The sequence below is a fragment of the Streptomyces sp. CNX435 genome (assembly GCF_059570575.1).
The window spans coordinates 233,594-280,429 of sequence record NZ_JCANTA010000007.1; the positions used below are offsets into that span (position 1 = coordinate 233,594).

The following is a 46,836-nucleotide window of genomic DNA, read 5'->3' on the forward strand; positions in this document are numbered from 1 at the left end:
CTCATGGCAGCCGCCGAACCGACCCGTACCGCCGCCGAGATAGCCACCCAGCCGAGCTGCTGGCGCCGAGCCCGGCAGGAGGCGGAGACCGTCTCCGGGCTGCCACTGCCCGGGGAGAGGGTGGCCGTCGTCGGCTGCGGCACGTCGTGGTTCATGGCCCAGGCGTACGCCGGGCTGCGGGAGGCCGCGGGGCAGGGGCACACGGACGCCTACGCCGCCTCGGAGTTCCCGGCCGGCCGGCGGTACGACCGGATGGTGGCGATCACCCGGTCCGGGACGACGACCGAGGTGCTGGACCTGCTGGCCGCGGTGCGGGGCGGGGACGCCCCGACCGCGACGACGGCCCTCACGGCGGACGCGGCGACGCCCGTCGCCACGGCCGCGGACGAGCTGGTCACGCTGGCGTACGCGGACGAGGAGTCGGTGGTGCAGACCCGGTTCGCGACGACGGCGCTGGCGCTGCTGCGCGCCGGTCTGGAGCTGCACGGAGGGCCGGCGGCGGGTGTGAAGTCCGTCACGGACGCGGCGGTCGACGCGGAGCTGGCGGTGACGCAGCCGCTGCCGGCGGAGCTGGCCGCGGCGGTGCAGTGGACGTTTCTGGGCCGGGGCTGGACCTGCGGTCTTGCGGCGGAGGCGGCGCTGAAGATGCGCGAGGCGGCCGGGGCCTGGACGGAGAGCTACCCGGCGATGGAGTACCGGCACGGGCCGATGGCGATCACCGGCCCCGGGCGGGCGGTGTGGCACTTCGGCGAGCTGCCGGAGGGCCTGGCGGCGGACGTGGGCCGGGTGGGCGGCCACCTCAGCGCGGAGTCGACGGCGCGGGGTCTGGACCCGATGGCGGACCTGGTACGGGCCCAGCGGCTGGCGGTGGCCGTGGCGGAGGCGAAGAGCTACGACCCGGATCGGCCTCGGAACCTGACGCGCAGCGTGGTCCTGCGGTAGGGCCGTGCGGCCGGCTTGCGGCGGGGCGACACAGGTCGGCGCCCGGGGCGCTCCGCGAGGGCACTGGACCGGATACCGGTGAAAACCGGACCCGTCGTCGCGACTGGACTAGACCTCTCGCCGCTTTACACGCGAGACTGTCCCCGTGAGACACGTCATCGCCCTCGATGTGGGCGGCACCGGCATGAAAGCCGCCCTCGTCGGGGCGGACGGCGCGCTGCTCCACGAGACGCGCCGGGCGACCCCGCGGGCGGCGGGGCCTGATGCCGTCGTCGCCGCCGTGCTGGACTTCGCCGCCGAGCTGCGGGACGCCGGTGTGCGGAAGTACGGCGAACCGGCCGTCGCCGCCGGCGTCGCGGTGCCCGGGATCGTGGACGACGCGGGCGGCGTCGCCGTGTTCGCGGCGAACCTCGGCTGGCGTGACGTGCCGTTTCGCCGGCTCCTCGGCGAGCGGCTCTCCTGCCCCGTCGCCGTCGGCCACGACATGCGTACCGGCGGGCTGGCCGAGGGGCGGCTCGGGGCGGCGAGCGCGGTGGACCGGTTCCTGTTCATCGCGCTCGGCACCGGGATCGCCGCCGCCATCGGCATCGACGGCCGCATCGAGCCCGGCGCCCACGGCGGCTCCGGCGAGATCGGCCACATCGTCGTACGCCCCGACGGGCCGCCGTGCGGCTGCGGGCAGCGCGGCTGCCTGGAGCGGCTGGCGTCCGCGTCCGCCGTCGGCGAGGCGTGGGCCACCGCCTGCGGCGACCCCGGCGCAACGGCCGCGGACTGCGCCAAGGCCGTGGAGTCCGGTGACCCGCTGGCCGAGGCCGTCTGGCAGGACGCCGTCGACGCCCTCGCCGGCGGCCTGGTCACCGGCATCACCCTGCTCGACCCCCGCCGGATCGTCATCGGCGGCGGCCTCGCCGAGGCCGGCGACACGCTCTTCGTACCGCTCCTGCGCGCCGTCCGGGCGCGCGTCACGTTCCAGACAACCCCCCAGATCGTCCCGGCGGAGCTCGGAGACGCCGCCGCCTGCCTGGGCGCCGGGCAGCTCGCCTGGGACCTACTCGCCACGGAGGTAACCGCCTGATGCGGGATTCGATGCGGGATTCGACGCGGGATTCGACGCGGGAAGGCAGCACGGTGCTCACCGGTGCCCGTGTGGTCCAGCCGGCCGGCACCGTCGAGGACGCCCGTCTCACGGTCGCGGACGGCCGGATCACGTCGGTGGCACCCCGGGACGCCGCGCCGGGGCCGCGGGACGACGGCGAACCCGCCGGCACCGACCTCCGCGGCCACTGGATCGTCCCCGGCTTCGTCGACATCCACGTGCACGGCGGCGGCGGCGCGTCCTTCTCCGGCGGCACCCACGAGCAGGCCCGCACCGTCATCGACACCCACCGCGGCCACGGCACCACCACGATGCTCGCCTCCACCGTCACCGGCGACCTCGACGAGCTGGCCCGGCAGGCCGGCGTCCTCGCCGAGCTGGCCGAGGACGGCGAGCTGGCCGGCATCCACTTCGAGGGCCCGTTCATCTCCCCGCACCGCTGCGGCGCGCACCAGCCCGCGCTGCTGCGCGACCCCGCACCCGCCGACGTGCGCAAGCTCGTCGAGGCCGGCCGCGGGCAGACCCGGATGCTCACGCTGGCGCCGGAGCTGCCCGGCGGGCTGGACTCCGTACGCCTCCTCGCCGACAGCGGCGTCATCGCCGCCGTCGGCCACACCGACTCCTCGTACGACGCGGTCCGCGAGGCCGTCGAGGCCGGCGCCACCGTCGCCACCCACCTGTTCAACGCCATGCCCGCGCTCGGTCACCGCGCGCCGGGACCGGTCGCCGCGCTGCTGGAGGACGAGCGGGTCACCGTCGAGCTGATCGACGACGGCGTGCACCTGCACCCGGCGGTGCTGCAACTGGCATTCGGGCGCGCCGGTCGGGGGCGGGTCGCGTTCATCACCGACGCGATGGGCGCCGCGGGCATGGGCGACGGCCGCTACCCGCTCGGGCCGATGGAGGTCGACGTGCAGGACGGGGTGGCCCGGCTGGTCGACGGCGGGTCGATCGCCGGCTCCACGCTGACGCTGGACTCCGCGTTCCGCAGGGCGGTCACCGTCGACCGGCTGCCGGTCGCGGACGTCGTGGACGCGCTGTCGGCGACGCCGGCGAAGCTGCTGGGCGCGTACGACCGGATCGGCTCGCTGGAGCCCGGGAAGGACGCGGACCTCGTCGTGCTCGACGAGGACTTCACACTCGCCGGGATCATGCGCAAGGGCGCGTGGATCGTCCAACCCGGTACCGGTCGCTGACGCCCGCCGGCGGCGTGCCGCCGATGGCGCGCCGCCGGTGGCGTGCTGTCGACGGCGCCGGGGCACCATGGCAGGATCTTTCGCGCGTATGTTCCTCACGGTCACACTCAACGCCGCACTCGACGTCACGTACCGGGTGCCGCGCCTGCGTGCCCACGAGTCGCACCGGATCACCGACGTCACGGAGCGGCCCGGCGGCAAGGGCCTGAACGTGGCCCGGGTGCTCGCCGCACTCGGCCACCCGGTGACCGTCACCGGCTTCGCCGGCGGCCCCACGGGCGCGCACGTGCGCGCGCTGCTGGCCGCGGCGGACGGGCCGCTGACCGACGCGCTGGTGGACGTCGCGGGCAACACGCGGCGCACGGTCGCGGTCGTGGACGGCGGTACGGGCGACACCACCCAGCTCAACGAGGCGGGGCCGGAGGTCACCGCCGCGGAGTGGGCGGCGTTCCTCGACACGTACGCGGCGCTGCTCGCCTGCGACACCCCGGCCGACGCCGGCGCCCCGGCCGACCCCGGCACCCCGGCCGACCCCGGGACCGGCACCCGGGCCGGCGCGCTACGCCCCGCGCCGGTCCGCGCCGTGGCGCTGTGCGGCAGCCTGCCGCCCGGCGTGCCCGTGGGCGCGTACGCCGAGCTGGTACGCGCCGCGCACGCCGCCGGCGTCCCCGTGCTGCTCGACACCAGCGGCGAGCCGCTGCGCCGCGGCGTCGCCGCCCGCCCCGACGTGGTCAAGCCCAACGCCGCGGAGCTGGCCCAGCTCACCGGCTCCACCGAGCCGCTGCGCGCCGCCGACGACGCCCGCCGGCGCGGCGCCCACGCCGTCGCCGCCTCGCTCGGCGCCGCCGGGCTGCTCGCCGTCACCGCCGACGGCACCTGGCGCGCCGCACCGCCGCGGCACGTGCCGGGCAACCCCACCGGCGCCGGCGACTCCGCCGTCGCCGGGCTGCTGTCCGGGCTCGCCGAAGGGCTGGAGTGGCCCGCCCGGCTCGCCCGCGCGGTGGCGCTGTCCGCGGCGACCGTCGCCGCGCCCGTGGCGGGCGAGTTCGACGCCGCCACGTACGCGGAGACGCTGCCGCAGATCGAGATCACGTCGGGCCGCGACGCGGCCCGGGAGGAGGGGGCCTGAAGATGCCACTGACGACCACCGGAGAACTCGTCGCCGCCGCCCGGACCGGCGGCCACGGCGTGGCCGCCTTCAACGTCATCACGCTGGAGCACGCCGAGGCCATCGCCGCCGGCGCGGAGGCCACGGGCGCGCCCGCGGTGCTGCAGATCTCGGAGAACGCCGTGCGGTTCCACCGCGGCCGGCTCGCGCCCGTCGCCGCCGCGACGGCGGCCGTGGCGCGCGCCTCGTCCGCGCAGCTGTCGCTGCACCTGGACCACGTCGTCTCCACCGACCTGCTGCACTCCGCACACGGGCTGGGCTTCAGCTCGGTGATGTTCGACGCCTCGAAGCTGTCCTACGCGGACAACGTCAAGGCCACGGCGGAGGCGGCGCGCTGGGCGCACGAGCACGCGATGTGGATCGAGGCGGAGCTGGGGAAGGTGGGCGGCAAGGAGGGCGAGGCGCCGCTCGACGCACACGCGCCCGGGGTGCGCACGGACCCGGTGGAGGCGGTGGCGTACGTCGCGGACACCGGGGTCGACGCGCTGGCGGTCGCGGTGGGCAGCTCGCACGCGATGACCGAGCGCACGGCGGCGCTGGACCACGAGCTGATCGGCCGGCTGCGGGCGGCGGTCGCGGTGCCGCTGGTGCTGCACGGCTCGTCCGGGGTGCCGGACGCGGAGCTGCGGCAGGCGGTGGCCGCGGGGATGGTGAAGATCAACGTCGGTACGGCGCTGAACACCGCGTTCACCGCGGCGGCCCGCGAACACCTGGACGCGCACCCGACCGTGGTGGACCCGCGCAAGTACCTGGCTCCGGGGCGGGACGCGATGGCGGCGACGGTACGCCGGTTCCTGGAGGTCGTCGGCGGCTGACGGCCGCGGCGACGGCCACGGGCGACGGTCACGGGCCCGGCGCGCTTCCGGCGGCGGGCCCGGCCGGGCGGGAGGGTCCGTACTCCGGCCTACGGCTGGGTGACCTGCCCCTCCTTGAGCGACACCTTGCTGATCGCGGTCTGGCACTCCTTGTTGCCCGACTCGCAGGACAGCGTGATCTCGTTGGCGCCCTCGTCCAGGGAGATCCAGGAGTAGGTCCGGGTCCAGCCGGCCAGCCAGTCGTCCTTCTTGGCGCCCGCGAAGTTCTTCATGTTCAGCGGGCGGCTCTGCGCCTCGCCGTTGATCGTGAGGGTGAGGTCGGCGTCCTTGCCGGGGACGCTGTAGTCGACGAAGAGCGTGTACTCCCCGCCCGTGGAGACCTCGGGCTGCCAGGTGGCGGACGCGCCCTCGTTGTACAACCCGTGGACGTACGAGCCGTCCTCGGAGACCTCCGGATCGTTGCCGACGACGGCGCCGCCGGCCAGATCCAGCTTCGTACCGTCCTCGGCGGGCGGGGCGGTCGGGTCTTCCTTCGGCTTGTCGTCGCCGTTCTTGCCGCCGTCGCCCGCGTCGGGGCTGGGCGAGACGGACTCCGAGTCGCCGCCGCCGACGTCCGAGGGGTCGCCGTCGCCGCTGAAGAGCACCGCGGCGACGATGGCGATCACGACCGTGGCGACCACGGCGAGCGCGCCGAGCATCAGCCCGTTCCGCCCGCCGCCGCGCCCGCGGCGCGGGCCGCCGTCGTCACCGCCGGGCGGGAAGGCGGGGGGCTGCGGCGGGGGGCCGCCGTAGGTCTCGGGGGCCGCGTAATGCGGGCTGGGGCTGGCCTGCCCGTACGGGTACGCCTGCTGGGGCGGCACCTGGTGCGCGGCCTGCTGACCGCCGTAGGTCCGCTCGCCGACCGCCCGGACCTGGGTGTACGAGGTGCGGGGCACACCGGGGATCGGTGCCGTGCCCTCGCCCGGGCCGGCCGCCGGGGCGGCACCGCCCTCCGGGCGGTACAGGTGGGCGAAGGGGTCGTCGTCCTCGGGCGGCGTGCCCGCACCGTGGTTGCCGGCCGTCATCTCCCTCTCACTCCCTGGTGGGCGTTGCGTCCCGTCCGGCGAACCGCCGGCCAGGGGGCGAGCCTACCGCGTCCGGGGTAATGCCCGAGCGTTCCTTCGGCTGACTGTGGACGAAGCCACGACGGCCGCCTGTGGACAACCCGCGGCCCCGGCACGGCAAGCCCTCCGGCCGACCCCCCGAGCCGCCCCCCGCCGGGCACCCCGGCCCGTACGCGCGTCACTAGCCGGCCCGGCGGTGCGAGCGGCCCTGCGAACGGGCCCGCTTCTCCCGGTACATCAACTGGTCCGCGGAGCTGAGTATCTCCTCGGTCGACATCCCGCACATCGCCCAGCCGGTGCCGATGCTCGCGCCGACGCGCACCGCCCGCCCGTCGACCTGGATCGGCGGGATGATCGCGTTCCGCAGCCGCACCGCCAGGTCCTCGGCGCCGCCGGGGGTCAGTCCGTCGGCCAGCACCACGAACTCGTCGCCGCCGAGCCGCGCGACGGTGTCGCCGTCGCGGACCGCGTGGGTCAGCCGCTGCGCGACGGCGATGAGCACGGCGTCGCCTGTGTTGTGCCCGAAGCGGTCGTTTATGATCTTGAAGCCGTCGAGGTCGCAGAAGAGCACCGCGAGCCCCTTGCCCGCGGACTCCCCGCCGCCGCCCTCGGGGACCATCGCGTGCACGTGGTGCTCGTACGGCCCGGAGCCGGCCCACTGGTGCTCCTCGGCGCCGTCGGCCCCGAAGCCGTGGCCGTTCGTGTCGACCTCGACGGTGCCGGGCCCGGGGCCGGCGCCGACGATGGCGCGTCCGCGGGGCCCCGGCAGGCTGGCGGCGGAGTGGCTGACGGGGCCGGTGTACAGCTCGGGCGGCCGGTCGCAGAGCCGGGCGGTGAGCCGGGCGCGCAGTTCGGCGGCGTTGGGCAGGCCGGTGAGCGAGTCGTGGCTGGCGCGGTGCGCGAGCTGCGCCTCGTGGCGCTTGCGCTCCTCGATGTCCTCGACGTGGGTGAGGAGGTAGCGGGGGCCGTCGGCGGCGTCGGCGACCACCGAGTTGCGCAGGCTCACCCACACGTACGTGTTGTCGCGGCGGGTGAGGCGCAGCTCGGCCCGGCCGCCCTCGGCGAAGGTGCGCAGCAGGGTGCCGACGTCCTCGGGGTGGACGAGGTCGGAGAACGACAGCCGGCGGAGGCTGGAGGGCTGGCGGCCGAGGAGCCGGCACAGCGCGTCGTTCGTACGGATCAGCCGGCCGTGGTCGTCGCCGCCCATCTCGGCGACGGCCATGCCGCTGGGCGCGTACTCGAAGGCCTGGCGGAAGCTCTCCTCGCTGGCGCGCAGCGCCTGCTGCTCGCGCTCCAAGCGCACCAGCGCGCGCTGCATGTTGGCGCGCAGCCGGGCGTTGGTGATCGCTATGGCGGCCTGCGAGGCGTACATCTGCAGCGCCTCGCGGCCCCAGGGGGTGGGCACCCGGCCGTTGGCCGGCTTGTCGACGGAGAGCACGCCGAGCAGTTCGCGGCCGGCGTCGTAGATCGGCGCGAGGAGCCGGTCGCCGGTGGCCCAGTCGCCGGGGGCGGAGGGCGGCGGGACGACGGGGTAGGTCTGCGGGACCGCGTCGTCGTCGAGGACCCAGCCCTCGCTGTGGGGTATGTAGCGCAGCTCGCCCCACTCGATCCCCATGTGGAGCCGGCGCTCCCACGCCTCGCGCGGGCCGACCCGGCCGGCCATGATCGCCTCGGCGGTGGGATCGCCGCCGACGGCGGCGACGACGAGGTCGCCGTCGGGCCGTACGAGGTTCACCGCGGACATCTCGTAGCCGAGGGCCACGAGCCCGTCCGCGACGCTCTGAAGTGTGTCGGCAAGGCTGCGTGTCTGGTTGAGGTCCGCGAGGACCTGATGCAGCCGGCGCAGGCTCGCCAGCCTTACGTAAGGCTCTGCCTCCGTCTCCATACCTGCCCTCCCGTCTCGCCCCGACTCGGCGGGAGACCCCCGCGTGGAATTTCACCAACGACACGGCCACTGAATCACAGGCAGCTCTTCGGCGGGTACACAGGGTCAACATTCGACGCTCTCTGTGACTCAAGTCACAGGATGGGGAGGTGTTAACCGGCGGGCGGTCGAGCGCTCGCACGCGGGCGCTCCGGGCGCGCGCGCCGGGTGGGGCGGGCCGGGCGCGACGGGCCGGTGGGGGGCGGGTGGGACGGGACGTGGACCTAGGACTCCGCTCCGCCCTCGGCCCGATGCCCGGGCCTTGCGGGTCCGGTTACGGTTCGAGGCGTGCTGCATGAGACGCGAACGGTGGCCCATCCTGTTGGGGTGAGCGAGGAGGAGTTCCGGGCGGCCATGAGCCGGCTGGCCGCGGGCGTGGTGCTGGTCACGGCGTACGACCCGGACCCCGGACTGGACGGCGAGGACGTGGGGATGACGGCGACCGCGTTCCTGTCGGTGTCCCTGGACCCCCCGCTGGTGATGGTCAGCGTGCGCAACGGCTCCCGCATGGACGACCTGCTGACCGAGCGGGAGGAGTGGGCGGCCTCGGTGCTCTCCGAGAGCCAGCGGCACATCGCCGGGCGGTTCGCGATGAAGGGGCGGATCAGCGACCGGCTGCTGTTCGACGACATCCCGTACACGCGGGGTGAGGTGACGGGGTGCGCGCTGGTGGGCGGGGCGCTGGCGACGGTGGAGTGCCGGACGGAGCAGCGGGTGGTGGCGGGGGACCACACGCTGGTGATCGGGCGGGTGCTGAGCGCGGCGCAGCCGAGCTCGGACGGGAGCCCGCTGATGTACTTCCGGGGGCGGTACCGGACGCTGGGGTGAGGCTTCGCACGTTCGCGTTGGCGACGCGCGCCGGGTCCGACGGGCGCGAGGCCGGGAGTGGGCGGGCGGCCGGGAGCGGAGTGTGCGCGGCCGCCGTCACTGGCCCCAGCCGCGGCCCGTACGGCCGCGCTTGACGTCCGACCGCTGCTTCTTCTCCCGCAGCCGGCGCTCGTTGACGCCCCGCGGCACCTTCCGCTTCCGCCGCGGCGCGGGCGGCGGCGCGGTCGCCTCCGCCAGCAGCGCGGCGAGCCGTACGGCGGCGGTCTCGCGGTTGCGCCACTGCGAACGGTGCTCGCTCGCCCGCACCACGACCTGCCCGTCGACGAGCCGGTCGGCGAGCCGGTGCAGGGCCCGCTCCTTCCACACCGGCGGCAGCGACCGCGTGCCCGCGAGGTCGAAGCGGACCTCCGCCTGGGTGTCGCTGGTGTTCACGTGCTGACCGCCGGGCCCCGAGGAACGGGAGAAACGCCACATCAGCTCGGCCTCCGGCAGGGCGACCGAGCCGCGGATGCGGTAGGGACCGGACATGTCTCCCATGATCCCGCGAGGGTGTTCGGCCTGTCACGCGGTTTGCGTCCCCCGGACTCCGCCCGGGCGTTCGGGGGCGTACGGTGCCTGGAACCGGGTAGGGCCACACCGGCGTTTAGGGTCGTAGAAGAAGGCTCCGGCACATGGAGCCCGAACCAGGAGGGGACTCCCCATGCCCGTAAGCCTGTCCAAGGGCGGCAACGTTTCGCTCACGAAGGAAGCCCCCGGGCTGACCGCCGTCACGGTCGGACTCGGCTGGGACGTCCGCACCACCACCGGGGTGGACTTCGACCTCGACGCCAGCGCGATCGCGGTGAACGCCGAGGGCAAGGTCTTCTCCGACCAGCACTTCATCTTCTTCAACAACCGGCAGTCGCCGGACCAGACGATCGTGCACACCGGTGACAACGTCACCGGCCAGGGTGAGGGCGACGACGAGCAGATCAACGTCAACCTCGCCGGGCTGCCGCCGGAGATCGACAAGATCGTCTTCCCGGTCTCGATCTACGACGCCGAGACCCGCAGCCAGAACTTCGGCCAGGTGCGCAACGCGTTCATCCGCGTCGTGAACCAGGCCGGGGGCACGGAGATCGCCCGCTACGACCTCTCCGAGGACGCGGCGACGGAGACCGCGATGGTCTTCGGCGAGCTGTACCGCAACGGCGCGGAGTGGAAGTTCCGCGCGGTGGGCCAGGGCTACGCCTCGGGCCTGTCGGGCATCGCCCAGGACTTCGGCGTCAGCGTCTGAGCCGTCGGGGCCGTGGGACACCCGTATACGCGGAGTGGCCCGTTGCGCGAGAGCGCGGCGGGCCACTCGTGGTCTAGGGGTCAGAACTCGGCGGTGTCCAGTTCGAAGTCGAACGGCTTAGGCAGCGTGATTTTCTCGCCGAGCGTTGCGCTCTCGCTGCGGGCGTACTCCCTCCCCTTCGGCTTGCTGAACACCGAGATGACGCCAGCTTCGCGGTCGATGAGCAGGTACAGGGGGATCCCAGCACGGGCGTATCCGCGCAACTTCTTCAAACGGTCGTTGCGAGCTGTGGACTTCGAGGTGACTTCGGCGACAAGCAAGACGGGATCGGGATCGTGCCACTCAAGTTCGGCCTGGAACGCCCGCTTGGGGGCAACCACCAGATCAGGGATGACCCGGAGATTGGGATCGGGCCCGGAAAGTTTCAGGCCGATTCCGTGGTACATCCGGACATCTCTGTGGTGATCACGAACCTGCTCGTGCATCCCGGAGACGAAGTCTTCGTGCTCAGCATTGGCCGGAGGCGTCACGTGGATTTGCCCTTCGATCAGTTCCACGCGCCATCCCCTGGGGACAGCCGCGCTTGCCGCGAAGAAGGCGTCCTCGATCGGGTGGTTTGCAGGCACGAGCACCTCGCGCTCGGGAATCGTCAATGCCATGGGTGTCCTCCTTCGTCGAAAGGACGCTCTCAGCGTAAGCGAGGCGACGCGGCAGTATCAGGTGGGACTTCACCCGAACGGGTGTTCAGTGACGTTTCTGCAGGTCATCCGGCGCCCGGACCTCCACCCCCACCTGCGCCGCGAAGGCCGGGGCCAGCGCCAGGAGCTGCTCCGGGCTGATCACCGCGCCGGCCAGGCGGTCCACGCCGCGTTCGACGGACAGCTCCGCCGCGCGGCGCAGGTCCACGTCCGTCAGCCGGGCGCCGGAGAGGTCCGCGCGCTGCACCGTGCAGCCCTCGAACGCCACCCGCTCCAGCCGGGCGTTCCCGAAGTCCGGCTCCGCCAGCACGCAGTCCTCGAACACGACGTCCGTCAGCCGGGCCCCGCGCAGGTTCAGGAAATCCGCCTTGCCGCCACGTATCACCACCCGCTCCAGTGTCGCCCCGTGCAGCTGCACGCCGCCCAGCCGGGTGTCCGTCAGCTCCACGTCCCGCAGCGTCGCGCCCGCCAGGTCCGTACCCGCGCCGCGCACCTCCTCCAGGACCGTGTCGATCAGCCGCGCGTTCGGCAGCCGCGCCCCGTCCAGCACGCAGCGGCGCAGCGCGCAGTCCATGAAGCGGGCGCCCGCGCCGTCCGCCCCGGTCAGGTCGAGCCCGGAGAACTCCAGGGCGTCGTAGTCCCCGTCGGGCTCCAGCTCCGCCGCCCGGTACGCCCCGGCGTCACCCCCGCCGCCCGCATCCCCCGCGTCCCCCGCGCCGCCCCCGCCGCCGTACGTCCCCAGGGCCTCCGGCAGCCGCACCTCCGGCCGCCGCGGCGCCTTGATCACCTTCTGCCGCGTCATGCGCCCCATCGTGACGTACCGCACTGACAGCGGTCCCGGTGTCACGTTCCGGACCCCCTGATCCGTCTTGAGCAGAGAACGTGCAACACCAGCAGCCGAGGAGAACACCATGCGACGACGCATCTCCGTGATCGGCGGCGGACTGGCCGGGCTCACCGCCGCCCTCACCGCCGCCGAGGCGGGCGCCCGGGTGACGCTGTACGAGGCGCATGGCAGCCTCGGGGGGCGCGCCCGCACCGCGGACGCGCCTTACCGCACCAACGAGGGCCCGCACGCGCTGTACTACCGCGGCCCGCACTGGGCCTGGCTCAAGCAGCGCGACCTGCTGGGCACGATGGCGCCGCTCCCGCCCCTGGAAGGCGCCCGGTTCCGCTTCCGCCGCGACGGCCGGCTGCGGAAGGTGCCGCCGGCCGCGATGCTGCGCCTGGTGCGCCGCCGCGACGCGCCCGTGGACCGCGACTTCCACAGCTGGGCGGCCGGAATCGCCGGCGAGGCGGGCGCCCGGGCCGCCGCCTGCTACAGCGCGGTGGCGATCTTCCATCACGACCCGGGTTCGCTCTCCGCAGCGTTCGTCCAGGAGCGGCTGCGCCGCGCCACCGCGCTGCCGCCGGAGGCGCACTATCCGGCGGGCGGCTGGGGTTCGGTCGTCGACCTGATGACGAGCCGGGCGTGGAACATGGGCGTACGGATCGAGGTCGGCGCCCGCGTCGACGAGCTGCCGCACGACGGCCCCGTCGTCGTCGCCACCTCGCTCCCGGCGGCCCGCACGCTCCTCCGCGACTCGTCGCTGACCTGGCCCTCCGGGCGCACGGTGCTCGTCGACGTCGCCGTACGCGAGCGCCGCGGCGACGCCTTCGTCGTCTCCGACCTCGACTCCCCCGGCTGGCTGGAGCGGTTCACCGCCCAGGACCCGATGCTGGCTCCGGCGGGCGAGCAGCTGATCCAGGGCCAGGTGCCGGTGGCGCCGGAGGAGGGCAAGGCGGCCGGCGTCGCGCGGGCCGAGGAGCTGCTGGACCTCGGCTACCCGGGCTGGCGGGACCGTACGGTGTGGCGCCGCGCGGCGCTGGCCGCGGGCCGCACGGGGGCGGTGGACCCGGTGGGCAGCACGTGGCGCGACCGGCCGCGGGTGGACCGCGGCGACGGGGTGTACCTGGCGGGGGACCAGGTGGCGGCGCCGGGGGTGCTGAGCGAGGTGTCGTTCGCGAGTGCGATCGAGGCGGTGACGCTGGCGCTGGCGGAGCGGCGGTTCGAGGCGGCGGCGTAGGCGGCTGGGCAGGCGACAGTGACCCGGGGTGGGTGAGACCGGGGGAACACGGGGTCCGGTCCGGGGGTGGGAGACCCCGGGGCGGAGGCCGGGGGGAGGGGATCGGGGGCGGTTCGCCCGGTCGGCGGGCGCGGGCTGCGGTTCGGGTCTGCCGGCCGGGCGGCCGGTGTTTCCGGGTTCACGGGTTTCCGGCCTTTCCGGGCCTTTCCGGCCTTCTTCTTCCCGCTTGACCTGAAGTTCTGTTCACGTTGTCTGCTGGCCGTATGCATGCCATACGACTTCACGCCTTCGGCCCCGCCGAGAACCTCGTCTACGAGAAGACCGACGACCCCGTACCCGGCCCCGGCCAGGTCCGTATCGCCGTCGCCGCCGCCGGGGTCCACCTCCTCGACACCAAGCTCCGCGGCGGCGACACCAGCGGCCCCATGCCGCCCGCCGAACTGCCCACCATCCCCGGCCGCGAGATCGCCGGTACCGTCGAGTCCCTGGGCGACGGCGTCGACCCCGAGTGGCTCGGCCGCCGCGTCGTCGCCCACATCGGCCTCGTCCCGGGCGGCTACGCGGAGCTGACCGTCACCGAGGCCGAGCGGCTGCACGCGCTGCCCGACTCCCTCGACGCCGCGGAGGCCGTCGCGATGATCGGCACGGGGCGTACGACGATGGCGTTCCTGCACTTCGCGGCGGTGACGGTGGACGACGTCGTGATCGTCACGGCGGCGGCGGGCGGCGTCGGCTCGCTGCTCGTCCAGTACGCCCGCAACCTCGGCGCGTACGTCGTGGGCCTGGCCGGCGGCCCCGAGAAGGTCGCGCGCGTACGGGACCTCGGCGCGGACACCGCCGCCGACTACACCGACCCCGCCTGGCCCGAGCACGTACGCGGTGCCCTCGGCGACCGCCGGCCCACCGTGCTCCTCGACACCGTCGGCGGCCCCGCCGCCCGCACGGCGGCCGACTTCCTCGCCCCCGGCGGGCGGCACCTGGTGCTGGGCTGGTCGTCGGGTGCGCCGCTGGAGTTCACGGAGGCGGAGCTGGCGGAGCGGGGCATCACGTCGGTGAACGTCCTCGGCCCCGACTGGCTCAGCCGCATCGGCGGCGACAACCCCCTGCGGCGGATGGAGGAGGCGGCGCTGGCGCAGGCGGCGACGGGGCGCTGGACGCCGCTGGTGCAACGCTGGTCGCTGGCGCGGGCGGCGGAGGCGCACAGGGCGCTGGAGACGCGGGGGACGGTGGGGAAGGTGGTGCTGGAGCCGTAGCGGTGGGGGGAGATGAGGGGGCGTACGCGTCAGATGAGGCGCGGGCGGGGCCGGGCGCGGGGACCGGGGCCCGGGGCGGGTGGGGTGCGGGCGGTGCGGGCAGCTGACGGAGCGAGCGGTCGGTCCAGGGCCCGCGGCTCGGACCGCGCCGGGCGCCTACGGCTACGCACCACCGCGGCCCGAGCCGGCCCGCCGCGTGCCCCGCGGGGCGAGCCGGCCCGCCGCGCGCGAGAGCCCGGCTCCCGCGAGAGCCGCCGGCGGCGGCCGAAACGATCCGTACCCGGCGGTGACGGTCGCGGGGCAGGACGTACGGTTCAGGTTGTGGGCGTAGATCGAGAGGGCGGGGGCCCGGGCGACCCGGGCGGCCCGGCGGAGTTGCGGCTCCGGCCGCCGCTCCACCGGGTGGACCGCAGGGCCGTCGCGTGGTGGCGTACGCAGCTGCTGCTGGCGGCGGCGGTGCCGGTCGGGGTGCTGGCGGTGCTGGGTGCGCTGATCGGGCCGGCCCGGTTCTGGCTGCTGGTGGCGGGCGCGGGGGTGGCCGCGGCGGGGCTGGGGGCGGGGCTGGGGCTGCCGCAGTGGTACTACCGCGTGCACCGGTGGGAGGTCACGGACGACGCGGTGTACGTCCGTACCGGCTACTTCTGGATCGACTCGCGGATCGCGCCGATGTCGCGGATCCAGACGGTGGACACCGAACGCGGGCCGCTGCAGCGGGCGTTCGGGCTGGCGGCGGTGACGGTGACGACGGCATCGGCGAAGGGGGCACTGCGGATCGAGGCGCTGGACCACGAGGAGGCGGCGGAGCTGGCGGAGCAGTTGGCGCTGGCGACGCAGAAGACCCCGGGGGACGCGACGTGAGCGACGCGGATGTGGACGCGGGCGTGGGCGTGGGCACGGAAGCGGGCGCGGGCGCGGGCGTAGGAGCGGGCCAGGGCATGGAAGCCGACGCGAGCGTGGGAGCGGACGCGGGCCCGGGCGCGCGCGCCGACCCGGGCGTGGGAGCGGATCCGGGCGTGGAAGCGGACGCGGGCCCGGGAGCGGACGCAGGCCCCGGAACGGACGCAGGCCCCGGAAAGGACGCAGGCACGGGAGCCGACGCAGGCGACTGGCGTCGCCTCGACCCCCGCTCCCTCCTCGTCACCGCCGAACTCCTCCTCGGCGCCGCCTTCGGCGCCGGCGTCCCCGTCGGCGCCGGGCTCGCCTCCCACATCGACTTCCGCGCCGCCGTGGCCTGGGTGCTGGCCGGCTGCGCGCTGCTCATCGGCGGCGGGCTCGCCGTGGACGTGCTGCGCCTGCGCCACACCCGCTACCGCGTCGGCGCCGAGCGGGTCGAGCTGCGTACCGGCGTGCTGTTCACCACCCGGCGCTCCCTCCCCCGCGACCGGATCCGCACCGTCGACCTCACCGCGCACCCCCTCCTCCGCCTCCTCGGGCTGGTCAAGGTCCGTATCGGCACCGGCGACCAGACCGCCGGCGGGGAGTCCGCGCTGCAGCTGTCGCCGGTGCGGCGCGCGGAGGGCGAGTCGCTGCGGCGCGCGCTGCTGCGCCGGGCCGCACCCGCCGGCGGCCCCGACGACCCGGACCACCCCGCCGGCCCCCGGCTCGCCGCGCTCGCCCCCGGCTGGATCCGCTACGCGCCGCTCTCCTTCCTCACCCCCCTCCTCGCGATGACGGGCTGGGGCGCGGTGATGCAGGTCAGCCAGTGGTTCGGGGCGGAGGAGACGGTCGTCGACTGGGTACGGGACACGTTCAGCCCGCTGCCCGCGGTGTGGACGGTGCTGTCCCTGGGGTCGATCCTGCTCGCGTCGGGGTTCGTGGGCGCGCTCGGGCTGTGGACCGAGATGTGGTGGAACTACCGGCTGGAGCGCGAGCCGGACGGCACGCTGCGGGTACGGCGCGGGCTGCTGACGACCCGGTCGATATCGCTGGAGGAGGCGCGGCTGCGCGGCGTCGACGTCGTGGAGCCGCTGGGTGTACGGCTGTCGGGCGCGGCCCGGGTGGACGCGGTGGCGACCGGACTGTCCCGCAAGGACAGCGAGCAGAACGACCTCAACACCCTGCTGCCCGCGGCCCCGCGCGCCGTCGCCGACGACGTGACGGCCCGGGTGCTGCGCACGCCCGTCGCCCTGACCCGGCCGGGGCTGACCCCGCACCCGCGGGCCGCGCTCGCGCGCCGGCTGCGGTGGTCGCTGGGCGCGGCGCTGGTGCCGGTGGCGGTGCTGCTGGGGCTGGCGGCGGCGCTGTCGGTACGGGGCCTGGCGTACGCGGGGGCGGCGACGGCGGCGGTGCTGCTGCCGGCGGCGGCGCTGCTGGCGCGGGACGCGTACCGGAGCCTGGGGCACGGGCTCGCGGGCCCGTATCTGGTCGTACGCAGCGGCACCCTGCGGCGCTCCACGGTGGCGCTGCGGCGGGACGGGGTGGTCGGCTGGACGGTGCGGCAGTCGCTGTTCCAGCGGCGGGCGGGGCTGGTGACGCTGCGGGCGACGACGGCGGCGGGCGCGCAGGCGTACGCGGCGTACGACGTGGGGGAGGCGCAGGGGCTGCGGTTCGCGGAGGAGGCGCTGCCGGAGCTGCTGACGCCGTTCCTGGTGGTGCCCGACGCGGCGGCCGTACGGCACCCGGCGGCCGCAACTCCCGTACGCGCCGAGGGAGACGCGCGCTGAGCCGTCTTGCGGTGAGCAACGTCGCCGAGGGCGCCGGCAGCCCGGCCGGCGCCGGGGTGATCCGCGGCGGCAGCCGCACGGTGGAGTCCCGGTCCTGCGGCACGGGCCCGAACTAGGCCCCGCCGGAGACCGTGTTGCCGGTCCGGCCGCCGCCTTCCGGCACCGTCACCCGCCCGCCCCCGGGGGATCGTCCGGCCGCGGCGGAGGCGGGGCGTTGAAGGTGATCCCCGAGAAGTCGCGGCCCTGCACGACGGGGCCGTACTGCGTGCCTCCGCTGACGATGTTCGTCACCGTGCCCGCCCCGTCCTCCGGCAGCGGCGGCAGCGCCTCCTGCCACGCCCGCAGCCCGGCGCGGAACTCCGCGTCCAGCGCGGCCCGTACCGCCAGCGCCGTGCTCAGCGCCTGGGCCCGCGCCTCGTCGTCCGGCTCCGCCGCCAGCCGCTCCAGCTCCGCCTCCCCGGAGCCGGCGCCGGAGCCGACCTCGGAGCCGGCCCCGGCGTCGCCCCCGTCCCGCCGGAACGGCCGCCGCACCAGCCGCGTCAGCCCCTCCCACCCCTGCCGCCCGATCTCCCCGCCCGCCCCACCGGCCAGCGCCACTAACAACCCCACCGACACCGGATCCACCCGAACCACCCCACTCGTCCGCACTCCCCGACCCGTACCCGCAACCTGAGTGACGACCGGCGCCCACCAAGGGTTCCTGACCTCGTACGACGAGTGACAGACGAAGTCCGCGAAAAAAGTTCGCGCCGGGATGTCGAGAACCCGCGCGCGGCTCCGTCCCAGGAGCACACACGGACCACAATGGGCCGTACCTCAGCAAGGAGAACATCATGGCCAAGTACCTGCTGCTGAAGCACTACCGAGGCGCTCCGGCCGCGGTCAACGACGTGCCGATGGACAAGTGGAAGCCGGAGGAGGTCACGGCCCACATCCAGTACATGCGGGACTTCGCCACCCGGCTGGAGGGCACCGGCGAGTTCGTCGACGAGGCGGCGCTCTCCCCCGCGGGCACCTTCGTCCGCTACGACGGCGAGGGCCGCCCGCCGGTCACCGACGGGCCGTTCGCGGAGACCAAGGACCTGATCGCCGGCTGGATGATCATCGACGTGGAGACGTACGAGCGCGCCGTCGAGCTGGCCGGCGAGCTGTCCGCCGCGCCCGGGGCCGACGGGAAGCCGATCCACGAGTGGCTCGAACTGCGTCCGTTCTACGGCGTGCAGCCCCCGGCCACCGCATGAACGGGCCGCTGTGAACGAATCGCTGCTCCGGGAACTCGTCCCCGAGGTGATAGGTGTGCTCGTCCGCCGCGGAGCCGACTTCGCGGCGGCCGAGGACGCCGTGCAGGACGCCCTCGTCGAGGCCGTACGGCGCGAGTGGCCGACCGGGCCGGACGGCGGGGCGCCTCGGGACCCCAAGGGGTGGCTGATCACGGTGGCCTGGCGCAAGTTCCTCGACGCCGTACGGGCCGACACCTCCCGGCGGCGGCGCGAGGAGCTGGTCGAGGCCGAGCCCGCGCCCGGCCCCGGCGCGGCGGTGGACGACGCGCTGCAGCTGTACTTCCTGTGCGCGCACCCGTCCCTGACGCCCGCCTCCGCCGTCGCGCTCACGCTGCGCGCGGTCGGCGGCCTGACCACGCGGCAGATCGCGCGGGCCTATCTGGTGCCGGAGGCGACGATGGCCCAGCGGATCAGCAGGGCCAAGCGGACCGTCGCCGACGTCCGGTTCGACCAGCCCGGCGACGTCGCCACCGTGCTGCGCGTGCTGTACCTGGTCTTCAACGAGGGCTACTCCGGCGACGTCGACCTCTCCGCCGAGGCCATCCGCCTCACCCGCCAGCTGGCGGCCAGGACCCGCCACGAGGAGGTGGCGGGTCTGCTGGCGCTCATGCTGCTCCACCACGCCCGGCGCCCCGCCCGCACCGCCGCCGACGGCCGGCTCGTGCCGCTCGCCGAGCAGGACCGCTGCCTGTGGGACACGAAGATGATCGCCGAGGGCGTCGAGATCCTCCAGGCCGCCCTGGCCCGTGACCGCCTGGGCGAGTTCCAGGCGCAGGCGGCCGTGGCGGCGCTCCACGCCGACGCCCCGACCGCCGCGGAGACGGACTGGGTGCAGATCGTCGAGTGGTACGACGAGCTGGTACGCGTCACCGACAGCCCGGTGGCCCGCCTCAACCGGGCCGTCGCCGTGGGCGAGGCCGACGGCGCGCGGGCCGGCCTGGCCGCCCTGGCGGAGCTGGACCCCGCCCTGCCGCGGTACGCGGCCGTGGCGGCGTACCTGCACGAGCGCGACGGCGACCCGGAGACCGCCGCCCGCCTCTATGCCCAGGCCGCCCGCTCGGCGCCCACCCTCCCCGAACGCGACCACCTCACCCGCGAGGCCGCCCGGATCAACGCGAAGCTCCGCGGCTGAAGGGTCGCGGGCTGAACGGCTGCGCGGCGGGACGGCTGTTCAGCGGCTGGAGGGCTCCCCCGCCCCGCTGCGCCCGCACCCCCCGCCGCGGGTCGCGACGGGGGTGCGGCTCGCGTCGTACCTACGCCGAAACCCGCTCGTCCTCCACGGTGCCCGCGTCGGCGTCGGCGTCGGCGTCGGCGTCCGCGTCGGCAGGCGCGCCCGCGTCCTTGGCAGCGGTGTGGTCGTCGTCGCCCATGCCCTCGACCCGCCGCGGCAGCGTCGCCGCCAGGGCGACCATCACCGCGGCCAGCACCGCCGCGGCGCCGAACGCCAGCTTCATCCCGCTGACCTGCGCGGGCAACGGCTCGACGCCGTCGTCGACCAGCCCGGTGGCACGCGCCGACATCACGGTCACCACCAGCGCGGTCCCCAGCGCCGCCGCGACCTGCTGCAGCGTGCCGAGGATGGAGCTGCCGTGGGAGTAAAGGTGCGGGGGCAGCGCGCCCATGCCGAGCGTGAAGACCGGCGTGAACGTCGCCGCCAGGCTCACCATCAGCAGCACGTGCAGGCCGAGGATCTGCCAGTACGGTGTGGTCGTCGAGATCTGGGTATAGCCGGCGAGGCCGAGCATGACGCCGGCCGATCCGGGCACCACTAGCCGGCGGCTGCCGAACCGGTCGAAGGCCCTGCCGACCGACGGCCCCAGCAGACCCATCGCCAGGCCGCCCGGCATGACCAGCAGGCCGGTCTCCAGCGGACTGAGGCCGCGTACGTTCTGCAGGTACAGCGGCAGCAGGATCATCGACCCCATCATCGCCAGGAAGCCGATGGCCATCACGGCCAGGGACCGGGTGAACGCCCCGTACCGCAGGGTGCGCAGGTCCATCAGCGGCGTGCCGGAGCGCTGCAGCCGGAGCTGGCGGAAGGCGAAGACGGCGATGGCCGCGATCCCGCCGACGGCGATGCCGATGCCGAGCGCCCGGCGGTCGCTCTCGCCGATCAGGCTCAGCCCGTACACCAGACCGCCGAAGCCGAGCGCCGCCACCCCGACGCTGAACCAGTCGATGGAGCTGACCTGGCGCTCGCCGATGTCCTCCAGCTTGCGCAGCCCGAACACGGTCACCACCGCCGCGATCGGCAGCACGACCACGAACAGCAGCCGCCAGGAGCCGACCTGCAGGATGACCCCGGACACGGTCGGGCCGAGCGCGGGCGCCACCGACATCGCCAGCGTGACCTGGCCCATCACCTTGCCGCGGTGCTGCGCGGGCACGACCGTCATCAGCGTGGTCATCAGCAGCGGCATCATCACCGCCGTGCCGGCGGCCTGCACGATACGGCCCGTCAGCAGCACCGCGAACGTCGGTGCGGCGGCCGAGATGACGGTGCCCACGAGGAACGTGCCCATGGCGACCACGTACGCCCGGCGGGTGGTGACCCGTTGCAGGAACCAGCCGGTGACGGGGATCACCGCGGCCATCGTGAGCATGAACGCGGTGGACACCCACTGCGCCGACTGCTCGGTGACGTGCATCGACTCCATCAGCCGCGGAATCGCGTTGATCATGATGGTCTCGTTGAGGATCACCACGAACGTCGCCAGCACCAGCAGCCGCACCACGGTCGGAGTCCGGCCGTCCTCCGCCTCCTCGCCGGCGGATCGCCGGTCGCGCTTCGCTATCGCAGCTCGTACGGCTCGCATGTCAGCTCCTCGCTCGGGTTCCTGATCACAGTCACCTCGCAGCCGAGGGCCGCCGGACTGGATGGTCAGTTGCTTCACCGACACAGACCGGCGAGCGCACCAGAACTCATCGGCCGAACCGAGCCTTCCACGTTCCGCCGCGGCCCGCCTCCGCATTTCGCGCAGGCCAGGGAACGCCCGCGAGGACGCAGTTGGAGCCTCCGCCGGATGCGAACCGACGGTTCGCCGCCGTGACCTCCTTCACCGTCGTCACTGCCGCGCCCGTCGTCGCGCTCCCCCGACTGCTGACCGACCACTCCACGAGGAGTTCGGCCGGTCCCACGGCACCATCGCCGGCTCGGTCAAGTCCCGGCCATGTCCGGATCACTTACTGCCTCCCGGCGCCTTCCCCTTCCCCTTCGACCCGGCTTGCCCGTGGTCCGCAGGGGGCGGTTGAGGCGCACTGGACTCGCCCCCCTGCCCCGAATACCCCCCACCGGACGCGCCGAAGCTCTGGCTGTAGGCGACGCTGCCGTACTGGGTGTAGCTGACGGTGTAAGGCGTGCTGTCGGAACTCTGGCCGTAGGCGGCCGGGGAGTACTGAGAGTAGCCGGCGGTCTGGGACGGACCGGCGAAGCCCCCGCCGGAGGCAGTCCGGTCACCCCGCCCGTAAAGGAGCTCGAGCGGGTTCATGGAGGGCGGGCTTGGAGGAGCAGCCGACTGGCCGGGCCCGGCGCGAAGGGAGCCGGCCCGACCGGCAGCCCACTCCTCCCCCTCCGACCCCGACTCCGACCCCGACTCTGAGCCAGCCCCCAACCACGGGTCGAGCCCCCGGAGCGCTGACGGCTCTGCGGGGGCGGCGACGGACAACGCACCCAACTGCCGCGTCACCGCAGGGACCCACTCCTCACCCCCGACCCCGTACGGGGCAGCCACCGGCTGACCCTGCTGTTGAGGCAGTTGCACGGGTTGCACGGAACGGTCGTCGAACGACTCCGACTGCGAGGGAGCCACCGCTCCCCCCGGGTTCTCCTGTTTTAGCGCGGCTTTCTGCCACTTACTGAGCTGCGATTGGTTTATTTTCCTGCCGGGGTTCTGTGTGTTATACCGCTCCACGAAGTCTCTTTGACCCCGGCCGGACGCCCAAAACTCACGCAGCACATTCCCTTTCTCCTGCTCACTAATAAAACCAGGAGCGATTAAGTGCCGCTTTCAACACTTCCCGCTCCGCCTCGGAAAATAGGTCCGGGTGGCCTTCCGCGTATTTTATCCAGTCCCTGATGTTAGTATCGGTGACTTTCACGCTATGCGTGTGATGGCCGCTATACCACTGCGCGAATAGTTTTTTATTCATACCGGATGTCGCCCACCCCATCACCACCTCCTTCTTCACTTCCCATGAGAATTGAGAGGGTTTGCGCGATTGACGCGTTGGCATGCTTTCTCCTTGGGATTGAGGTCAAGCTGCGATGGTTTGCCCGGGGCTGCGGGGAAGCGTTCATGAACACAGTGGCTGCCCGCATGCCCGCACCCATCCCCGGCAAGACGCCGGCCAGCGCCGATGCCGGAACCACAGTTGCCATGACACCCCCGGAACCTGCAACCACCCCGGCGCCTCCGTGGGCATCGCCGGCGCTCTCCTTCCACTACCGCCGATGCGCCAACGGCACGACCTCTAACGTCCAGGCCCGTGACCTCCAGACCTGGGGCCAACGCTGCGGCTGTGGTGACCGGTGCCGTGAGGCCTGGAATCGTGGGAACCGCTGGCAGCAGGCCCTCTCGCCCGGTCAGGGTTTCCGCCGCTGGCCAGGAATCGACCCACGTTCTGCTCCGCACGCTCGCCGCGTCGTTCTGCCTGCTCGGCATTCGCCGCAATGACCGGCCGCCGAGCAGCTTGCTGCTGCATTCTCGTTACCCGCGAAGACACCTCTTTCACGTGACGTACCGCGGCCTCCAAGTGGCTCACACCCTCATCCAACATTTTTTCGAAGGACTTGATGAATTTCTCATTCGCACTCCCCATCTCGTGCTCACTTACTTCTCCACGGTAGTACGCTTTATATAGAAGATCTCTGGCTGGCCCCAGGGGTTCCCACTCAGTCTTGCTCGCATCAGCCTTGACTCTCTGATCATCCTCTGCTTGGAACAGTCTTCCGAGTCTTTCGTTCCCCAGGTAATCCAGAGACCGGCCCAGCTCCATCAGTGCGTTTTGGTTCCGCCTCCTCCGATCGCGCAACGTGGCGAAGTCATCAGCTAGAAGGTCCTTTTCCACATACAGACGAGCTATGTGGTCTTCTTGCTCTTTGAGGCTCACACCAACTCCCTTATCTTCGAGCTGAGTGAAGAGACGGTCAGCTCGGGCACACCTCGTCGCCTTGCCGCCGGGTGAGGTCCGACCTGACCTGGCATTCCGGCAAGCAACAACGGCCCCGCGACGCCGACGGTTCACCCGGAGACCCGCGTCCCGCCACGCTCGATGCCCCCCCGCCACATCACCAGGCCCACCCGGTTGCCGCCGTCTCCACGAGGCACCGACGCGCCGGCCCCGTCACCGCTGCCGCGCAGTCGGACGGTCCGACGATGGCGGTGGCCGGCCGGCCCGGTTCCCGCGACGCCGACGCAGCCGATATCCCCGCCGGTCCGGTGCTGGAACGCAAGCGGGAGATCGGCCTGCGGCGTGGGGAGGCGTCTGCTCCGCGGATGAACCGTTCCGCGCTCCGCCACGTTGGAGGAGCGACACGGAGGACGCACCCCTCGTTCCGCCGCGCACCGTTCTCTGCGCCGGCTCGCCGTGCTGCTGCCACCCACAGGTGGCCGGATCGCTGAGGACGCGTCGGCGCCAGTCCGTCGTCGCCACCTCGCCTCATCTCCCGAGTCTCCCGGCTTCCGCAGACGGCGGTGCTCACGCATGAAACCCAGATTCGATCCGTTGACCGTCGCGGCGATGGCGGTCGCGGTGGTCGCCATTTCGGACATCGCCTCTGCTTTTCGTCCCGCCCGGAACGCGAGGACGTACAGATCAGGGGCGCCGGAGGGCCGGAAGTGGAGCCCCTGTCGGATTCGAACCGACGACCTACGCTTGACCAGGACTTCAGTGATCGTGCCGGGCCATGCCGCTGACTGCTGCCTCGTGCCGTTGCTGCCGGTCAGAAGGGGCCCGCGAGGCTGATCGAGGTGCCTTCGGTCATGGGGATGAGGCCCCGCCGTGGGCTTTTCCGCGCACCAGAGCAGTCAGATCCAACGTGATATCGAAAGGCACCGGGCGCTTCAGCGTGCCCCGGAAGATCCCTGCCGGCGCATAGCCCCCGGTCGCGGTGTCCAGCTCGTATGCATGGACAACGGGGTCGCCGTCTTCGTCCTCGACGCACCAGTAGTGGGCGATCCCGGCCTCTGCGTACTTACGGAGCTTGACCCCGCGGTCGCGGTGGGCGGACTCGGTGGAGACGACCTCGACGACGAGGGGGACGGTCTCGGGCGCGTACCAGGTCCGGTCCGGATCGTAGGCAGCGGTGGTGACCAGCAGATCGGGCTCCGGCCGGTTACGCTCGTCCAGCCGGATGGTCATCTCCCGCTCCACCTCCAGGGCGTCCGGCGCCTGCTCGGCGAGTGCGACGGTGAGCGCGGTGACAAGACGGCCATGCCAGGACCGCTGTGGCGACATCATGAAGACGAGTGCTCCGTCGATCAGCTCAGTGTGCCGTGGCGCCTGCGGGAGTTGATCCAGGTCATCCGCGAACCATCCCTCAGGGCGGGGCGGGCGCATCCAGTCCGGCAGGGCGGTCATGGCATCAGGTTACCGATTCCGGTACGGTCCGCGCCGGGAGACTGGTGGCGGTTCATCGGACGGCTGCGCTGCCACAGCAGCTGCGCTTCCGAGGCGGACACCCACCCGGCGCATGGGACCGCTGTCATGGGGAGACCGGCTTCCACTGGGTCGCCGTCGTGCTGTAGGTGGCCATTTTCACGTCGTACGGGTAGGTCTCGACCGGCTCGCCCACCACCACGCCACCGGCGCGTTCGACCTCATGTACCGGCAGCCCACGCGCGCTTGACCGCCGCGGGCCGGCCTGGGCTGAAGAGGCTCACCAGCGGCTGATCCGAGGACGGCCCGGGCCGCACGACGCGCCTGTAACGCGGGGCGGCGTTCGGACACTGAACCTGCTGTCGCCGGGAAGAGCGCCGGTCGGCGCCGCGTCAGGGCGCCGGGCGGGACGCCACCCGTCGGCTACGTAGTGGCCGATCGACGGCCCACAGTCAACTGAGGAGCACAGTGATCTCCAGAAGAAGCGCCTTGCGCACCCTGACCGTCACCGTGGCGGCTGCCGCTTCGGTCGCCGGGGCGGCCGGGTTCACGGCACCGGTGCACGCTGGTGAGCAGGGCCAAGGTCCTGCCCCTCACGGGAACGGCGGAATGAACGTTTACGTGCAGAGCAACGCGGCCGACGGCAATGCCGTGCTCGCGTTCCGGTCCGACGGGTCGGAGATCGGGGCATTCGCCACCGGCGGCAGCGGAAGTGGCGCCGGGCTCGGTTCCCAGGGTGCGGTGACGGCCAGTGCCGACGGCGACCATCTGTTCGCGGTCAATCAGGGCTCGGCGACTGTGTCGGCCTTCGCGGTCCGCCCTGACGGGCGGCTGCGCCTGCTCGACTCGGCCGAGACCGGCGAGAACCCGGTGAGCGTGGCCACCCGTGGCAGCGGCGTGTACGTCGTGGGCGGCGATACGGTCACGGCGTTCCGGCTGCTGGGCGACCGCCTGGCGACCAGGGGCAGCCGTCCGCTGTCGTCCCAGGGCTCGAACCCCGCACAGATCGGGGTCGTCCCGGGCGGCCGGGCGCTCATCGTGACCGAGCGGAACACCAACACCATCGACGTCCTCCCGCTGGACGCCTTCGGCCGCCCCGGCCCGGCCACGGCCACCGCGGCCACCGGCGTCACCCCGTTCGGCTTCGCCTTCGGACGCGGCGGGGTCGCGGTGGTGTCCAACGCCTCGGCGGGCGAGGCGGGCGGCAGCACCGTGACGGGGTACGAGGTGGAGCACAACCGCGTACGTAACACCACGCCCGCGATCCCGACCGGGCAGAGCGCCGCCTGCTGGGTGGCCGTGGACGAGACCGGACGGTACGCGTACGTGGCCAACGCCGGTTCCGGCACGATGTCGTCGCTCGCCGTGCAGCCGGACGGATCGCTCAAGCTGATCGACGGCGCCGCCGCGACGCCGGGCGGCGCCCCGATCGACGCCGAGGTCGGCGGCAGCGTCCTGTGGGTCCTGGACAGCAGCCAGGGTCACGTCAGCGCCATCCCGCTCAAGGACGGCGGCAGTCTCGGCAGCCCGGTCGTCCCGATCTCCGGCCTGCCTGCGAGCACCTCCGGTCTGGCCGTCATCCGGTAGCCCGGCCTCCGGGTCTCCGGCTCCGCCGGCACCACCGAACTCCGCCGGGTCTGCCGCTGCGAAGGCCGCAGGCCCGGCGGCACGTCCCGCGCGGGCGGCGTCCCGCGGGCGGCGTCCCGCGGGCGGCTCAGCCCTGCCGCCAGTCCTTGAACGCGGTCAGCAGCTGCTCCCGCGCCTCTCCCGGGATCGACTCGGCGGGAAGCTCGCCCAGCGCGGCGATGGTCTGGCGGAACTGGCCGAGGTACGTCTCGCACCCGTCGCACAACGCGATGTGCTCGACGAACCGGGCCTCTTCCTGCGGCGGGAGCACGCCGTCGAGGAACGCCGTGACCAGGTCAACGAACTCGGAACAGCTCATGAGCTCACGTCCCTCCCGCTTCCGGCGCTGCGCAACGCCGGCGGCTGCACGCCCGCGAAGTACTCCTCCAGCCGGGCGCGGACAGCGGCCCGCGCGCGGTGCAGCAGCACCCGCTGGTTTCCGGGCGAGATCTCCAGTAGCGAGCACACCTCTTGCGACCCGTATCCCTCGACGTCCCGCAGGGTGATGACGGTCCGCAGCCGAGGCGGCAGGTCGGCCAGCGCCGCTGTGATCACCGCCCGGGCCTCGCCGCGCAGCGCCTGTCCCTCGGGGGTCTGCCATGGCTGCGGCTCCCCGGCGGACGTCCAGTGGCCCGGCTCCGGGTCGACGGACGACTGGAACCTCGACGGATCGACGGTCGGTTCCTCGTCCTCCGGCAGCAGGCTCGTGAACGGCACCGTCCGGTGCTCGCGAACCCCGCGCGCCTTGGCGGTGTTGACCAGGATGCGGTAGACCCAGGTCTTCAGCGCCGACCTGCCTTCGAAGCGGTCGATCCCTCTGATGACCGCCAGCCAGGTCTCCTGGACGACCTCCTCGGCCGAATCCCGCGTCGAGACAAAGGACATGGCCAGCCGCACCATCCGCGCTGACCAGGCGTCCAGCACCAGCGCGAAGGCTTCCTCGTCGCCCGCCCGCAGGCGCGCTACCAGCACCTCGTCAGGTGGGACCACCACACGCGCCCCCAAAACCGCCCCCTATGTCGGCGTTTGGCGCCGTGGCGCCATTCCCCCGCGGCAAGCATAGGGCAGCCCGGTCTCAGCATCCCGGCAGACGCCGGTCGGGTCATCGTCCCGTAAGACACCTCCAGCGCGGATTCCCGCAAGTCAACCGACCGCGCCCACCACGGGACCGGCCCACCGTGTGCATCCCCTGCCCGCAACGACCTCCCTGACCCGCGCGGTCCGGGCGCCCGGCGGCAACGGGCACCTCGACAGTCCCACCGAGATGCGCGAGACGCGATCTGTAACGTCTGCGAGCCCCGACTGACTGAGCCGGTACATCCGCTCGATGAAGGTCCCCAGATTTCTGGGACACCCTGTATCAGAGCGACGCGCCCAGCATCCGCAGTGATCGTCACTCGGATCGAGGAAGGATTGCAGTGAGTTCTCCCTATGTGGCCCAGGCCGGTGAGCACGAGCAGCTGGAGTGGATCGGTGGCGGGATCATGGAGGTTCTGCTCAACGCGAAGCACACCGGTGGCCACCTGAGCATGTTCCGCTCGACCGTGCCGTCCCCCACGGCATCACCGGTACACGTGCACCCCCACGAGGACGAGATCTTCGTGATGCTCAGCGGCAGCGGTCTGGTCTGGATCGGTGACCGCCGCTTCGAACTCCACGCCGGCGGCATCGCCTTCCTGCCCCGCAACATCCCCCACGCCTACCGCTTCAGCTCCGACAACGTCGACATGCTCGCGGTCGCCACCCCCTCGGGCATGGAGGGATTCTTCCGCGACGCGGGCTGGAACCGGTCCCGGCCCAAGCCCGCCGGCTGGGCCGTCACCCCCGAGGCCCTGGGCAGGGCAGCCGCCGCAAACGGACAGATCGTCCTCGGACCACCGGTCGCCGCCAACGAGATGATCCCGGCACACCTCCTTGAGACGGACGCGTGACCCCCACAACGCCCCGCTGATCCACCCCGACCTCACCACCTTCGTACGGAACGCCGCCATGGCGGTCGATGCCGGCTGCGGTGCCGAACGAGGAATTTAACCTCCCACTTACTTTATATACCGGTATGCCGGTCAGGAAGTGATCATCATCATGAAGGCAACACGTGGTCCAGCGGACGAGATCGGCCCACCAACCATGCGGGTGGCAGACCACCAGAAGGGGCCGGGAGCCTACGAGGAATCGCTGCGTTTCGCCGTACTGGGACCGGTCAGGGCATGGTGCGGTGACCGCGAGGTGGAGCTGGGCTCCCCACAGCAACGAGCGGTGCTGGCGGCCCTGTTGCTACGACGCGGGCGGCCCGTCACCGTCGCCGAACTCGTGGACGCCGTATGGGGTGACGGGCCACCGCCCGCGGCCGTGTCCGTGCTGCGCACCTACGCCTCGCGGCTGCGCAAGGTACTGGAACCCGGGCGCGACGCCGGCGGGTCGTACCAGGTGATCGTCTCGGCCGCGGACGGATATCTGGCGCACGTTGCGGAACGCGCCCTGGACCTGGGCGTGTTCGAGCAGCGGGTCGCCGAGGCGAAGCAGCTGCGCGCCGCGGATGCGGTGCAGGCCGCCGCGGATGTGCTGCAAGTCGCGCTCGACGGGTGGGAAGGCACGCCGCTGGCCGGCCTGCCCGGGCCGCTGGCCGAGGCCGAGCGCTCCCGGCTGGCCGAGCAGCGGCTCACCACGCTGGAGACCCGGCTGGAGATCGATCTCCAGCTCGGCCGCCACAGCGAGGTGATCGCCGAGCTGACCGCGCTGACCGGTGAGCACCCGCTACGGGAACGGCTGTGCTGGCTGCTCATGCTGGCGCTGCACCGGGCCGGGCGGCGGGCCGAGGCACTGTCGGCGTACCGCGGGGCGCGCCGCACCCTGGTAACGGAGCTGGGTATCGAGCCCGGTGCGTCGCTGAGGGAGCTGCATCACCGCATTCTGTCGGCCGACGGGTCACTTGCTCTCTCCGCGCCGGGAGAGAGGGCCGATCCGACGGGGCCCGCGGCCACCAGGCAGGCCCCCCGGACGGCACAGTTCCCCTCCGACCGGTCATCCTCTGATCCGGAGTCCGAGGACGGGACGCCCGCGGTCGCCAGGCCTCCACTCCGCCCTGCGCAACTGCCCGCCGATCTGGCCACCTTCACCGGCCGGCAGGCCGAACTGCAGCGGGCCGAGGCCCTGCTGCCGGACGACGGTACGCAGCCGGCCGCCGTGCTGATCAGCACCATCGGCGGCATGGCGGGTATCGGGAAGACCGCCCTTGCCGTGCACTGGGCGCACCGGATCGCCCACCGTTATCCGGACGGGCAGCTGTACATCAACCTGCGCGGCTTCGACCCGACCGGGTCCGCGGTGCCGCCGGCGGAGGCGGTGCGTATCTTCCTCGACGCGCTGGGGGTTCCCACGCAGCGCATACCGGCGGCGGTGGAGGCGCAAGCGGCGCTGTACCGCAGCCTGCTCGCGACCCGGCGGATGCTCATCGTCCTGGACAACGCCCGCGACAGCGAGCAGGTCCTGCCGCTGCTGCCGGGTGCACCCGGCTGTCTGGTCATCATCACCAGCCGCAGCCAGCTCACCCACCTCATCGCCAACAACGGGGCGCAGCCGCTGACGCTGAACCCGATGACGCCCACCGAGGCCCACGGCTTCCTGGTGCGCCGCGTCGGCGCCGCGCGGCTGGCGGCGGAACCCCAGGCGGCGAAGGAGATCATCACGCGCTGCGCCCGGTTGCCGCTGGCCCTGGCCATCGTCGCCGCGAGGGCGGCCACCAACCCCGGCTTCCCGCTCAGCGCCATCGCCAAGGAACTGCGCGACAACCGGGGCAGCCTCGACGCCTTCACCGGCGGCGATCTCAACACGGACGTACGGGCCGTGTTCTCCTCCTCCTACGAGGCGCTGGCCGTCCCGGCCGCCCGGCTGTTCCGCCTGCTGGGCCTGCACCCAGGGCGCGACATCTCCGCGCCCGCCGCGGGCGCCCTGGCGGGGCTCCCCGTCCGCGAGGCCCGCGGCCTGCTCACCGAACTGACCCGCGCCCACCTGCTCATCGAGCACACACCGGGCCGCTACACCCTGCACGACCTGCTGCGGGTCTACGCCACCGAGCGCGTACAGGCGCAGGAGACGCAGGAGGAGCGGGACCGGGCGGTGGAGCGGCTGCTGTCCTGGTACCTGCACACCGCCGACGCCGCCTACCCCCACCTCACCCCGCACCGCCGCCGGATCCCGCTCACGCCGCTGCCGGCGGACTGCCGTCCGCTGGCGTTCACCGCGCACGACCAGGCGCTGGAGTGGTGCGAGACCGAACGCCCCAACCTGATCGCCGCGGTGCACCAGGCCGTGGCGACCGGCCGGGCGGGCACCGCATGGCGGCTGACCTCGGCGCTGTGGGGTTTCTTCTATCTGCGCAGCCACCTCCACGACTGGCTCGACATCGCCAGCACGTCCCTCCACGCCGCCCGCGAGGACCGCGACCGGGTCGGGCAGGCGTGGAGCCACGGCGACGTGGCCGCCGCGCTGACATCGATGCGCCAGTTCGACGAGGCCATCATCCACCTCCGGCAGACGGTGATCCTCTGGCGGGAACTCGGCGACATCCGCGGCAGGTCCCGGGCCCTGTCCAACCTGGGCCACACGTTTATGGAGGCGGGCCGGCACGACAAGGCCGTCGAGTACGGCCGCCGCGCGCTGGCACTCCACCGGGCCAGCGGCAACCCCTGGGGGCAGGGCGTCGTCCTGGTCAACCTCGGCGACACCTACCAGCGGCTCGGCCGGTACGACGAGGCCACCGACCACCTCCAGGAGGCGCTGACCATCCTGCGCGCCATCGGCGACCGCTGGGTCGAGGGCATCACGCTCGACATCCTCGGCACGGTCCAGTACCGGCTCCACCGCCACGACGACGCGATCGAGTACTACCGCCAGGCGCTTGAGGTGCACCGGGACGTCGGCAACCGCTGGGTCGAGGGCGGCACCCTCGACCACCTCGGCGACGTCCTCCTGGACACCGGTGACCCGGAGGGCGCCCACACCACCTGGCGGCAGGCGCTCGCGGCCTTCGAGGCGATCGACCACCCGGACACCGAAGAGATCCGCCGGAAACTCCACGACCTGGACGAACGAGTGCAGGGCGGTCGAGCACCGTGACCACGTACGCCGTGCTCACTCCTCCCGGTGACCGGCCGGTGCGGGTGAACCGCTGGCCGAACCGAACCGTTGTTCCCGGCAGGCGGCGCGCTGCCGGCGGAGCGTGCCCTCACCATCTGACTGGAAAACGGACGTCCATGGCCAAGTATCCCGAACCGAACACTTCTCAAGTACCGGCTCCTGCCGTTCCCCGCAAGACCGGCTATCGAGCCGTCATGGGCCAGACCCTTTTCGAGGAAGGCACCAACTGGCGCTTGATGAGCCGGGTCGCCCGGTACATCGCCAATCTCCCCGACGCAGATTTCCAGGACGCCCGTGCCAGCGCCGGACCCATAACCGTGCGCTTCGGCCGCACCCTGGATCGAAGCGTCGGCGAGTGGCATCCGCGAAGCCGGACGGTCCTTCTGAACCCCTATCACAAGAGCGTACGGGAGCACGGCAGCAGCCTCCTGATGGGAACCGCGGTGTTCGAGATCATCCACGCCGCCACGGAACCCACGCGCGAACTCATCGAAACGCACGCCCGTATCGGCAATGCCGAAGAACTGGCCGCGGCCGAAGGAATCACCCCCGCGGGTTACTACGCGCGCGCGATGGCGAGCCTGGAGTTCGGCAACATCCAGATCCACCGGCGGATCATGACCAACATCGGCAAGTCGGGCACCCGGGCCGACTTGTTCCACGGGGAGAACCAGGAATTCGACGTGTACTACAACATGCAGGCGCGCACCGGGCGCACCCGCGGTCATGAACAGCGGTACCACGTCCTGCGGCAGTCCTCTCCCGGACTTTCCTGACGGCCCACCGCACACCGTGCGGCATGCCACAGTGCGGCACGTGCCACGTGAACGGAGAGACGCAGATGCTGGAACCGGGTGGACCGGAGGCCGAGTTCCGGGGTGATCGCCGGAGGCCGACCCGGCGGGGGTTCCTCGGCCTCGCCGGCGGTGCGGGCCTGCTGCTCGCGGGGTGCGATTCGGGCGGAGACGCAGGCTCCGACGACGACGACGGCGGCGCTGCCGGAGGCACGTCGGGCGACGGCCCCGGGGCCGGAGACCGGCCCGCGGCCCCCCGGGACGTGCTGGGCGTGAACTTCAACGAGCAGCCGATCGGGACCACCCCCGCGGTGCTGGACGGCCTGCGCGCGAAGTGGGTCCGCGGCTTCGTCCCGCTGACCGACCTGGACACCGTGCCGGCGCCCCGCCAGCCCGTGGTCAGCACCCTGCTGTCCTTCGCCGGCAACGGCTACGGCACCGTGCTCTCGCTGAAGTTCCCCCACCAGGACAAGCCTCTCCCGCAGCCGGGCACCAGCGCGATGGACGCTCAACTCACCCGCCTCGACACGGTGCTGGACGCCGCACTGGACAAGGTCGACATCCTGGTCATCGGCAACGAGCCGTTCCTGGAGACGCGCACGCAGGACCGCGCCACCCTCCTCAATCCTTTCTACGAAGCCGTTGCCGCGCATGTGATCGCCGAGCGCAAGAAGCGCTTCGGGTCCGACTGCCGCACCCGCCTGTACATGGGCGCCCTCAACCGCCTCGACGACCCCGATTGGCGCACCCCCGCCGTCAACGACTGGCTGGCCCACGTCAAGGCCACCCCCGAGATCGAGGGCGTGGACATCCACCCGCACGTCAGCGCCGTCGAGGAGGCCGAGGCGTTTACGAAGCACGTGCTGCCCCGGATCCGCTCCGATCAGCTCTTCCTGGCCACCGAGTTCTCCCTGGTGCACTGGTGGCGGCAGCACTGGCGCGAGCCGGTCCCCGCCGTATACGCCAACCGCTACGGGGTGCCGGCCGGCACCCCGGTATGGAAGGAGGTGCGGAACGCCGCCGCGCGTCCCGTACCGCAGCAACGATGGCACGACCTGCTGATGAACAGCCCGTGGTTCACGTCACGCCAGGACTACCTGACCGACCAGGTGCGGCGGTTCCGTGCCACCGGACGGCTGGCGGTGGCGACCTACGGCGGGCTCCAGGGGCCCGCCATGGTGCGCGGCATCGGGCCGGAAAAGATGCCGTGGCTGCTGAACAGCCTTCACGCCAACCGTGTCGCCAAGCGGTCACCGGCAGGCGAGTTGGCACGTAACCCCGTGTTCTTCGACGACTTCCGCGCACTCCAGTCTTCCTCCGGCAAGAAATGAACAAAGCCCCGGGCACCGCGCGGCGGCCACTCGCCCAGTCCGTACCGGAAATGGTGAACCGAAACTCCGGCAGCCCCGTGGTGCTTGTCGACGGCAGAACGTGTCCAGCGGGAGGTGCTGAATCCAGTGCTGACTGCCGATGGCTCGGCGGCATAGGAACCGCTCCGTGTTGATGCACCGAGCCGTTGCTCACGCGCCGACAGCGCCCAGAACCCGAAGAAGTGATCGCATGTTCGCCGCTTCACACAAGGTCCCGCACCTCACCGTCGAGGACTTGTTCTGCGCGCCCGTCCGCACCGCCGCGTCGATCTCGCCCGACGGCACCAGGATCGCCTACCTGGCGCCATGGCGGGGGCGGCTGAACGTGTGGGTGGAGAGCGTCGACGCGCCCGAGGAGGCGTGCCGCGTCACCGCCGACGGAAACCGCGGCGTCCACGCCTACCACTGGGCGGACGACCCGCGGTGGCTGCTCTACGAGCAGGACGGTGACGGTGACGGTGACGAGAACCGGCACGTCTTCCGCGTCGATCTGGAGAACCCGGACGGCGAGGCGGTCGATCTCACCCCCTTCGCCGGCGTCAGGGCCACGGGCTTCGAGACGACTCCCGCCCGCCCCGGCAAGGCGCTCCTGCACCTGAATCACCGGGAGCGCACGGAGTTCGACCTCTACGAACTCGACATCGCCGCCGGTGAGCTGACGATGCTGGCACAGAACCCCGGCCGGGCCGAGGGCTGGCTGTACACCCCCGGCGGGGACCTGTACGCCCACGGCCCGACGGACGACGGCGACATCCAGCTGTCGAGGTGGGATGCCGGGAGGGACACGTGGCACCCCGTCGTGACGTTCGACGGCTCCGACTACCCGCTGGGCATCCAGCCGTTCCAGGTCACCCCGGACGGAACCGGGGCGTGGATCGGCTCCAACCGGGACAGCGACCGCACCCGCCTGATCAGGCTCGACCTGGCCACCGCGGAGGAGAGCGAGGTCGACGACCACCCGGTCCTCGACCTCGACCCGCGGCACACCGTCTTCCCGTCCCTTCCCTCGCCGCTCATCCTCGACCGGCGCACGGGGGAGCTTGCCGGGGTGCGTTACCTCGGCGAGCGGCAAGTGATCCGCGCGCTCGACCCGCACTTCGCCGCCGTGCTGAAGAACCTGGAGAAGCTGTCGGACGGCGACCTGGCCGTCGTGTCCGGCGACGAGAACGGACAGCGCTGGGTCGTCAGTTTCACGCACGACCGCGACCCCGGTGTCACCTACTTCTACGATCACTCCACCGGCGAGAGCCGGCTGCTCTTCCGGCCGTATCCGCACCTGGTCCCCGGAGCGCTGGCTCCGAAGACCCCGCTCACGGTCTACTCGCGCGACGGACTCGCCCTGCCCGCGTACCTGACGCTGCCCGTGGGTGCGGACCCGGCGGGGCTGCCGCTGGTCCTGCTGGTCCACGGCGGGCCGTCGCACCGCGACACCTGGGGCTTCGACCCCTTCGAGCAGCTCCTGGCCAACCGCGGCTACGCGGTGCTCCAGGTCAACTTCCGCGGCTCGTCCGGCTTCGGCAAGGCGTTCACCAAGGCCGGCATCGGGGAGCTGGCGCCGAAGATGCACGACGACCTCGTCGACGCCGTCGACTGGGTGGTGGAGCGGGGCTACGCGGACCGGAAGCGAGTCGCCATCCTGCGGGGCGCGAACGACGTACCCGTTGCCAACGAATCCGACCGGATCGTGGACGGGCTGCGCGCCCGTGGAGTCGAGGTCGAGTACCTGGTCAAGGACGACGAGGGCCACGGCTTCGCGAATCCGGAGAACGACATCGACATGTAACGCGCGGCCGACCGCTTCCTCGCCCGGCACCTGGGCGGAAGCCTGCGGACCAAGCTGGTGAACCTTCACCCGAGTGAAACGTCCTATGTCCCCCAAGGAGGAAATGATGACGCGTACTGACGAGATCACACCCCTGCCGAGCACCGATGTCGGTGTCCTGGTGCCGGTCACCGTGAATTATGACGATCTGGATTCGATGGGCGTGCTGCACAACAGCCGATACGCGGTGCTGGTTGAGCGAGCGTGGGTGACCTATTGGGGTGACCGTGGCTTCGTCGGCGACTCCGGCCTCGATGGAGATGCCTTCAATTTCGTCAAGACGTTCACCATCACCTTCGACCTCCCGATAGGGAAGATCGGTGAGTTCGCCGTACACCTGTGGATGGAGCGCCAGGGCAACACCTCGTGCACCGCGGGCTACCGGGTGTGCTCAGCCGACGGGGACACCACGTACGCGTACGGCAGGCGCACGATCATCTGCATCGACGCCACCACGCTCAAGCCGACGCCGTGGTCCGACCGGGCTCGAAAGGCCGCCCAGGATCTTGAAGTGCCGCACGGCGAATCTTGAGCCGGGTGTCGGGTGGCAGCAGTTCGTGAATCACGCCGCAACCGCGTGGATGCCCGCGGGATCCGCGGCGGTCGTGTGTGTTCGTCAGGCTTTTGTAAGGCGGAGAGGTCTGTGAATTCTCTTTGTGAGGGCGTCGGATAGGGGTATGCACATGCGTTTCCGTCCTCCATCGTTTTCGGGGCGTCTGCACGATGCCCGTACCGCTACCGTCGTCGGGCGCCTGCTCGGCCTGGCGGTACTCGTCCTGTTCCTCACCGGGCTGATAAGCCATCTGCTGCAGGAGCCGCCGGGGTGGCTGGTGGGGCATCTGCCGACCAGGCCGGTGTCGGGGTACCGCGTCACCCAGGGGCTCCATGTCATCTGCGGGATCGCGACGATCCCGCTGCTGCTGGTGAAGCTGTGGACGGTGTATCCGCGGTTGTTCGAGTGGCCTCCGGTGCGCGGGGTCGGGCACGCGCTGGAGCGCTTGTCGATCGCGGTGCTGGTCATGGCGATGACCCTGGAGATGTTCATCGGGCTGCTCAACACCGCGAAGTGGTACCCCTGGCCGTTCTCCTTCCGGCCGGTGCACTACGCCCTGGCCTGGGTGATCGTCGGCGCGCTGCTGGTGCACCTGGCCGCCAAGGCACCGAAGATCGCGGCCAACTGGCGCCGCCCCCGCACCCCCGCCCGCCCGCACCCGGACACCGCACCCGCCGCACCTGCCGCACCCGCCGAGCCGGTTGCGCTCGCCGTGCCGGACGTGCCGGACGGGCCGGACGGGCCGGGTGCGGCGGCCGGGCCGGCTGCGGCGGATGAGGAGGCGCGCGCTGTCCAGGCCGACCGCCGGTCCCTGCTGGTCGGTCTCGGTGTGGCGGTGGGCACGGTGACCGTCGTGACGGCGGGCCAGTCGGTGACCCCGCTGGCCCCCCTGAACCTGCTGGCCCCGCGCCACCCCGACCACGGCCGGCAGGGGCTGCCCGTCAACCGCACGGCCCGCGCCGCCGGCATCAGCCGCCAGGCCGTCGCCGCCTGGCGGCTCAAAGTCGACGGCCCCACCGGCTACGAACTGACCCTCGATCAGCTACGCGCCCTGCCCCAGCACTCCGCGACCCTGCCCATCGCCTGCGTGGAGGGCTGGTCGAAATCGGCCCACTGGGAAGGCGTGCGGATCAAAGACCTGCTGCACCGGGCCGGACTGCCCGACGGCGCACGACTGCGCGTCATATCACTGCAGACCCGCGGCGGATACGGCATCACCGAGATGGACAGCACCTACACCCGCGACGACCTGACCCTGCTCGCCCTGCGACTCAACGGCGACACGCTGGCACCCGACCACGGCTACCCCGCCCGCGTCATCGCCCCCAACCGCCCCGGTGTCATGCAGACCAAATGGGTCACCCACCTGGAAGTGATCTCCGGATGAAACCCGCACGGATAACCCCGATGACCGTGATCCGCCTCCTGCTGATCACCGCCGGGCTCGGCCTGGGAGCAGTCGGCATCGAACACCTCCTCACCGAAACCCGGGCGGGCACCGCCCGCGACGTACTGCTGTGGGCCACCGGCACCCTCGCCCTCCACGACGGAGCGCTGGCACCGGCGACACTCGCCGCCGGACTCCTCCTGACCGGAGGGAAACTGCGCGGCGTGTGGCGCGCCGGACTGCTGACCGCCGGGACGGTCACCCTGGTAGCACTACCCGTGCTACTCCGCCCCGGCCAGCCCACCGACCCCTCCGTACTCCCCCTCAACTACCCACTCGGCCTGACCACGGTCGTCGCGGCCACCGCCGCGGCCACCGCCGCAACAGCGGCCTGGCAACACCGCCGGCACCGCCACACACCACCACCGGCCACACCGCAGCCGGCTTCGGCACGGCGTCGGCTCCGCCCCTGGCGTTGAGTCAGTCTCCTGCTGGCTCCGTTGTCGCCCGAGGAGGTCCAGGTGGCGCGGGTCCTGTGACGTGTATGTCGTCGCAGTCGTGGTCGACGTGGACGGCATGGCCGGCCTGGGTGAGGGTCGCCAGTAATGCGTAGCGCAGGGCCGCCCGGATGCCGTCGTGCTCGTTGCGGCCACGTCCAATGGGATCAAGTTCCGCGCCGGGCTCCCACTGCACCACCACGCCGTCGACGTTGCGCCGCACGTGCAGCCCCGCCGCCCCTTCCGCACCCACCATCGCCGGACCCACAAACCGGCCAGTAGCGACGGCGGCATCGCAGGACCGTGTGTCACTGGTCGTCGTCGGTGTCCGACCGGTTCTCGCGGCGTGCACCGCCCGGGAGCATCTCCTGGAGCTTGGACTTGACGCCCTGGCGGACCATGGCGGCGCGGTCGCTGTCGCCCTTGAGCACGGACGCCGCGGCGGCCTCGATCTGGTCGAGGGACGCGTGCGGCGGAATGGGGGGCACGGACGGGTCGGTGTGGAAGTCGAGGACGTAGGGCCGTTCGGCGGCCAGCGCGGTCTCCCAGGCGTGCTGCACCTCGTCCGGCTTGTCCACGCGCACGCCGCCCAGGCCGAGGGAGCGCGCGAAGTCCGCGTACGCGACGTCGGGCAGGTACTGCGAGGGCGGGAACTGGGGCGCGCCGTTCATGGCGCGCATCTCCCAGGTGACCTGGTTGAGGTCCTGGTTGTTGAACACCGCCACGATCAGCCGGGGGTCTTCCCAGTCCTGCCAGTACTTCTGGATCGTGATCAGCTCGGTGAGACCGTTCATCTGCATCGCGCCGTCGCCGACCAGGGCGACGGCGGGGCGGTCGCCGCAGCCGAACTTCGCCCCGATCGCGTAGGGGACGCCCGGGCCCATGGTGGCCAGCGTGCCGGACAGCGATCCGCGCATGCCGGCGCGCAGCCGCAGGTGGCGGGCGTACCAGTTGGCGGCGGAGCCGGAGTCGGCGGTGAGGATGACGTTCTCCGGCAGCAGGCCGTTCAGGCTGTGCACCACGTACTCGGGGTTGATCGGATCGGCGTCGACCGCGGCCCGCCGCTCCATGACCTCCCACCAGCGCGCGTTCTTCTGCTCGATCTTCGTGCGCCAGCCGCCGTCCTCGGCCTGCCGCAGGTGCGGCAGCAGCCGTTGCAGCGTCGTGCGCGCGTCGCCGACGAGGTTGACCTCGAACGGGTAGCGCAGGCCGACCATGTGCGGGTCGACGTCGATCTGCACCGCGCGGGCCTGGCCGAACTCGGGGAGGAACTGGGTGTAGGGGAAGCTGGAGCCGATGACCAGCAGCGTGTCGCAGTCCTGCATCAGCTCGTACGAGGGCCGTGTGCCCAGCAGGCCGATCGCACCGGTGACGTAGGGGAGTTCGTCGTCGAGTACGTCCTTGCCGAGAAGCGCCTTGGCCACGCCGGCACCCAGCCGGTCCGCGGCCTCCATGACTTCCCACCGGGCGCCGCGTGCGCCCTGGCCGACGAGGATGGCAACCCTCTCGCCGGCGTTCAGCAACTCCGCGGCGCGCGCGATGTCGTTCTCGGCCGGGACGGGGGCGTAGTTCGACATGTCCAGACTGGAGGGCACCATCGTGAACGCGTGCTCGGGCGCGGAGTATTCGAGTTCCTGGACGTCGGCGGGGATGACGATGGCGGTCACCGTACGGCGGGCGATGGCGGTGCGCATGGCGCGGTCCAGGACGTTGGGCAGTTGCTCCGGGACGGTGACCATCTCGCAGAAGTCGGAGGCGACGTCCTTGTAGAGGCTGAGGAGGTCGACCTCCTGCTGGTAGGAGCCACCCATGGCGCTGCGGTTGACCTGTCCGACGATGGCGACGACGGGCACGTGGTCGAGCTTGGCGTCGTACAGGCCGTTGAGGAGGTGGATCGCGCCCGGGCCCGCCGTGGCCGCGCACACGCCGACCCGGCCGGAGAACTTGGCGTAGCCGACGGCTTGGAAGGCGGACATCTCCTCGTGCCGGGCCTGGATGAACCGCGGGCTGTTGCCGGCCCGGCCCCAGGCGGCGAGGAGGTCGTTGATGCCGTCGCCCGGATAGGCGAAGACGTGCTCGACCTTCCACTCCCGCAGACGTTCGAGGATGTGATCGGAAACGTTGGTCGACATGCTGTGGCCTTTCGACGATGGCGGGGCGGCCCTGCGCGGCGGTCGGTGCCGGCCTGCGGCACGCCGCGCGCCGCCCGCGGGCCGGCACTCGGCCATGCGGGTGAGAGCCGACGTCGCGCCCGGGGCTCTCAGCGCCCGAGCTTGCGCTTGAGCTCGGCCTTGTTCATATACGAGCGGCCATGGATGTTGCGGCGCCGGGCTTCCGCGTAGAGCTGGTCGTACGTGGGTCCCCCGGGGCCTGAGCGGGAGCGCAGGCCGCCCCTCCTCCCGGAGGAGATGTCCCTGGTGGACGTACGGCTTGCGCGGCGCGCCTCGCCGGTGCGGGCGCGTTCCTTGTTCACGGTGCGGGCCGCGATCTCCTTCGCCCGCCGGGTGCGCGTGCCGCGCCGTTGGGCGTCTTCCTTGATGTGCTCGTACTGGCGTTCTCGTTTAGGGCTGGATCCGCTCGGCATGACGCCTCCTGATGGCTTGTGCGGTCGGACCACACCATCGTGTGCCACCCCCAATGCGACATCAAACGGGCAGAACGCCCCCCGGCGGGCTGATCGCCCTCCTCGCATCGGACCCGGCAGGGCTGTGCGACCCGCGTCCGGCCGTACCCGGTACGCGCGCTCCGCGGGCCCGCCGTCCCTCCCCCGTGCCCCGCCGGTACGGCCCGTAGCTCCCGGATGGACCACCGCCACGTGCGGGGACACCACTGCCGCCACAGACTGTGCGTGTGCCCGAGCAACGTGACCGGCGGACCCGTCCCGCCGCGAAGTCCACCTCGAAACGAGCCTCCGGGGCCAAGGCCGCCGCGGTCGACGGGCCCGAGGAGGCCGCCCGACAGGCGTGCCGCAGCCTGGCGCGCCTCATCGACCATCCGACCGAAGGCGTGTCGGCCGTGCGCCGGGCCGAGGAGGGCTGGCTGGTGAACGTGGACGTGCTCGAAGTGCCGCGGATTCCGGACACGACCAGCCTGCTGGCGACCTACGCGGTGGAACTCGACACCGGGGGGCGCCTCGTCGAGTACGAGCGCATCAGGCGCTACCGGCGCGGCGCGCGGGACGACTGACGGCGGCGACGCGCACCCCAAGAAGAGGAAGGTTCCCGATGGCGACGACCACCACCACGTACAACGAGGCCGCGGTCTGCGTCCCGCGCGCCGGGAACCTCTACGACGTCCTCGAACTGATCCTCGACCGCGGCATGGTCATCGACATCTTCGTCCGGGTGTCGCTCGTCGGCATCGAGATTCTCAAGATCGACGCCCGCGTCGTGGTTGCCAGCGTCGACACCTATCTGCGTTTCGCCGAGGTCTGCAACCGCCTCGACCTCAACGAAGACGCCTCCAGCAGGACCGTCCCCGACCTCTTCGCGGGCATGTCCCGCCGTGCGGTCCCCGCCGGCGCCAAGAAAGCCGCCAAGTCCCTCGGCGGCCAGGTCAAGGAGGCGATCGGCATCGACGGAGACGAGGACGAGGACTTCGAGGACGACGAGAAGGACGAGGAGGAGACGGAGAAGGCCCCGCCTCGCAGGCGCAGCTCGGGCACCCGCTCCAAGCCGGCCAAGAAGAAGGCCGCGAAAACCTCCGGCCGTTCGAGCCGGCACTCCAGGGCGGCGTGAGCCGTGGCGTCCACTTCGCTCTACGTGTATGCCGTCGTCGACGCCGGCCTGCTACTGCCGCCCGGCCTGCGCGGTGTGGGCAGTCCGCCGGCCCGGGCCCGGCTGCTGCCGGCGGGCGAGCTGGCGGCGGTCGTCAGCGACGTGCCGCCCGGTCTGCGGGCACGCAGACGCGACCTGACCGGCCACCAGGATCTGCTGCTGGCCCTGTGTGCGGTGGCCCCTGTGCTGCCGATGCGGTTCGGTATGGTCGCCGACGGCGCCGGGACGGTTCGGCGCGCACTCGACGCCGCGGCCCCGACGCACCTCGCCACCCTGCGACGGCTCGACGGCCGCACCGAGATGAACCTCAAGGCCATGCCCGCGCGGGGCGGCGTCGAAGCCCTCGTACGGGACGACCCTGCCGTACGCCGACTGGCCGCGGACGTCCGCGGGCGGCCGTCCTACGAGGGCAACGTCCGGCTCGGCTCGGCGATCGCCGAGGGCCTCCGCCGGCGGGCCACGCACGCAGCCGGCAGCGTCGCGCAGGAGCTGGCCGTGCTCGCCGACGAGTGCGTACGCGGCACCGACGTCCCCGGATGCGTGCTCAACACCTCCTTCCTCCTCCCGCGTTCGCACACCGACCGCTGCAGAGAACTGGTCGACCGCAGGGCGGCCGAGCTGCGGGACCGGGTGGAGCTGCGGCTGACGGGCCCGCTGCCCTGCTACAGCTTTGTTCCCCGGGAAGGGGCCCGGCCCACCGCCGGCGCCGCCCCGCGGCCCGCGGTGGTGAGGAGCTGACATGGGTCTGCTGAGCGGGGTTCTGCTGCTGCCGCTGTTGCCGGTGCGGGGCGTGGAGTGGGTGGCGGACCGGCTGCTCGACGCCGCGGAGCGCGAGCTGTACGACCCGGGCACCCTGCGGGTCCAGCTCGTCGAGCTGAACCGGGCGTACGAGGCGGGGGAACTCGGCGAGGAGGAGTTCGAGCGCGAGGAAGAGCGCCTGCTCGACCTGCTGGAGCAGCCCGGTGCCGCCTTGCCGGTACCGCCCGGAGACCCCGGCGGCGCCGGCCATCCCGATAACCCTCCGAGTCCAGGAAGTGAGTCATGACGGACAGTTGCAAGACGACCGTGCTTGCCGGAGTCGCCGGAGGCTATCTCCTCGGCAGGACGAAGAAGGCCAAGCTCGCCCTCACTTTCGCCGCCCTCGTCGCGGGGAAGCGGCTCGCACCGCGGGCCCTGCGGGAACGACAAGCCGGGAAGACCGGCGACACGCCCCCGCTCACGGGGCTGTCCGGCCAGGTCAAGGACCAGATGATGGCGGCGGTCGGCTCGCTCTTCGACCGCCGTGTCGAGTCCTTCACCGAATCGCTGCGCGAGCGTACGGACCGCCTCGGTGCACTGGGGGAAGAACGCGAGGCCCGTGAGGACCGGGACGAGGAGGACCGGGACCGCGGCCGGCACACCGCCGCGGCGGACCGGCGGCCCCCCGGGCGTAAGAAGCAGACGGGCAGGGCCGGCTCCGCGGCCACCGGCCCGCGGAAGAAGGCTCCCTCCGGCGGCGGGAGCGGCAGCCGCGGTACGGGGAAGGGCGCGGGCAGGAGCACCGGCAAGAAGACGGCCGACCGGCCCCGCGGGAGGCAGCGCTCATGACACCTCAGCGCGGAAGTGCCGATACCGACGACAACGCCGGCCCCAAGCCGCTGGAGCAGTTGCGCGACCAGCTCCGGGAGTACCTGGGCGCCGCCGGCAAGCACGCGGTCGGCAAGGCCACCGACAAGCTCAGCGAACTTGCCGACCCCGGCAGACTCGCGCGCGGCGACGGGGGTGCCCTCGCCGAGACCGCCGCACGCGCCGCCAAGGGCGAGAACCCCGTGAAGGTACTGGCGACGGAGAAGGCCAAGGAGGCCCAGGAAAAGGTCACGGGCAAGGCGAAGGAAGCCCTCGGCGCGGGCGGCGGGAGCAAGCCCGGCGACCTCAAAGCCATCAACATCATCGAGCACGTCGACATCGGGCGGCCGCTGCGCGTGGTCTACGACCACTTCACGCGGTTCGAGGACTTCGGCGGCTTCATGAACGGCGTCAGCAACGTCACCCGGGACGAGGAGGACGAGACCAAGTCCACATGGAAGGTGCGCGTCTGGCCCTCCTCCCGCAGCTACGAGGCGACGGTCTCGGAGCAGGTCCCGGACCAGCGGATCGTGTGGTCGTCCGAGGGCTCGAAGGGCACCACCAGCGGTGCCGTGAGCTTCCACCGCCTGGACGACGAGCTGACGCGCGTCGCGGTGGTCGTCGAGTACTACCCCTCCGGGTTCTTCGAGAAGACCGGCAGCATCTGGCGCGCCCAAGGCCGCCGCCTCCGGCTCGACCTCAAGCACTTTCAGCGCTACGTCACGCTCCAGTCGGAGGAGGCGGACGGCTGGCGCGGTCAGATCCGCGACGGCGAGGTCGTACGCAGCCACGACGAGGCCCTGGAGGAGGAACGCGAGGAGGAGGAGGAGGAGGAGTACGAAGAGCCGTACGACGAAGAAGAGGACGAGGACGAGGACGAGGAGGAGGACGAGGAGGAGGAGGAAGAAGAAGACGAAGACGACCGGAAGGGGCGAGGGGGGCGGCGAAGGTGACAGAACGCATCGCTGAACGCCCTCTCTCCCACGCCCCCTCCACCCCCTCGGGTCCGGCCAACCTCGCCGACATCCTCGAACGCGTCCTCGACAAGGGCATCGTCATCGCCGGGGACATCAAGATCGACCTGCTCGACATCGAGTTGCTGACCATCCGCCTCCGCCTGTTCGTCGCATCCGTCGAGACGGCCAAGAAGGCGGGCATCGACTGGTGGGAGACCGATCCGGCGCTCTCCACCCGTGCACATCGCGACGCCGTCGAGGAGGAGAACCTGCGGCTGCGCGAGCGGGTCGCGGAGCTGGAGTCGGGCACGGAGGCCGACCGGCGCGAGCGCGACCGGGTGGGCTGGGAGTCCGTACGGAAGGGGCGCCACTGATGACCGGGACGGTGCCCGCGACGGCGCCGCCGGACGCACCCGCAGGCACGGCCACGTACGTCTACGCGGTCTGCCGTGGCGGTGACGAGTCCGCCCTGTCCGGGCTGCCGGGGCAGGCGCTCGGCTCGCCTGTGCGGCTGCTGCGGTTCGGCGGGCTCGCGGCCGTGGTGCAGGACGTGCCGACGGCGGAGTTCGGCGAGGACGCGCTGCGCGAGCGGCTGACAGACCGGACTGCTCTGGAGCGCTGCGCCCGCGCCCACCACGCCGTGATCACCGCCGCTGCCGCCACCGCGCCGGTCCTCCCCTTCCCCCTGGCGACCATCTATCACGGCGACGCACGAGCCCGGGCCGCGCTCGGCGCCGACCGGGGCCGTTTCACCGCGGCTCTGCGGCGGATCGCCGGCCGAGCGGAGTGGGGTGTGAAGGTGTACGCGCGGCCGGCCGGACGGCGCTCCGCGCCTGCCGCGCACGCACCGGCGGGCTCGGAGCACGAGCGCGCGGCGGCCCGCCCCGGCCACGCGTACCTGGACCGGCTGCGGAGCGTACAGCACGAGCGGGAGCGTCGGCAGGAGGCCGGTCTCCGGGCCGCCGAGGCGGTGGACCGGGCTTTCGCGGGCCTCGCCGTCGCCGGCCGGCGGCTGCGTCCGCACGACACCGCCCTCACCGCGGGGCGCGGTGCGCATCTCCTGAACGCCGCCTACCTGGTCGCCGGGACACGCGCCGGTGAGGTCGTCGACACCGTACGGCGGCTGCGGCGGAGCCCGGAGTGCCGGGACGTCGAGATCGAGCTGACCGGCCCGTGGGTGCCGTACTCGTTCGTGGACGAAGGAGTGAACGGTGCCGGTGGGTGAGCACGTGGGCGAGGTCGTCTCCTGGGAGGAGCCGGACCGCGGTGCACCGATCGGGGTGCCGCTGGTGGACCTGCTCGACCGCGTGCTGAACACCGGTGTCGTGGTCAGCGGCGACCTCGTACTGGCGATCGCGGAGGTGCCGCTGGTGCGCGTCTCCCTGCACGCGCTGCTGTCGTCCGTCAACGAACGCGTGGCCGCCCCGTGGGGAGGCGGTGGTCCGCTGTGACGGCCGGCTCGCACGAACCCGCCCGCGGGCCGGCCCCGGGCCGGCTGGACCTCGACCCCGACCGGGTGGGCCGCGACCTGGTCTCGCTGGTTCTGACCGTCGTGGAGCTGCTCCGTCAGCTCATGGAGCGGCAGGCGCTTCGCCGCTGCGACCAGGACGACCTCACCGACGAGCAGGTGGAGCGGATCGGTACCACGCTGATGCTGCTCGACGAGCGCATGGACGACCTCTGCGCGGAGCACGGACTGGCCCGCGACGACCTGAACCTGGACCTCGGCCCGCTGGGCACCCTGCTCGAACGCTGAGCCCGCCGGCCCGCCGCGCCCTACGGGACGGTCCGGCCGGGGTACGACACGGCGGCTGCCCTCAGCGGGCGGTGTCCTTGTGCAGGGGCACGGCGTCCCGCTGCCACCTGCTCGCGGTGCCGGTGATGCCCGCGCCGGCGGTGCCGGACCAGGCGCGGGTGGCGCGCTCGGTGATGGCGGCGGTCTCGGCCTTGGCCGCCGCGGAGATGGCGCCCGCGTTGGGCTCCTTGTACCAGGGGCGCAGGCGGATCAGCGCGGGCCGTACGCCGGTGGCCAGCAGCAGCGCGGTGCCCTTGGGCAGGGCGCGGATACGGTCCGCGGGCAGCACCGGGTCCAGCCGGTAGGAGTAGGAGCGGGAGGTGCCGTCCTTGCTCTTGGAGATCGACGGGGTGCGCACGTCGGCGTTGCCGACGAGCTTGGAGACCTTCTCCACGAAGTCGGCGTCGTCCAGGCCCGCGCCGAGCAGCTTGATGGTGGCAGCGCTCCACATCGCGTCCATGCCCGCATCACCCCACACCCGGCTTCCCTGGCGGTAACTCTGCAGCAGGGTGACGACGTTGATGCCGCGCGAGCCGAGATGGCTGTACAGGTCGGGCAGGTCGGAGATACGGCAGACGTTGGCGGCCTCGTCGAGGACCGCCGTCATCGGCGGG

The 46,836-nt window shown here is 72.4% G+C and carries 48 protein-coding genes; 32 read left to right on the top strand and 16 right to left on the bottom strand.

What is annotated here, in order from left to right; translation table 11 throughout:
• The first annotated feature begins 3 nt into the window (after nt 1-3).
• From T328_RS15485 to T328_RS15505, 5 genes are all read left to right on the top strand, one after another.
• The gene (locus T328_RS15485) at nt 4-942 is read left to right on the top strand and encodes an SIS domain-containing protein (protein WP_496496603.1); all 939 of its coding nucleotides are present in this window, start codon (nt 4-6) and stop codon (nt 940-942) included.
• 145 nt (nt 943-1,087) lie between these two features.
• Nucleotides 1,088-2,017 (top strand): ROK family protein, encoded by a 930-nt coding sequence (locus T328_RS15490; RefSeq protein WP_496496604.1) that lies wholly within the window; start codon nt 1,088-1,090, stop codon nt 2,015-2,017.
• 11 nt (nt 2,018-2,028) lie between these two features.
• Complete coding sequence (gene nagA, locus T328_RS15495; protein ID WP_496496662.1) at nt 2,029-3,234, top strand: N-acetylglucosamine-6-phosphate deacetylase; 1,206 nt, start codon at nt 2,029-2,031, stop codon at nt 3,232-3,234.
• Between the two features lie 88 nt (nt 3,235-3,322).
• The gene (locus T328_RS15500; protein ID WP_496496605.1) at nt 3,323-4,363 is read left to right on the top strand and encodes a 1-phosphofructokinase family hexose kinase; all 1,041 of its coding nucleotides are present in this window, start codon (nt 3,323-3,325) and stop codon (nt 4,361-4,363) included.
• A 2-nt stretch (nt 4,364-4,365) separates the two neighbouring features.
• Nucleotides 4,366-5,217, top strand: a complete 852-nt coding sequence (locus T328_RS15505) for a class II fructose-bisphosphate aldolase (protein ID WP_496496606.1) — start codon at nt 4,366-4,368, stop codon at nt 5,215-5,217.
• Nucleotides 5,218-5,306: 89 nt separating this feature from the next.
• Here T328_RS15505 and T328_RS15510 read toward each other — a convergent pair whose 3' ends face one another.
• Nucleotides 5,307-6,281, bottom strand: coding sequence for a carbohydrate-binding protein (locus T328_RS15510; RefSeq protein ID WP_496496607.1), 975 nt, complete (start codon nt 6,279-6,281; stop codon nt 5,307-5,309).
• Nucleotides 6,282-6,501: 220 nt separating this feature from the next.
• Nucleotides 6,502-8,205, bottom strand: a complete 1,704-nt coding sequence (gene cdgB, locus T328_RS15515; protein ID WP_496496608.1) for a diguanylate cyclase CdgB — start codon at nt 8,203-8,205, stop codon at nt 6,502-6,504.
• 393 nt (nt 8,206-8,598) lie between these two features.
• On the opposite strand from cdgB, the gene T328_RS15520 reads away from it, so the two are divergent.
• Complete coding sequence (locus T328_RS15520) at nt 8,599-9,072, top strand: flavin reductase family protein (protein WP_496496663.1); 474 nt, start codon at nt 8,599-8,601, stop codon at nt 9,070-9,072.
• A gap of 96 nt (nt 9,073-9,168) precedes the next feature.
• On the opposite strand, the gene arfB is transcribed toward T328_RS15520, so the two are convergent.
• Complete coding sequence (arfB, locus tag T328_RS15525; protein WP_496496609.1) at nt 9,169-9,600, bottom strand: alternative ribosome rescue aminoacyl-tRNA hydrolase ArfB; 432 nt, start codon at nt 9,598-9,600, stop codon at nt 9,169-9,171.
• Between the two features lie 172 nt (nt 9,601-9,772).
• On the opposite strand from arfB, the gene T328_RS15530 reads away from it, so the two are divergent.
• Nucleotides 9,773-10,348 carry a TerD family protein gene (locus T328_RS15530; RefSeq protein WP_496496610.1) on the top strand — a complete coding sequence of 192 codons (576 nt, stop codon included), beginning with the start codon at nt 9,773-9,775 and terminating at the stop codon, nt 10,346-10,348.
• A gap of 80 nt (nt 10,349-10,428) precedes the next feature.
• Here T328_RS15530 and T328_RS15535 read toward each other — a convergent pair whose 3' ends face one another.
• Both T328_RS15535 and T328_RS15540 read right to left on the bottom strand, forming a co-directional pair.
• Nucleotides 10,429-11,007, bottom strand: a complete 579-nt coding sequence (locus T328_RS15535; protein WP_496496611.1) for a Uma2 family endonuclease — start codon at nt 11,005-11,007, stop codon at nt 10,429-10,431.
• Nucleotides 11,008-11,092: 85 nt separating this feature from the next.
• Nucleotides 11,093-11,848 (bottom strand): pentapeptide repeat-containing protein, encoded by a 756-nt coding sequence (locus tag T328_RS15540; protein WP_496496612.1) that lies wholly within the window; start codon nt 11,846-11,848, stop codon nt 11,093-11,095.
• A 109-nt stretch (nt 11,849-11,957) separates the two neighbouring features.
• On the opposite strand from T328_RS15540, the gene T328_RS15545 reads away from it, so the two are divergent.
• The 4 genes from T328_RS15545 (at nt 11,958) to T328_RS15560 (ending at nt 17,028) form a co-directional block, all read left to right on the top strand.
• Entirely contained in the window at nt 11,958-13,112 is a 1,155-nt protein-coding gene (locus T328_RS15545) for an NAD(P)-binding protein (RefSeq protein WP_496496613.1), read from the top strand.
• Between the two features lie 263 nt (nt 13,113-13,375).
• Nucleotides 13,376-14,365, top strand: coding sequence for a zinc-binding dehydrogenase (locus T328_RS15550; protein WP_496496614.1), 990 nt, complete (start codon nt 13,376-13,378; stop codon nt 14,363-14,365).
• A 321-nt stretch (nt 14,366-14,686) separates the two neighbouring features.
• Entirely contained in the window at nt 14,687-15,223 is a 537-nt protein-coding gene (locus T328_RS15555; RefSeq protein ID WP_496496615.1) for a PH domain-containing protein, read from the top strand.
• Between the two features lie 77 nt (nt 15,224-15,300).
• Complete coding sequence (locus tag T328_RS15560) at nt 15,301-17,028, top strand: PH domain-containing protein (RefSeq protein ID WP_496496664.1); 1,728 nt, start codon at nt 15,301-15,303, stop codon at nt 17,026-17,028.
• Nucleotides 17,029-17,193: 165 nt separating this feature from the next.
• Here T328_RS15560 and T328_RS15565 read toward each other — a convergent pair whose 3' ends face one another.
• Nucleotides 17,194-17,652 (bottom strand): hypothetical protein, encoded by a 459-nt coding sequence (locus tag T328_RS15565; RefSeq protein ID WP_496496616.1) that lies wholly within the window; start codon nt 17,650-17,652, stop codon nt 17,194-17,196.
• Between the two features lie 209 nt (nt 17,653-17,861).
• Between T328_RS15565 and T328_RS15570 the strand changes: the two genes are divergently transcribed.
• Nucleotides 17,862-18,269, top strand: a complete 408-nt coding sequence (locus T328_RS15570) for a YciI family protein (RefSeq protein WP_496496617.1) — start codon at nt 17,862-17,864, stop codon at nt 18,267-18,269.
• Between the two features lie 10 nt (nt 18,270-18,279).
• Nucleotides 18,280-19,440, top strand: coding sequence for an RNA polymerase sigma factor (locus T328_RS15575; RefSeq protein ID WP_496496618.1), 1,161 nt, complete (start codon nt 18,280-18,282; stop codon nt 19,438-19,440).
• Between the two features lie 121 nt (nt 19,441-19,561).
• On the opposite strand, the gene T328_RS15580 is transcribed toward T328_RS15575, so the two are convergent.
• The 4 genes from T328_RS15580 to T328_RS15595 form a co-directional block, all read right to left on the bottom strand.
• On the bottom strand, nt 19,562-21,124 hold the full coding sequence (locus T328_RS15580; protein ID WP_496496619.1) for an MDR family MFS transporter: 1,563 nt from the start codon (nt 21,122-21,124) through the stop codon (nt 19,562-19,564).
• Nucleotides 21,125-22,283: 1,159 nt separating this feature from the next.
• On the bottom strand, nt 22,284-22,541 hold the full coding sequence (locus T328_RS15585) for a hypothetical protein (protein ID WP_496496620.1): 258 nt from the start codon (nt 22,539-22,541) through the stop codon (nt 22,284-22,286).
• A gap of 237 nt (nt 22,542-22,778) precedes the next feature.
• Entirely contained in the window at nt 22,779-23,417 is a 639-nt protein-coding gene (locus T328_RS15590) for a hypothetical protein (protein WP_496496621.1), read from the bottom strand.
• A gap of 870 nt (nt 23,418-24,287) precedes the next feature.
• Nucleotides 24,288-24,887, bottom strand: a complete 600-nt coding sequence (locus tag T328_RS15595; protein WP_496496622.1) for a Uma2 family endonuclease — start codon at nt 24,885-24,887, stop codon at nt 24,288-24,290.
• A 627-nt stretch (nt 24,888-25,514) separates the two neighbouring features.
• Between T328_RS15595 and T328_RS15600 the strand changes: the two genes are divergently transcribed.
• The gene (locus tag T328_RS15600; RefSeq protein WP_496496623.1) at nt 25,515-26,492 is read left to right on the top strand and encodes a lactonase family protein; all 978 of its coding nucleotides are present in this window, start codon (nt 25,515-25,517) and stop codon (nt 26,490-26,492) included.
• Nucleotides 26,493-26,619: 127 nt separating this feature from the next.
• Here T328_RS15600 and T328_RS15605 read toward each other — a convergent pair whose 3' ends face one another.
• On the bottom strand, nt 26,620-26,850 hold the full coding sequence (locus T328_RS15605) for an anti-sigma factor family protein (RefSeq protein WP_496496624.1): 231 nt from the start codon (nt 26,848-26,850) through the stop codon (nt 26,620-26,622).
• Nucleotides 26,847-27,524, bottom strand: coding sequence for an RNA polymerase sigma factor (locus T328_RS15610; RefSeq protein ID WP_496496625.1), 678 nt, complete (start codon nt 27,522-27,524; stop codon nt 26,847-26,849). The genes T328_RS15605 and T328_RS15610 overlap by 4 nt, the downstream gene beginning before the upstream one ends.
• 425 nt (nt 27,525-27,949) lie before the next feature.
• Here T328_RS15610 and T328_RS15615 point away from each other — a divergent pair, with 425 nt between their 5' ends.
• The 8 genes from T328_RS15615 (at nt 27,950) to T328_RS15650 (ending at nt 38,072) form a co-directional block, all read left to right on the top strand.
• Nucleotides 27,950-28,462: a cupin domain-containing protein gene (locus tag T328_RS15615; RefSeq protein WP_496496626.1), complete on the top strand. Its 513-nt coding sequence runs from the start codon at nt 27,950-27,952 to the stop codon at nt 28,460-28,462.
• Between the two features lie 151 nt (nt 28,463-28,613).
• Nucleotides 28,614-31,646 carry an AfsR/SARP family transcriptional regulator gene (locus T328_RS15620; RefSeq protein WP_496496627.1) on the top strand — a complete coding sequence of 1,011 codons (3,033 nt, stop codon included), beginning with the start codon at nt 28,614-28,616 and terminating at the stop codon, nt 31,644-31,646.
• A gap of 137 nt (nt 31,647-31,783) precedes the next feature.
• A complete protein-coding gene (locus tag T328_RS15625) occupies nt 31,784-32,443 on the top strand; it encodes a hypothetical protein (protein ID WP_496496628.1) in 660 nt (219 codons plus the stop codon).
• A 65-nt stretch (nt 32,444-32,508) separates the two neighbouring features.
• Nucleotides 32,509-33,792 (top strand): hypothetical protein, encoded by a 1,284-nt coding sequence (locus T328_RS15630; protein ID WP_496496629.1) that lies wholly within the window; start codon nt 32,509-32,511, stop codon nt 33,790-33,792.
• Between the two features lie 229 nt (nt 33,793-34,021).
• A complete protein-coding gene (locus T328_RS15635) occupies nt 34,022-35,614 on the top strand; it encodes a S9 family peptidase (RefSeq protein WP_496496630.1) in 1,593 nt (530 codons plus the stop codon).
• 106 nt (nt 35,615-35,720) lie between these two features.
• Complete coding sequence (locus T328_RS15640) at nt 35,721-36,185, top strand: acyl-CoA thioesterase (protein ID WP_496496631.1); 465 nt, start codon at nt 35,721-35,723, stop codon at nt 36,183-36,185.
• Between the two features lie 145 nt (nt 36,186-36,330).
• Entirely contained in the window at nt 36,331-37,593 is a 1,263-nt protein-coding gene (locus T328_RS15645) for a molybdopterin-dependent oxidoreductase (RefSeq protein ID WP_496496632.1), read from the top strand.
• A gap of 20 nt (nt 37,594-37,613) precedes the next feature.
• A complete protein-coding gene (locus T328_RS15650) occupies nt 37,614-38,072 on the top strand; it encodes a hypothetical protein (protein WP_496496633.1) in 459 nt (152 codons plus the stop codon).
• A 1-nt stretch (nt 38,073) separates the two neighbouring features.
• Here T328_RS15650 and T328_RS15655 read toward each other — a convergent pair whose 3' ends face one another.
• From T328_RS15655 to T328_RS15665, 3 genes are all read right to left on the bottom strand, one after another.
• Nucleotides 38,074-38,346 (bottom strand): hypothetical protein, encoded by a 273-nt coding sequence (locus T328_RS15655; protein WP_496496634.1) that lies wholly within the window; start codon nt 38,344-38,346, stop codon nt 38,074-38,076.
• A 52-nt stretch (nt 38,347-38,398) separates the two neighbouring features.
• Entirely contained in the window at nt 38,399-40,222 is a 1,824-nt protein-coding gene (locus T328_RS15660) for a thiamine pyrophosphate-requiring protein (RefSeq protein ID WP_496496635.1), read from the bottom strand.
• 128 nt (nt 40,223-40,350) lie between these two features.
• Nucleotides 40,351-40,674, bottom strand: a complete 324-nt coding sequence (locus T328_RS15665) for a plasmid stabilization protein (protein WP_496496636.1) — start codon at nt 40,672-40,674, stop codon at nt 40,351-40,353.
• A gap of 266 nt (nt 40,675-40,940) precedes the next feature.
• Here T328_RS15665 and gvpO point away from each other — a divergent pair, with 266 nt between their 5' ends.
• The 10 genes from gvpO to T328_RS15715 are packed head-to-tail and all read left to right on the top strand — an operon-like array spanning nt 40,941 to nt 46,183.
• Nucleotides 40,941-41,276 (top strand): gas vesicle protein GvpO, encoded by a 336-nt coding sequence (gvpO, locus tag T328_RS15670; protein WP_496496637.1) that lies wholly within the window; start codon nt 40,941-40,943, stop codon nt 41,274-41,276.
• A gap of 38 nt (nt 41,277-41,314) precedes the next feature.
• Nucleotides 41,315-41,827: a gas vesicle protein GvpJ gene (gvpJ, locus tag T328_RS15675; protein ID WP_496496638.1), complete on the top strand. Its 513-nt coding sequence runs from the start codon at nt 41,315-41,317 to the stop codon at nt 41,825-41,827.
• Nucleotides 41,828-41,830: 3 nt separating this feature from the next.
• Complete coding sequence (locus T328_RS15680) at nt 41,831-42,604, top strand: GvpL/GvpF family gas vesicle protein (RefSeq protein ID WP_496496639.1); 774 nt, start codon at nt 41,831-41,833, stop codon at nt 42,602-42,604.
• Between the two features lies 1 nt (nt 42,605).
• Nucleotides 42,606-42,911, top strand: a complete 306-nt coding sequence (locus T328_RS15685; RefSeq protein ID WP_496496640.1) for a gas vesicle protein GvpG — start codon at nt 42,606-42,608, stop codon at nt 42,909-42,911.
• Complete coding sequence (locus T328_RS15690; protein WP_496496641.1) at nt 42,908-43,453, top strand: hypothetical protein; 546 nt, start codon at nt 42,908-42,910, stop codon at nt 43,451-43,453. The genes T328_RS15685 and T328_RS15690 overlap by 4 nt, the downstream gene beginning before the upstream one ends.
• Nucleotides 43,450-44,424, top strand: coding sequence for an SRPBCC family protein (locus tag T328_RS15695; protein ID WP_496496642.1), 975 nt, complete (start codon nt 43,450-43,452; stop codon nt 44,422-44,424). Before T328_RS15690 ends, T328_RS15695 begins: the two co-directional genes overlap by 4 nt.
• Nucleotides 44,421-44,801 (top strand): gas vesicle protein, encoded by a 381-nt coding sequence (locus T328_RS15700; protein ID WP_496496643.1) that lies wholly within the window; start codon nt 44,421-44,423, stop codon nt 44,799-44,801. Before T328_RS15695 ends, T328_RS15700 begins: the two co-directional genes overlap by 4 nt.
• Nucleotides 44,801-45,652, top strand: a complete 852-nt coding sequence (locus T328_RS15705; protein WP_496496644.1) for a GvpL/GvpF family gas vesicle protein — start codon at nt 44,801-44,803, stop codon at nt 45,650-45,652. The genes T328_RS15700 and T328_RS15705 overlap by 1 nt, the downstream gene beginning before the upstream one ends.
• Entirely contained in the window at nt 45,639-45,878 is a 240-nt protein-coding gene (locus T328_RS15710; protein ID WP_496496645.1) for a gas vesicle protein, read from the top strand. Before T328_RS15705 ends, T328_RS15710 begins: the two co-directional genes overlap by 14 nt.
• The gene (locus T328_RS15715) at nt 45,875-46,183 is read left to right on the top strand and encodes a gas vesicle protein K (RefSeq protein WP_496496646.1); all 309 of its coding nucleotides are present in this window, start codon (nt 45,875-45,877) and stop codon (nt 46,181-46,183) included. The genes T328_RS15710 and T328_RS15715 overlap by 4 nt, the downstream gene beginning before the upstream one ends.
• 61 nt (nt 46,184-46,244) lie before the next feature.
• On the opposite strand, the gene T328_RS15720 is transcribed toward T328_RS15715, so the two are convergent.
• On the bottom strand, nt 46,245-46,836 hold a 592-nt coding region (locus T328_RS15720; protein WP_496496647.1), incomplete at its 5' end, for a TraG/TraD/VirD4 family protein.

What these genes read in the sequence shown, in the direction of transcription:
- T328_RS15695 (WP_496496642.1), top strand. Translation starts at nt 43,450, where the DNA reads ATGACACCTCAGCGCGGAAGTGCCGATACCGACGACAACGCCGGCCCC.
- T328_RS15535 (WP_496496611.1), bottom strand. Translation starts at nt 11,007, where the DNA reads ATGGCATTGACGATTCCCGAGCGCGAGGTGCTCGTGCCTGCAAACCAC.
- T328_RS15530 (WP_496496610.1), top strand. Translation starts at nt 9,773, where the DNA reads ATGCCCGTAAGCCTGTCCAAGGGCGGCAACGTTTCGCTCACGAAGGAA.
- T328_RS15605 (WP_496496624.1), bottom strand. Translation starts at nt 26,850, where the DNA reads ATGAGCTGTTCCGAGTTCGTTGACCTGGTCACGGCGTTCCTCGACGGC.
- cdgB (WP_496496608.1), bottom strand. Translation starts at nt 8,205, where the DNA reads ATGGAGACGGAGGCAGAGCCTTACGTAAGGCTGGCGAGCCTGCGCCGG.
- T328_RS15620 (WP_496496627.1), top strand. Translation starts at nt 28,614, where the DNA reads ATGAAGGCAACACGTGGTCCAGCGGACGAGATCGGCCCACCAACCATG.
- T328_RS15625 (WP_496496628.1), top strand. Translation starts at nt 31,784, where the DNA reads ATGGCCAAGTATCCCGAACCGAACACTTCTCAAGTACCGGCTCCTGCC.
- arfB (WP_496496609.1), bottom strand. Translation starts at nt 9,600, where the DNA reads ATGTCCGGTCCCTACCGCATCCGCGGCTCGGTCGCCCTGCCGGAGGCC.
- T328_RS15650 (WP_496496633.1), top strand. Translation starts at nt 37,614, where the DNA reads ATGACCGTGATCCGCCTCCTGCTGATCACCGCCGGGCTCGGCCTGGGA.
- T328_RS15560 (WP_496496664.1), top strand. Translation starts at nt 15,301, where the DNA reads ATGGAAGCCGACGCGAGCGTGGGAGCGGACGCGGGCCCGGGCGCGCGC.
- T328_RS15635 (WP_496496630.1), top strand. Translation starts at nt 34,022, where the DNA reads ATGTTCGCCGCTTCACACAAGGTCCCGCACCTCACCGTCGAGGACTTG.
- nagA (WP_496496662.1), top strand. Translation starts at nt 2,029, where the DNA reads ATGCGGGATTCGACGCGGGATTCGACGCGGGAAGGCAGCACGGTGCTC.
- T328_RS15685 (WP_496496640.1), top strand. Translation starts at nt 42,606, where the DNA reads ATGGGTCTGCTGAGCGGGGTTCTGCTGCTGCCGCTGTTGCCGGTGCGG.
- T328_RS15595 (WP_496496622.1), bottom strand. Translation starts at nt 24,887, where the DNA reads ATGACCGCCCTGCCGGACTGGATGCGCCCGCCCCGCCCTGAGGGATGG.
- gvpJ (WP_496496638.1), top strand. Translation starts at nt 41,315, where the DNA reads ATGGCGACGACCACCACCACGTACAACGAGGCCGCGGTCTGCGTCCCG.
- T328_RS15705 (WP_496496644.1), top strand. Translation starts at nt 44,801, where the DNA reads ATGACCGGGACGGTGCCCGCGACGGCGCCGCCGGACGCACCCGCAGGC.
- T328_RS15550 (WP_496496614.1), top strand. Translation starts at nt 13,376, where the DNA reads ATGCATGCCATACGACTTCACGCCTTCGGCCCCGCCGAGAACCTCGTC.
- T328_RS15690 (WP_496496641.1), top strand. Translation starts at nt 42,908, where the DNA reads ATGACGGACAGTTGCAAGACGACCGTGCTTGCCGGAGTCGCCGGAGGC.
- T328_RS15660 (WP_496496635.1), bottom strand. Translation starts at nt 40,222, where the DNA reads ATGTCGACCAACGTTTCCGATCACATCCTCGAACGTCTGCGGGAGTGG.
- T328_RS15655 (WP_496496634.1), bottom strand. Translation starts at nt 38,346, where the DNA reads ATGGTGGGTGCGGAAGGGGCGGCGGGGCTGCACGTGCGGCGCAACGTC.
- T328_RS15510 (WP_496496607.1), bottom strand. Translation starts at nt 6,281, where the DNA reads ATGACGGCCGGCAACCACGGTGCGGGCACGCCGCCCGAGGACGACGAC.
- T328_RS15570 (WP_496496617.1), top strand. Translation starts at nt 17,862, where the DNA reads ATGGCCAAGTACCTGCTGCTGAAGCACTACCGAGGCGCTCCGGCCGCG.
- T328_RS15580 (WP_496496619.1), bottom strand. Translation starts at nt 21,124, where the DNA reads ATGCGAGCCGTACGAGCTGCGATAGCGAAGCGCGACCGGCGATCCGCC.
- T328_RS15500 (WP_496496605.1), top strand. Translation starts at nt 3,323, where the DNA reads ATGTTCCTCACGGTCACACTCAACGCCGCACTCGACGTCACGTACCGG.
- T328_RS15505 (WP_496496606.1), top strand. Translation starts at nt 4,366, where the DNA reads ATGCCACTGACGACCACCGGAGAACTCGTCGCCGCCGCCCGGACCGGC.
- T328_RS15520 (WP_496496663.1), top strand. Translation starts at nt 8,599, where the DNA reads ATGAGCCGGCTGGCCGCGGGCGTGGTGCTGGTCACGGCGTACGACCCG.
- T328_RS15485 (WP_496496603.1), top strand. Translation starts at nt 4, where the DNA reads ATGGCAGCCGCCGAACCGACCCGTACCGCCGCCGAGATAGCCACCCAG.
- T328_RS15645 (WP_496496632.1), top strand. Translation starts at nt 36,331, where the DNA reads ATGCACATGCGTTTCCGTCCTCCATCGTTTTCGGGGCGTCTGCACGAT.
- T328_RS15540 (WP_496496612.1), bottom strand. Translation starts at nt 11,848, where the DNA reads ATGACGCGGCAGAAGGTGATCAAGGCGCCGCGGCGGCCGGAGGTGCGG.
- T328_RS15585 (WP_496496620.1), bottom strand. Translation starts at nt 22,541, where the DNA reads ATGCCAACGCGTCAATCGCGCAAACCCTCTCAATTCTCATGGGAAGTG.
- T328_RS15665 (WP_496496636.1), bottom strand. Translation starts at nt 40,674, where the DNA reads ATGCCGAGCGGATCCAGCCCTAAACGAGAACGCCAGTACGAGCACATC.
- T328_RS15545 (WP_496496613.1), top strand. Translation starts at nt 11,958, where the DNA reads ATGCGACGACGCATCTCCGTGATCGGCGGCGGACTGGCCGGGCTCACC.
- T328_RS15600 (WP_496496623.1), top strand. Translation starts at nt 25,515, where the DNA reads ATGAACGTTTACGTGCAGAGCAACGCGGCCGACGGCAATGCCGTGCTC.
- T328_RS15630 (WP_496496629.1), top strand. Translation starts at nt 32,509, where the DNA reads ATGCTGGAACCGGGTGGACCGGAGGCCGAGTTCCGGGGTGATCGCCGG.
- T328_RS15640 (WP_496496631.1), top strand. Translation starts at nt 35,721, where the DNA reads ATGACGCGTACTGACGAGATCACACCCCTGCCGAGCACCGATGTCGGT.